Origin of the sequence: Pseudomonas persica (assembly GCF_900291015.1) — a bacterium.
Taxonomy (GTDB): Bacteria; Pseudomonadota; Gammaproteobacteria; order Pseudomonadales; family Pseudomonadaceae; genus Aquipseudomonas.
Window position 1 is genome coordinate 1 of record NZ_OLKL01000031.1, and the last position, 57671, is coordinate 57671.

At 63.6% G+C, this 57671-nt stretch carries 24 protein-coding genes and 3 pseudogenes (1 of these 27 running past the window's edge); 18 read left to right on the forward strand and 9 right to left on the reverse strand.

Features of this window, described 5'->3' with window-relative positions:
- A pseudogene (locus FQ664_RS15085) lies at positions 1 to 87 on the forward strand (Sec-independent protein translocase protein TatB); the annotation flags it as partial.
- Positions 84 to 932: a twin-arginine translocase subunit TatC gene (tatC, locus tag FQ664_RS15090; protein ID WP_144172952.1), complete on the forward strand. Its 849-nt coding sequence runs from the start codon at positions 84 to 86 to the stop codon at positions 930 to 932. The pseudogene FQ664_RS15085 and the gene tatC, both read left to right, overlap by 4 nt.
- A 354-nt stretch (positions 933 to 1286) precedes the next feature.
- Here tatC and FQ664_RS27505 read toward each other — a convergent pair whose 3' ends face one another.
- The 3 genes from FQ664_RS27505 to FQ664_RS15105 all read right to left on the reverse strand — a co-directional run bounded on the left by FQ664_RS27505 (position 1287) and on the right by FQ664_RS15105 (position 2835).
- Positions 1287 to 1619: a hypothetical protein gene (locus FQ664_RS27505; protein WP_218570406.1), complete on the reverse strand. Its 333-nt coding sequence runs from the start codon at positions 1617 to 1619 to the stop codon at positions 1287 to 1289.
- 18 nt (positions 1620 to 1637) lie between these two features.
- On the reverse strand, positions 1638 to 2060 hold the full coding sequence (locus tag FQ664_RS15100; protein WP_218570407.1) for a pyridoxal-phosphate dependent enzyme: 423 nt from the start codon (positions 2058 to 2060) through the stop codon (positions 1638 to 1640).
- A gap of 199 nt (positions 2061 to 2259) precedes the next feature.
- Positions 2260 to 2835 carry an NAD(P)/FAD-dependent oxidoreductase gene (locus FQ664_RS15105; RefSeq protein ID WP_218570408.1) on the reverse strand — a complete coding sequence of 192 codons (576 nt, stop codon included), beginning with the start codon at positions 2833 to 2835 and terminating at the stop codon, positions 2260 to 2262.
- 38 nt (positions 2836 to 2873) lie between these two features.
- Here FQ664_RS15105 and FQ664_RS15110 point away from each other — a divergent pair, with 38 nt between their 5' ends.
- The 7 genes and pseudogenes from FQ664_RS15110 (at position 2874) to FQ664_RS27275 (ending at position 7642) form a co-directional block, all read left to right on the forward strand.
- Positions 2874 to 3089: an AlpA family transcriptional regulator gene (locus FQ664_RS15110; RefSeq protein ID WP_144172956.1), complete on the forward strand. Its 216-nt coding sequence runs from the start codon at positions 2874 to 2876 to the stop codon at positions 3087 to 3089.
- A gap of 4 nt (positions 3090 to 3093) precedes the next feature.
- Positions 3094 to 3183 (forward strand): annotated as a pseudogene (locus FQ664_RS28100) (ParA family protein); the annotation flags it as partial.
- 93 nt (positions 3184 to 3276) lie between these two features.
- Positions 3277 to 3561: pseudogene (locus FQ664_RS28105) on the forward strand (type IV conjugative transfer system coupling protein TraD); the annotation flags it as partial.
- A gap of 27 nt (positions 3562 to 3588) precedes the next feature.
- Positions 3589 to 4317: a TIGR03747 family integrating conjugative element membrane protein gene (locus FQ664_RS15120; RefSeq protein WP_144172960.1), complete on the forward strand. Its 729-nt coding sequence runs from the start codon at positions 3589 to 3591 to the stop codon at positions 4315 to 4317.
- A 146-nt stretch (positions 4318 to 4463) separates the two neighbouring features.
- Positions 4464 to 6554, forward strand: a complete 2091-nt coding sequence (locus FQ664_RS15125; protein WP_256675974.1) for a TonB-dependent siderophore receptor — start codon at positions 4464 to 4466, stop codon at positions 6552 to 6554.
- Positions 6555 to 6568: 14 nt separating this feature from the next.
- The gene (locus FQ664_RS15130) at positions 6569 to 7291 is read left to right on the forward strand and encodes a DUF4198 domain-containing protein (RefSeq protein WP_144172964.1); all 723 of its coding nucleotides are present in this window, start codon (positions 6569 to 6571) and stop codon (positions 7289 to 7291) included.
- A 189-nt stretch (positions 7292 to 7480) separates the two neighbouring features.
- Positions 7481 to 7642 (forward strand): hypothetical protein, encoded by a 162-nt coding sequence (locus tag FQ664_RS27275; protein ID WP_178090998.1) that lies wholly within the window; start codon positions 7481 to 7483, stop codon positions 7640 to 7642.
- A gap of 321 nt (positions 7643 to 7963) precedes the next feature.
- Here the strand turns inward: FQ664_RS27275 and FQ664_RS15135 are convergent, their stop codons facing one another.
- From FQ664_RS15135 to FQ664_RS15155, 5 genes are all read right to left on the reverse strand, one after another.
- A complete protein-coding gene (locus FQ664_RS15135) occupies positions 7964 to 8338 on the reverse strand; it encodes a fe2+ zn2+ uptake regulation protein (protein WP_474707144.1) in 375 nt (124 codons plus the stop codon).
- 172 nt (positions 8339 to 8510) lie between these two features.
- Positions 8511 to 11651, reverse strand: a complete 3141-nt coding sequence (locus FQ664_RS15140) for a multidrug efflux RND transporter permease subunit (protein ID WP_144172965.1) — start codon at positions 11649 to 11651, stop codon at positions 8511 to 8513.
- Between the two features lie 13 nt (positions 11652 to 11664).
- Positions 11665 to 12825 (reverse strand): efflux RND transporter periplasmic adaptor subunit, encoded by a 1161-nt coding sequence (locus FQ664_RS15145; protein WP_144172967.1) that lies wholly within the window; start codon positions 12823 to 12825, stop codon positions 11665 to 11667.
- 67 nt (positions 12826 to 12892) lie between these two features.
- Positions 12893 to 14314: a diaminobutyrate--2-oxoglutarate transaminase gene (locus tag FQ664_RS15150; RefSeq protein ID WP_144172969.1), complete on the reverse strand. Its 1422-nt coding sequence runs from the start codon at positions 14312 to 14314 to the stop codon at positions 12893 to 12895.
- Between the two features lie 114 nt (positions 14315 to 14428).
- The gene (locus tag FQ664_RS15155) at positions 14429 to 16489 is read right to left on the reverse strand and encodes a TonB-dependent receptor (protein ID WP_144172971.1); all 2061 of its coding nucleotides are present in this window, start codon (positions 16487 to 16489) and stop codon (positions 14429 to 14431) included.
- Positions 16490 to 16745: 256 nt separating this feature from the next.
- Between FQ664_RS15155 and FQ664_RS15160 the strand changes: the two genes are divergently transcribed.
- The 8 genes from FQ664_RS15160 to FQ664_RS15195 all read left to right on the forward strand — a co-directional run bounded on the left by FQ664_RS15160 (position 16746) and on the right by FQ664_RS15195 (position 55164).
- Positions 16746 to 17723 carry a TauD/TfdA family dioxygenase gene (locus FQ664_RS15160; RefSeq protein WP_144172973.1) on the forward strand — a complete coding sequence of 326 codons (978 nt, stop codon included), beginning with the start codon at positions 16746 to 16748 and terminating at the stop codon, positions 17721 to 17723.
- Between the two features lie 7 nt (positions 17724 to 17730).
- Entirely contained in the window at positions 17731 to 21165 is a 3435-nt protein-coding gene (locus tag FQ664_RS15165; protein ID WP_144172975.1) for a condensation domain-containing protein, read from the forward strand.
- 17 nt (positions 21166 to 21182) lie between these two features.
- A complete protein-coding gene (locus FQ664_RS15170; protein WP_144172976.1) occupies positions 21183 to 22229 on the forward strand; it encodes a TauD/TfdA family dioxygenase in 1047 nt (348 codons plus the stop codon).
- Positions 22230 to 22332: 103 nt separating this feature from the next.
- On the forward strand, positions 22333 to 25395 hold the full coding sequence (locus FQ664_RS15175) for a non-ribosomal peptide synthetase (RefSeq protein ID WP_144172977.1): 3063 nt from the start codon (positions 22333 to 22335) through the stop codon (positions 25393 to 25395).
- Positions 25396 to 25459: 64 nt separating this feature from the next.
- A complete protein-coding gene (locus FQ664_RS15180) occupies positions 25460 to 39406 on the forward strand; it encodes a non-ribosomal peptide synthase/polyketide synthase (RefSeq protein ID WP_144172978.1) in 13947 nt (4648 codons plus the stop codon).
- Positions 39407 to 39507: 101 nt separating this feature from the next.
- Complete coding sequence (locus FQ664_RS15185) at positions 39508 to 49722, forward strand: non-ribosomal peptide synthetase (protein WP_144172979.1); 10215 nt, start codon at positions 39508 to 39510, stop codon at positions 49720 to 49722.
- The gene (locus FQ664_RS15190) at positions 49719 to 53519 is read left to right on the forward strand and encodes a non-ribosomal peptide synthetase (RefSeq protein ID WP_144172980.1); all 3801 of its coding nucleotides are present in this window, start codon (positions 49719 to 49721) and stop codon (positions 53517 to 53519) included. Before FQ664_RS15185 ends, FQ664_RS15190 begins: the two co-directional genes overlap by 4 nt.
- Before the next feature lies 1 nt (position 53520).
- Positions 53521 to 55164 (forward strand): cyclic peptide export ABC transporter, encoded by a 1644-nt coding sequence (locus FQ664_RS15195; RefSeq protein WP_144172981.1) that lies wholly within the window; start codon positions 53521 to 53523, stop codon positions 55162 to 55164.
- A gap of 254 nt (positions 55165 to 55418) precedes the next feature.
- On the opposite strand, the gene fhuF is transcribed toward FQ664_RS15195, so the two are convergent.
- The gene (gene fhuF, locus FQ664_RS15200; protein ID WP_256675975.1) at positions 55419 to 56102 is read right to left on the reverse strand and encodes a siderophore-iron reductase FhuF; all 684 of its coding nucleotides are present in this window, start codon (positions 56100 to 56102) and stop codon (positions 55419 to 55421) included.
- Between the two features lie 199 nt (positions 56103 to 56301).
- On the opposite strand from fhuF, the gene FQ664_RS15205 reads away from it, so the two are divergent.
- A protein-coding gene (locus tag FQ664_RS15205) for an ABC transporter ATP-binding protein/permease (protein ID WP_144172984.1) crosses the window boundary here: on the forward strand, positions 56302 to 57671 show its 5' portion. Its footprint extends 334 nt past the window's final position; only the first 1370 of its 1704 coding nucleotides appear in the window; its start codon is at positions 56302 to 56304; the stop codon falls past the right edge of the window.

The window sequence follows — 57671 nt, forward strand, 5'->3', positions numbered from 1 at the left end:
CCCGCCGGGCTCGAAGCCAGGCCGGTCGAGACCGCTGCCGCCCCGGCCACGCCTTCTGAACCGCCTCAACCGCCGCGTGCCCCATGAGCGAAAATCCGGAACACGACCAGCCGATGCCGCTGGTTTCGCACCTGACCGAACTGCGCACCCGCCTGTTGCGCTGCGTTGCCGTCATATTCCTGATCTTTGCCGGGCTGTTCTCCTTCGCCCAACAGATCTACACCCTGGTCTCCGCACCGCTACGTGAGCACTTGCCGGCCAACGCCACGATGATCGCCACCGATGTGGCATCACCGTTCCTCACGCCGTTCAAGCTGACCATGATCGTCTCGCTGTTCCTGGCGATCCCGTTCATCCTCCAGCAGATCTGGGGTTTCATCGCCCCCGGGCTGTACCGCCATGAAAAGCGCATCGCCATTCCACTGCTGGTGTCGAGCATATTCCTGTTCTACGCCGGCATGGCCTTTGCCTACTTCCTGGTGTTCCCGCTGATCTTCGGCTTCTTCGCCAGCGCTACACCGGAGGGGGTGTCGATGATGACCGACATCGCCAGCTACCTCGACTTCGTGATGACGCTGTTCTTCGCCTTTGGCGTAGCCTTCGAAATCCCGGTGGCGGTGGTGCTGCTGNGCTACCTCGACTTCGTGATGACGCTGTTCTTCGCCTTTGGCGTAGCCTTCGAAATCCCGGTGGCGGTGGTGCTGCTGGTATGGATCGGCGTGGTCGACGTGAAGTACCTGAAGAAGATTCGCCCCTACGTGATCATCGGCTGCTTCGTGGTCGGCATGGTCCTTACCCCCCCGGACATCTTCTCCCAGACCCTGCTGGCCGTACCCATGTGGCTGCTGTTCGAGATCGGCGTGCTTTGCGGTAGCCTGATTCGCAAGTCGGCACCAAACCATGACAACCAACCGCCAGCGACCCAACCGTGAATCTGTTGCTCCTTGAAGAGGCCTACTTCATCTCGACAGAGCGCGGTCTGGCCACGACGATTTGCATAAGATCCATCTTGTCGTGGTGGAGAGTGCTCCACGGTTGGCCGCGTTGATGGAAAGGCCTCGCTGTTGCACACAGAACAGCGCAAGGCGGAACTGGCAATCGGTTTTGACTGGCGACCGCCCGCCGCGCTGCTGACCGGTAACCGCCCCACCTGGCCCAAAGGGTTAGAGGCACGATCGGACACGACGACTCATAGCCCTTAAAGGACGACATTCAGGCATCAACGTGACACTTTCACAGTCCCAGCTTGGCTTTCCAGTTGTGATGGTGCTGAGTGGAAAACCGTGTTAGTCGAGTGGCTGGCGAAGCGCGATCCGACTGGCAAATTTCTCGATGTTGATATCGTCCTCCAGCAACCGATTCATAAGCAGCTGGAGCCAGATAATGCTGGGCGCCACGATTTTCAGCATGTAGTCGTAAGCGGAAGTCCCGGGATCGATGGCTGCTGATAGTCTCTTCGGAAAACACAATTGAAGGGCCATGATCGGCCGATCTGACGCCGCCACGCTCGCCTCTACAGACGGGGGTAACAAGTGGTTTGGCGAATGCGTTTTCTGGGCAGCACGACCGATTTTGTCCTGTTCGGCAAAATAAAACGCTCCTGCCTTAAAGAAGGGCATTGGCGGATTGTCTATTGCCTATGCAGAGAAGTAGACCTTGGCCATGTCGCACTGATCCCAGTTGCCACTAGTCAGCACCATGCCGCCCCTCGCCCGGCCGGACCCTGAAGACGCCCGCCAGCAGAGCTGCCGATACCTATCGCGGCCGCGGCCTCGGTGATCAGTTTCACGTCCTTGGTCAGGCTGGATGATCTCCTCCTGCACCACCAGAACGATCTCGTCGGTATAACACTCGATGATTGGATATGCGTACTGTTCAGCTAGGCTGATGCGCAAGCCATCAGCGATGGCATTCTTCAAGGGCCACCTGGTGCGCCGCTTGTTCAACTGGTTGTGATAATCCTTGGATGTCAACGCCAGCTCAACGCAGATGACCCGCACTGATGGCCGGGTATCCTTGATGGCGCTGGCGATGCCAGAAATCAGGCCACCACCGCCCATCAATTAACATCCGCCCGGTCGTCCAGAATTTTATAACAGATCGTTCACTGGCCAACCATCACCAGCGCATCCTCGAAGGCATGAACAACCGCATAGAGGCTTCCTCGGCAATTTCGTACACCCTGTGGCCTTGATATTCAGAAGCAGTACGACGACAGCGAGTGACAGAGAAGACACTATTGCTATCCGCTGATAAAACTCAGATCGCGCCTACTTCCATCTTCGAGCCATCGTTCAAACGCGACAGGCAGAAGGGCTTGGGGTCGACACACGGCGTATCGTTGGCTACCAGATCAGCCGCCAAATGGCCGATCCCCGGCCCTAGACCAAACCCATGTCCGGAACAGCCCGCCGCCAGGAAGAAGCCTGACACCCCATCCACTGCGGAGATCACCGGCACTGCATCGGGGGTGAAATCCACGTAGCCTCCCCAGGTCTCGGCGACTTCGATGTTCGCCAGAGCTGGGAAGCGCTCTCTGACCCGCCTCAGGATCTCGGCAACCGCCTCAGGCCTGGCCTCGGGATCGAGTACACGGTTGCGCTCAAACGCGGTGGGTTTATCCGAGCCTTTGATAATCAGGCAGCAATCGTTGACGCCATCACGACACTGTTCCCGAATGTTCCAGGGTTGAGCAAACGAACCCTTGATCGGAAATTTGCGGAAGCCTGACGCCGTTTCGCCCAAGCCGGGCAGGCATGAGCCGCGATTGCCAGGCAATCCGAGCGATTGCCTGGCAATGACTTTCAGCGATTCCAGCTGTTGACTGAATGTCACATCCCACCACGCGCCATTCGGTGCTAAGGAGTGACACCATGCAACCGGCAGCCCCTACCTCCGCTTCCGCCGACCGCCACATCATGCGGCGGGATGAAGTTGAACAGAAAACCGGCTTCAAACGTTCCCACATCTACAACCTGATGAAAGCCGGCCTGTTTCCCCAGTGCCGGCACATCGGCACGCGGGCTGTAGGCTGGGATTCGCTCGAAATCGAGCAGTGGGTGCAAGACCGTCTCTCCACCGGGGAGTGAGATCATGAAAGTCTTCTCATTGATCTCGACCAAAGGCGGTGCTGGCAAGACCACGGTCGCCGCCAATCTCAGTGGCCTCTTAGCCGATGCAGGGCTCCGGGTATTGATGTTGGACCTGGACAGTCAGCCTACCCTATCCAGTTACTACGCCTTGAGTGCACCGTGTGAGGTTGGCTGCTACGAGCTGATCACCACCACCGCCGTACCGCTCATCGAACCGGCGCACATCATCGCCCTCCCCAAGGGGCAGATGTTCTCGTTCCAAGAGGGCGGGCAACTGTGGAAGGTGCGCATGCCGCTACCGAAGCCTGCTAGCGACGATGCGATGCCTGCGGATCTGCAGAACCTGGCTGTGCGCATGCGCGAATCCTACAACGCCAACGCGGGAAGTTGGTGGAGTAGCGCGGGAGGTGTACCCACAGCCGATTTCGATCCCGATGTGCCTCCACCAGGGCGCAGGCACGCGCCGTAAGCGAGCGATTACTGCGGAGTCCCCCCTATGCCGACCAGTCCAGCCAGTCCACCTCCTGCGCAAAGACGTCCGGGGCTGATCTTCGGCACTCTTGAGCTGACTCTGCGGCTGCTCGGTTTGCTGTTCGCTTCGCTGATCTTCTCAATCGTCCTCGAGTTCGTGGGCATGCTGTGGTTCTGGCCCGACCAGGGCTGGCATCACAGCCATGCCATGTGGCTCAGTGAGCTGGGATGGCTCAGCGATCACTTCAAAAATTCGTTACTCGTGGAGAAACCCGCGCAAGCCACCGCTAAAGTCCTTCAGCACCTGAGCGAATGGGTCGTGGTCCGCTCTGGCTGGGCGCAATCAGACACCCAGCTGAAGCTTCTAAGTCATGAAATGTCGGTGCAGGGTCAGTTTGCTCAAGCGTACGTTGTGATGCAGGATTATCTGTTGGCCGGCTTATTCAGCGTTTTCACCTTCGTCGTGCGTCTCACCGTCCTCACCCTAGCCATACCACTATTCCTGCTTGCCGTAATCACCGGCGCTGTCGATGGTTTGATGCGCCGTGACCTTCGCAAATTCAGCGCTGATCGCGAGAGCAGCTTTGTCTATCATCGAGCGAAGAGAACTGTAGGGCCGTTAATGATCAGCCCATGGGTAATCTACCTCTCCTTGCCATGGTCCCTTAATCCCATTTGGGTGTTACTTCCATGCGCTGCACTTCTTGGCTGGATGGTGGCCATCACAGCGGCAACTTTCAAAAAATACCTTTGACTGGCAGCTATTGGCAGAGCGAACAGCGCCAAAGGCTACTTATAAGCCACTGAGCTGACCGTCAAAATACTAGGCGGCCAGCTGAAGAGAATGGTATTTTGTCGAACGTGAATGTAATGTTATTACGTTTTAATCGGAGTATAGCTTTGAAACATTGCTCACCACTGCTGGCCGGCATCTCCCTGGGGCTGCTCGGACAACCCCTCAGCGCTGCTGAACCGCTGACCCTCGACGAGATCTCGGTCACCGACACTTATGCCGAAGAACGCGCCGACGGCCCGGTCCCCGGTTACCGCGCCACCCGCTCGGCCACCGCCACCCGCACGGATACCGACATTCGCGATACCCCGCAGAGCATCGACGTGGTGCCCGCCCAGGTGCTCAACGACCTCAACAGCACGCGCATCGACCGAGCGCTGGACTTCGCCGGCGGCGTGTCGCGGCAGAACAACTTCGGCGGCCTGACCTTCCTCAACTACAGCGTGCGCGGCTTTACCACCGGCGAGCTGTACAAGAACGGCTTCGCGGTCAACCGCGGCAGCTACAGCGCCCCGGACGCCTCCAGCATCGAGCGCATCGAAGTGCTCAAGGGCCCGGCCGCCAGCCTGTACGGGCGCGGCGACCCCGGCGGGCTGGTGAACATCGTCAGCAAGCGCCCGCAGGCCGAACGCTTCAGCCACCTGAGCCTGAGCGCCGGCAGCTGGGACCGCTACCGAAGCAGCCTGGACACCAACGCGCCGCTGGACGCTGCCGGTGACCTGCTCGGCCGGCTAAACCTTGCGGTGGAAGACAACGGCAGCTTTCGCGACCACGTCGACAGCCAACGGCGCATCGTCAGCCCGTCTCTGAGCTGGCAGCTGTCGCCGGATACTCGGCTACTGCTGGACAGCGAGTTCTCGTGCACGGACACGGTGTTCGACCGCGGCATCCCGGCGGTCAAGGGCGAGCTGGGCTCGGTACAGCGCTCGACCTTCCTGGGCGAGCCCAACGACGGGCGCATCCGCAACGCCAACCAGACCCTCGACCTCGCCCTGGAACATTACCTGAACGACACCTGGAAACTGCGCCTGGCCAACCACTACACCCAAGGCACGCTCAAGGGCAACAGCTCCGAACCCCAGGCTCTGGTCGGCAACCGCATCAGCCGCTTCTACCGCGAGCGCGATTTCGAGTGGAACGACAACATCACCCAGGCCGAACTGCACGGCAGCTTCGACTGGGCCGGCTGGCAGCACCAGGTGCTGGCAAGCCTCGAATACGAGAACTACCGCAACAGCCAGAAGTACCCCCAAAGCGCCACCCTGGCCGGTTACGGCCTGGACATCTACAACCCAGTGTACGGCCAGCCCAAACCGGCCCTGACCCGGGCCAACGACTTCTTCGAGCACACCGAGAGTCAGGCCCTCAACCTGCAGGACCAGATCGCCTTCAGCGAGCGCCTGCGCGGCCTGGTTGGCGTGCGCCTGGAACGGGTCGAGCAGACCGCACTGAACCGCACCAGCGGGGTGAGCAACACCCAGGCCAAGGACGTGGCCACACCGCGCATCGGCCTGCTGTACCAGCTGACACCGCAGGTCGGCGTGTTCGCCAACGCCTCCACCTCATTCAAGCCCAACAGCCTCGGTACTCAGGGCCAGGTGTACAAGCCCGAAAAAGGCCTGGGCTACGAGACCGGCCTGAAGCTCGACCTGTTCGAAAGCCGCCTAGGCGCCACTGTGGCGCTGTTCCATATCGACAAGGACAACGTCATCACCACCGACGCCCTCGGCGACAGCGTGGCCGCCGGCAAGGCGCGCAGCCAGGGGCTGGACCTGCAGTTCAGCGGCCAACTCAGCGACGCCGTGCGGGTGATCGGCGCCTACGCCTACATCGACGCCGAAGTGACCAAAGGCGATACCGCCGTGCCCAAAGGCAGCGACCTGCTCGGCATCCCGCAACACGCCGGCAGCCTGCTGGGGGTGTACGAGTTTCAGCATGGCGCCCTGCGCGGCTCAGATATCGGCGCGGCGTTCAGCTACGTGGGCGAACGCTCGGGCCAGGCCGGCAGCCGCTTCACCCTGCCGGCCTACAGCACCGTCGACTTGCTGGCCCACTACAAGGCCAGCGAACAGCTGACCCTGGGGCTGAACCTGAACAACCTGTTCGACCGCAAGTACTACGAGCGCGCCTACAACAGCGTCTGGGTGATGCCTGGCGAGCCGCGCAACTTCAGCCTCAGCCTGACCCTCAACCTCTGAAGAAAGGAAGCAGCATGCAACTGTCATTGAAGATCGCCGCCGCCCTGGCCCTGCTCGCCAGCGCCCAGGCCAACGCACACGGGCTGTGGACCGAACAACGGCGGGGCAACGTGGAAGTGGTGTACGGCCACGGCGCCGAAGACAACGCCTTCAAGGCCGAGAAGATCAAGCGCGCCTGGGCCTTCGACCGCGCCGGCAAGATGATCCCGGTAAGCGTGCAGCGCCTGGCCGACCATGCCCGCCTGCAACCGCTGCAGCCCGCCGCCGTACTGGCGGTGGTGCTGGACAACGGCCCTTGGTCGCAGACCCCGGACAAGCAGTGGGTCAATCAGGACCGCACCCAGGTGCGCGACGCCATCGCCTCGACCCACAGCTTCAAGTACAGCCTGGCGATCGAGCAGCCCGGGGCGCGCTTGCCGAAGCTCGACATGCTTCGCCTGGCCATCGTGCCGCAGAGCGACCCACTGACGGTCGGGCCTGGCAAACCGCTGCAGGTGCTGGTGCTGGTGGATGGCAAGCCGGCTGCCGGCATCGAGCTGTACGCCGATTACCGCAGCGCGCCGGATGTGGTCAGCGCGACTACCGACCAGGCTGGCCGTGCAAGCATCGTCGTGCGCAACCAGGGCCTGAACGTGATCGCCGCCCAGGCCAAGGTCGCCCTGCCCAAAGGTTCGCCGGTGGACCAGCAAAGCCTGTTCAGTTCGCTGACGTTCCTGGGCCAGCCGCACCATGAGTAATGGCATGCGGCGCTCCTAGTCGCGTGCATTGGCCGAGTGCCGGAATCACCTGCACTTGGCCATGCCCGACGCCGCGCTCTACCATCAACTGCCGCCACAGCTCGACCACCGCGCGGCTCAGGTTATGGTGGGCATCCAGGTCTGGTTGAGGCGCCAGGGCAGCTCGCAGTGATGTGGTCGTATAGGTAGTTGACCATCGCCACGAAGGACCCATCGTTCGGCAACGGCTGCGCGCCGCCCAGGTCGCTGCGCAGCATTCCGGTGCAGAACCTACCGCCGCTGAAGGCCAACGTGTTGTGCGAGCTGACTCTGGAGAAAGCTCGCGTACTGGCTACCGACAGGACCATTTGAATTTCATTTGCCGGGCAGTAAAGGTGATATGCCCACGCTCTCACTCGGCAGGCTACCCGGCGCGCCCTGTTCTGCTGCCAACGCTCGCGATACAGGTGTACACTGAAGGCCACTCCGTACCACATCAGTATTTTTCAGAAATCGCCATTCTCGGTCGCTCATCCATTCGAGGGTATCAAGGGTATTTTTGCGGGTATATTTCTGTTTTTAAGAGCCAGAAATACCGTCCTAGAGACAAATCCAGATGTTCTTTGGCGCCCCTGACAGTTTTTGAACCACCCGGACTGCAATATTCCAACAAGGTCTGACGTTGAAGTTTGCTCAACCCGACCTTTGGGTCAACATTGCCTGAGCCCTGGCGGTAAAGCGGTAGCTCTTGTCCGCGTGATGTTCAATGACGCCCTTTTCACACAATCGCTTGAGCACTTCGCGCACACTGACGAATGAACAACCGGCCACAGTCGATTGCACCTGGGTATGCGTACCCTGTGCGCCAATGAAGCGTCCCTCGCGGGTGGCGACAAGCAAGGCATCAATCACTTTTAGGCGGATCAGACTGAAGCGCAGCCCGTAAACCGACAACAACTCGCGGATAGGCTGGTTGGACTTTCGATCGGCTTCGAAAATGCTCCGACTTGTCACTGCAGGCAGCTGAATGGGCATCACGGTGGCGCGCGATACTGAGGGAGTTTGCATGTGAACGGTCCTTTTCATTCGTATTTCGGCTTGAATTGGTGATGTTGTTTTTAACGTTTCTTACCAATTTTTCCGTTGGAGTCGCTTGACCCCAACGCCTACGACCCATATCTCGATGCACGCAAGCTGTGGCCTGAGGGCACTGCTGGCCTGAGCCGACTGATGGTCCCTGTCACCGCGCCTCTTTGTCTGGTTCTGTTCCAGCGCAAATACCCACGCGTCGAAACCCTCTACTCGCTACGGACATGACGGAGACAAAAAACACCGGCACGAACAACACGCCGAGCACTGTCGCCGCCAGCATCCCGCCGATCACCCCGGTGCCAATCGCCCGCTGGCTGGCAGCGCCGGCTCCGGTGGCCAGCGCGAGGGGCACGACACCCAGAATGAATGCCAGTGACGTCATGACAATCGGTCGAAAACGCAGACGCGCAGCCTGGGCTGCCGCTTGGGCCAAGCCCATGCCCTGGGCGTGCAGCGCCCTGGCGAACTCGACGATCAGAATCGCGTTCTTCGCGGCCAGACCGATAATGGTGATCAGCCCCACTTTGAAGTACACGTCATTCGGCAGCCCCATGATCGTTACCGCCGCCACCGAACCGAGGATGCCGATGGGTACTATCAGCAACACGGCGAAGGGAATCGCCCAGCTCTCGTACAGCGCCACCAGCACCAGCAACACCATGGTCAGCGACAGCCCCACCAGCATTGGCACCTGATCACTGGCTTTTTGCTCCTGCAACGACAGGCCGGACCACTCCAGGCTGAATCCGGCCGGCAACTGGCGGGCGATTTGCTGCAACTCGTTCATGGCTTGCCCGCTGCTGTAGCCCGCTGCGGCTTCGCCGGAAAAGCGCAGCGACGCCGAGCCGTTGTAACGGCCAATCTGCAACGGCCCGACCTGCCATTCGAATCGACAGAAGGCTTCCAGTGGCACCAGGCGGTTCTGCCGATTGGGTACTTGCAGGCGCAGTAGCGCTTCCGGGGTCTGGCGGCTGCGATCATCAGCCTGGACGATCACCCGTTGCATCCGCCCTTGGTTGGCGAACTCATTGATCTGTTCCGAGCCCAATGCCGTAGACAGCGCCGCGCTGATCACATCGAAGCTCACGCCCAGGGCTTCGGCCTTTTCCCGGTCGATACTGACCTTGATCTGCGGCGCATCCGCCAGACCATCCTCACTCAAGTGACCGATCACCCTGGAAGCCTTGGCCGCCTCGAGCAACTGGCTGCGTGCCTTCAACAGCGCTTCGTGCCCCTGCCCTGCCAGGTCCTGCAAGCGCAGCTCGAAACCGCTGGCGGTGCCCAGGCCGTCCACCGGTGGCGGTACCACGCTGTAGAAGGTACCGTCGGCCACATCCTCAAAGGCATCGTTCGCCCACCGTGCCACCGCCTTGCTCGAATCCTCGCTACCGCGCTGCGACCAGTCCTTGAGGGTGACGTAGGACATAGCCGCGTTGGCACCTTCCCCGGAAAAACTGAAGCCCATTATCGCCAGCACATGCTCGGTGGTCGGCTGCGCCAAGGTATACCGCTCCCACGACTGCACCGTGATGTCGGTGCGCGACGCCGAAGCCGCAGGCGGCAACTGAATATCGGTGACAATGTACCCCTGGTCCTCGGACGGCAGGAACGACGTTGGCAGCCGCGCATAGGCGAAGGCCAGCACCAGCAGCAACAACAGGTACAACCCCATGCTGCGGGCACTGCGTCGCACCCAGCTGGCTCCCAGCCGTTCATAGCGCAGGGCCAGGGCGTCGAAAACTCGGTTGAAGCCGTGCATCCAGCCAATGCCACCGCCCGGATGCGCCCGGTCGGCAGGCTTGATCAGCCTTGCGCACAGGGCGGGTGTCAAGGTCAGTGCAAGGAACCCGGAGAACAGAATCGACACCGACAGCGCCATGGCGAACTGCTGATAGATGATACCCACCGAACCGCCCATGAACGCCAGGGGCAGGAACACCGCCGACAGCACCAGCGTTATGCCGACAATCGCTCCGCTGATCTGCTTCATCGCCTTGCGGGTCGCAGCTTTGGGTGACAGCTGTTCCTGGCGGATCAGGCGCTCGACGTTTTCCACCACCACAATGGCATCGTCCACCAGAATGCCGATCGCCAGCACCATGCCGAACAGGGTCATCATGTTGATCGAGAAGCCCAGCGGCGCCATCACTGCGAGCGTCCCCAGCAGGCAGACCGGCACTACCACTGCCGGAATGAGCGTGTAGCGCAGATTCTGCAGGAACAGCAGCATCACCAGAAACACGAGGACCATGGCTTCGATCAGTGTGTAGATCACTTGCCGGATCGCCACGTCGACAAAGTACGAGGTGTCATAGGGCACGCTCAGGGTCATGTTCGCCGGCAAGGTGCTCGACAGTTGCTCGAGGCGCAGCTTGATGGCCTTGGCCGTTTCCAGCGCGTTGGCCTCAGGTGCCAGCTGTACCGACATGGCCGCCGCCGGTTTGCCGTTCAGGCGCGCGTCGAAACGATAGTCCTGTCGGCCCAGCTCGACGCGCGCCACATCATGAATGCGCACGCTGGAGCCGTCGTCTTTGGCCCGCAGCACAATGTTGCCGAACGCCTCAACCGATTCGAGCTGCCCCTGCACCATCACCGTCGCTGTGATGTGCTGCTCGGCGGGCCCTGGCCGTTCACCCATGCTACCGGCGGGTACCTGCGTATTCTGCGCGGCAATGGCCTTGCTGACATCGGCCATCGACAGGTTGTAGCCCACCAGGCGCGTCGGATCGACCCAGATGCGCATTGCCCTTTCGGAGGTGTACATCTGCACACGCCCGACTCCGTTCACTCGGCGTATTTCATTGTTGACCGCCCGGGCGGCATAGTCCGCCAGGCCGATGGAGTCTTGCTGGTCGTCGGTGTAGGACAAGGCATACACCAACAGGAAATTGGAGCGCGCCTGCTCCACTTTCAGGCCTTGCTCAATCACTGCCTGAGGCAGACGGCCGATTACCCGCTGCAGCCGGTTCTGCACGTCGACCTGTGCCATGTCGGCATCCGTGCCCGGCTTGAAGGTGATGGTGATGTCGGCACCGCCGTTGGCGCTGTTGGACTCGTGATAGATCAAGCCCTTCAGGCCGTTGAGCTCTTCCTCGAGCAGGCTGGTAACGTTCTGGCTGACGATCTGTGCCGACGCCCCGGGGTAGTTGGCGCTGACCGTGATTTGCGTTGGTGCCACGTCCGGATACTGATTGACCGGCAGTATCCCCAGGGTCAACAACCCCGCAAGAGAAATAAACAGCGCGATGACGTAGGCGAAGTTCGGACGGTTGATGAAAAAGTCGGGCATCAGGAGGCTTCCGTCAGTTGAGGGCCTGTTGCTCGGCCAGCGAATTGACCTTGACCTGCGCGCCGGCGCGGACCTTGTCGACGCGCTCGATCACCACCTGCTCGCCCGCCGACAGCCCTTGGGTGATCTGCCAGTCGGAACCGAGCATCGCACCGGTGCCCACCACCCGCTCGCGCACCACGCCACCTTCGTCCACCAGCATCAACCGCGCCTGGCCGTCAGCACCGCGCTGCACCGCCTTTTGCGGCACGAACAAGGCTTGCGGATCGACCCCGGCCGGCGCGACCACTCGCACGTACATGCCCGGCAGCAGCACATGATCAGGGTTGCGGAACTCGCCGCGCAGCGTCACCTGCCCGGTGCCGCGATCCACGGAAACATCGGAGAACATCAAGGTGCCACGGCGAACCTGCGCCGGGCTGCCCACCTGTAGCGTCACCTCGGCGGAGCCGCTGGCGTTTTCGCCGGCTGCAAGGCGCCCGCTGGACAACGCCTGCTGCAAGGCCACCACCTGTTCAGCAGATTGGGTGAAGTCGGCGTAGATCGGATCCAGTTGCTGAATCCGCGCCATTTGCGTCGCTTCGTCCTGGCCCACCAGAGCGCCTTCACTGACCAGAGCCCTGCCGATGCGGCCACTGATCGGCGCCCGCACCTCGCAGTAGTCGAGATTAAGCCGAGCAGTGGTCAGGTCAGCCTGGGCGGTCAGGCGATTGGCCTTGGCGCTCTTCAAGTCTGACATCGCGTCATCGAAGGCCTGCTGGCTGACCGCGTCGATTTCCACCAACTGCTTCAAGCGCCGGACCTGGGCGTTGGCGCGATAGACATCTGCCTCGATCTTGGCCAGTGCGCCTTCGGCACGCAGCACGGCGGCCTTGAACGGCGCCGAATCGATGCTGAAAAGCAACTGGCCAGCCTTGACGTCGCTACCCTCCTGGAAGTGTCGCGTCAGCACCACACCGGCCACCCGCGCGCGCACCTCGGCGATGCGCACCGGCTCGATACGGCCTGGCAAATCCGTGGTCATGGCGAAAGCGCGCGGCTGCACCGTCAACGTCTTCACCTGCGGCACCGCTGCAGCATGTACGGCAGGCGCCTTTGGCTCACCGCAAGCGCTCAATCCAAGCACCGCCAGCAACAGCCAGGCGGGCGCCATGGAGGGGATAAACGTGTTCATTGCCGCTCCCTGTCCAATGAAAAAAAACCTGCCGGTTGCAGTCGGCAGGTTCCTGTGTCGCCCGGAGTCACCGTAGCGGACGATCGTTGATCGCAGCCGCTGCACGGAACAGGATTTGCGCAACGAAGTCGATTTCCTGATCGGTGATGATCAGCGGTGGCAGGAAGCGTACGGTTGCGCCGTGGCGACCGCCCAGCTCAACGATCAGGCCATGTTGCAGGCACGCCTGCTGGAAGGCTTTGGCCCGGGCAGTATCCACCGGAGGATGGCCCTGGGTATCGCGGTCACCCTGCGGGTCAACGATTTCCATGCCAAGCATCAGGCCACGGCCACGCACATCGCCGATCCAGCTGAATTCGCCTTGCAGTGCCAACAGCTGTTGGCGCAGATGTGCGCCAGCGCTTTGTGCATGAGCCACCAGGCCCTGATCGCGGATGAAACGCAAGGTCGCGGTGCCGGCCGCCATCGCCAACTGATTACCGCGGAAAGTACCGGCGTGGGCGCCCGGTTGCCACACATCGAAGGCATCGTTGTAGACCACCACCGACAATGGCAGGCCGCCACCTATGGCCTTGGACAAGGTGATCACGTCCGGGGTGATGCCCGAATGCTCGAAGCCGAACATCCGCCCGCTGCGGGCGATACCGCACTGGATTTCATCGACGATCATCGGAATGCCGTGGGCCTGGGTCAGGCGCCGCAGTTCCTGCATCCAGCGATCAGGGGCGACGATTACCCCACCTTCGCCCTGGATGGGTTCCAGAATCATTGCGGCCGGCGCGGTCACACCGCTTTCCGGGTCGTTGAGCAGGTGTTCCAGATAGCGCACGCTCAGGGTCACGCCCTGCTCGCCCGCCACGCCGAACGGGCAACGGTAGTCATGGGGGAACGGCAGGCGTTGCACGCCGGCCATCAACCCGCCCAGGGCATTTTTCGGCGACAGGTTGCCGCTGATCGAAAGCGTGCCCAAGGTCATGCCATGGTAGGCCCCTTCAAAGGCCAGAACCGAATGCCTGCCAGTGGCGGTGCGGGTCAGCTTCAATGCCGCTTCGACCGCATCGGCGCCACTGGGGCCACAAAACTGGATGCGCGCGCTTCGCGCAAAGTCGGCTGGTAGGCAGCCGAAGATTTCCTGTACGAATGCGTCCTTGACCGGCGTCATGAGGTCCAGGGTATGCATCGGCAAACCCGAGGCCATTACCTGGGTGATGGCTTCCACTATCACCGGGTGGTTGTGCCCCAGTGCCAGGGTACCGGCACCGGCCAGGCAATCGACGAATACCTGGCCGCGACTGTCCTGCACATAGATGCCATGGGCCCGCTCCAGCACCAGCGGAATGCGCCGAGGGTAACTGCGAGCATTGGACTCTTGCTGTTGCTGGCGCTCCAGCAGCGGCGTCGGATCAAGGCAGTACGGGTTCGACAGACCAGTGTGCGCCAGACGTAGCTGTAGCGCACCACCCGATGTGGCATTCGAAAAAGCACTCATGATTTCCTCCAGAGAGGCTGGGTTTGGAAAGGACCAAGGTGGCCTTGAAACGGACGTTTCAGGTTGCACAGCCGTGAAACCGGACTTGGGGAATCCTTTCCCCAAGCCATGGGTTTACATGTCGTAGCGCAGAATCAAGCCCGCAGTGCGCGGGGCGCCGACATCGATGATGTCGCCGCTGCGGTTGTTGGTGACGTATTCCTTGTCGAAGACGTTTTTCACGAAACCGGATACCGAGACATTCTTGGTGACCTTGTACTCGGCATTGAAGTTGGCCAGCCAGTAGTTGTCGGCCTTGCGCTCGCCAGTCACCTGACCTGCGTCATCGAACTCGTACTCGGAGGGGGACGTGCTCTGCCATACGACATCGGTATTGAGCGTCACACGCTCATTCCAACGGTAGGTAGCCCCCATCGACATCTTGTACTTGGGAGAGAAGAGGAAATCCTCGCCGCTCATGTCGCGGCCATCGCTGGTGACGAAGTCCTTGTACTTGCCGTCGGTCACGGAGGCACCGGCGTTCAAGGTCAGTTGCTCACCGAAGTCTTTTTCGACGGAAACTTCCAGACCCTTGATATCACTGCGACCGGCGTTGAACACATCAAAGAATTCGGTTTGCGGGTTCACCACGCTGACCTGCTGATCCTTCCACTCGGTGTAGTAGATATTGGCGCGGGTACGCAGGGTCTGGTCCATGAACGAGCCACGGTACGACAGCTCGTAGTTGGTGGTGTATTCCGGATCGTAGGAGGTGTGTCCGCTACCGGCACGGACGTTTACGCCGCCACCACGATAGCCTCGCTGCACCATGAAGCCGACGAACTGGTTATCCGCCAGTTCGTAGTCCAGGCCGAGTTTGGGCAGCACGGCATCGGAGGTCTGCTTGTCCTTGCCAGGCTCGGAGAAGTCATCGGCCTCGACGGTGGTGCGGTTGCTCTCGTGGTCGTAGCGCAGGCCGGTGATCAAGGTCCAGCGAGGAGCGAAGGTCCAGTTGACTTCACCGAACACAGCGCTGTTCTCGATCGCCGTGTCACCTTTGACCGTACCGAGCAGCCGCTGGCCGTTGTACAGCCGGTCGTGGAAGTTGTTGGTGTTGTGCCCGTAGTAGAGGCCAACAAAACTCTTCAGCGTTTCTGCGTCGTAGTTCAGACGCAGCTCCTGGCTGAACAGGTAGCCATCCTGCTTGCGCAGCACCACCTGGTTGGCGGTAGACGACTGGTCGAAGTCCAGACGAGCGTCGTAGTCGGAATCGGTGTTGGCGGTGAGGCTGGTGATGGACCAGTTGTCGTTGAGGCGGTGGTCGATCTTGGCGCTGACAGTATCCTGCTTGAGTTTGTCGTAGGCTTCAGTGTTGGAGTCGATCTTGTAGTAACGAACCTTGTCGCCCTGGCGAACCACCGAGTTATCACCCTTGCGGCTTTCCCCGTGGGCATAGGTCAGCAGCACATCGGTGTCTTCGTTTGGCAGAATCAGCAACTTGCCACGGCCGTTCGCGGTGCGGGTCGGGTTGGCATCGTCACCGTTGAAGAGGTTGTCGATGTAACCGTCGCCTTCCTGGTAGTCCAGGGCAATACGGCCGGCAATCTTGCCGTCGACGATCGAACCGCCACCGGCGATCGCACCACCGCGCTCACCGTAGGTACCGCCATTGGCCTGCGCCGACAGGCTGGGCTCGAAGGTCGGGTTCTTGGTCTGGATCACCACCGCGCCGGCCAGGGAGTTGCGGCCCTGGGTAGTGGATTGCGGACCAAGGAACACTTCTACCTGCTCGACGTCCCACAGCGGCATCGGGCTCAGGGTCAATGCGCGGTTCGGCTGCACGGCGCCGTCGACGAATACCGAAACGGCACCATTGAGCGCGGCCGGCCCCTGGTCATCGAAGCCGGACACCGGCACGCCACGGATACCCCAGTTTTCGTTGCCGGAGGTGTTGTATACACCCGGTGTGCGGGCGAACACGTCGATCAGGTTGTGGTCTTCCTTCTCGCGCAGTTGCTTGTCCGTGACCACGGCCACGCTTGTCTGGGTTTCCTCCAGCGAACGGTCAATCTTCTCCCCCGTCACCGTGATCGGAGCAATCTCTATCGTGTTCGCTTGCTCGTCCGCCCACGCACTGTTGGCCAGGCAAATGGCCGACCCCACAGCCAGTGCGATCGTAGTTTTCTTGTAATTCACGCCCCGTTCCCCTGCGACAGATTTTGTAGATTTTTTCTTGCGCAAAATGCGCTTTGTTCCAAACGCCGGCGGGAGTCTAATCCAAAAAAAAAAATAAAGAAATACGATTGATAATATCTCTCATTTGTAATAAAAAGCCGCGCTGTATCGATAACAATTCATTTCAGCGGCCCCCAGCGTAGCCACACTTGCCCGGTTTTCCAGGTCATCAACGCCGCTCCACCCGACTGAAAAAAACAAAAGAGGATGCACACGGATGACATCTAGCGAACACCTGCTCGGGGGTTCAGAACCCATGCCCCATGCTCCAGCCGTTGGCCGCACCTCTACCTTGCCAGTGCTGGTCGAGGGCAAGCCGGGGCAGTCGATCCATGATCTGGGCGCGTCGATTCGTGCCACCCTCGATCAGGCGTTGATTACCGTCGGCGGTGTCCTGTTTCGCGGTTTCAACGTGCCCACCCCGATCGACTTCAAGCGCTTCGCCGCCAGCTTCGGCGCACCGCTGGCCAGCTATGAATTCGGCTCCACGCCGCGCAGCAAAGTGTTCGCCGGGGTCTACAGTTCCACCGAATACCCGGCCCACCAATTCATTCCGTTGCACAACGAACAGGCCTACACCCGGCCGTGGCCTTCGCGTATCTGGTTTCACTGCATCAAGGCCAGCGAAACCGGCGGCGAAACCCCCATTGCCGATAGCCGCCTGATCTACCAGCGCATGCCCGCCGATATCCGTGAACAGTTCGCCAGCCGCGAATTGCTCTACGTGCGCAATTACAGCGGCGCGCTGGACTTGCCGTGGCAGAAGGTCTTCAACACCGAGGACCGCGCCCAGGTCGAGCGGTATTGCCTGGACAACGACATCCAGTGGGAGTGGAAAGCCGATGGCGAACTGCGCACCCGCCAGCGCTGCGCGGCGGTGCTGCAGCATCCCGAGACGGGCGAGTGGGTGTGGTTCAACCAGGCACACCTGTTCCATGTATCGGCCATTGAACCTTCCGTGCGCGCCAGCCTGCTGGCCGCCGTGGGCGAAGAGAACCTGCCTCGCCACGTCTATTTCGGCGACGGCTCGGCCATTCCCGACGCGCTGCTCGACACCGTGCGTGAAGTGTATCGCCAGACCACCATCAGTTTTCCGTGGCAACCCGGCGACGTACTGATGCTCGACAATCGACTGGTCGCACACGGCCGAAACCCCTACACCGGTGACCGCAAAGTCATCGTTGCCATGGTGTGAATTGCACATGTCTTCTTTCAAACACTGGATCGAAGTGCTGGAAACCAACGCCCGGTATTTTCCACAGCGGCCTGCCCTGCACTTCTTGCCGGATGGCGTCGAGATCGGTGAAAGCCTGACTTTTGCCCAGTTGCACGAGCAAAGCCAGTCCCTGGCCGCCGCGCTACAGGCGCGTTACGTGCCGGGTGATCGTGTGCTGTTGATGCTGCCCAGCAGCCTCGACTACGCCCGTGCCTTCTGCGCCTGCCAGTATGCCGGGCTGATTGCCGTACCACTGTTTCCGCCGCCCTCGCGCAAACCCCGTCACCTGGACCGCGTGCGGAATGTGGTGGTGGATGCCGAACCTGCATTGATCCTCGCCCCGGCCGAACATGGTGAGAACCTGCGTGAACTGGTCGAAGGCCGAGTCGATGTATCGACGGTCGAAGCGCTCGGCACCCCACCCGCCAGCCAGTGGGTACGCCCGGATATCGACGGCGCGACCGTGGCCTTCCTGCAATACACTTCAGGCTCCACCGGCACGCCAAAGGGCGTCGAAGTGCGCCAGCGCAATCTGATCGCCAACGTCGAACTGATGCGCCAGGCCTACGGCTTCGATGAGCACGGCGCCATGGTCAACTGGCTGCCGCTGTACCACGACATGGGCCTGATCGGCGGAATGCTGGCGCCGCTCTATAGCGGCATGCCCTGCTATCTGATCGCCTCGCAGACTTTCGTCAATGCACCCTCCACCTGGCTTCAGGCGTTGAGCCGTTATCGCGCCACTGCCAGCTTCGCCCCGAATTTCGCCTACGCCCTGTGCAACCGAGTGGTCAGCGACAACCTGATCGCGCAACTCGACCTGAGCGCCTGGCAACACGCGATCAACGGCGCCGAGCCGATTCACCCCGGCACCCTCGAGACATTCGCCCAACGCTTTGCCGCCTGTGGTCTGAGTCCACTGGCAATCAGCCCCGGCTATGGCCAGGCCGAAGCGACCCTGTGTGTCAGCGCCACGCCGGCCGATGCATTGCCGGTGGTGCTGCGCCTGGACAAGGCGGTCCTGGAAACCGGTCGCGTGGCCCTGGCGGCAGACCAGGCCCCGGCAGTGGAATTTGTCGCCTGCGGTTATCCGCAAGCCTTGCACGGCATTGCCATCGTCAATCCACACAACCACGAACGCTGCGCCGCCGACCAGGTTGGCGAAGTCTGGCTGCAAGGCCCGAGCAATGCCGAAGCCTACTGGAAGAATCCCGAAGCCAGTCGCGAGGCCTTCCAGGCCAGTATCGTTGGCGAACACGGCCATTACCTGCGCTCCGGCGACCTGGGGTTCATGCACGAAGGCCAGGTGGTGATTTGCGGTCGGGTCAAGGATTTGCTGATCCTCAACGGACGCAACCTGTATCCCCATGACATCGAATTCGCCATCACCGATGCCGAGCCGGGTATCCGCACCGGGCGCATCGCCGCCTTCTCCGAGATGGACCCCAGGCTGGGCCGCGAGAAGCTGGTGATCGTCGCCGAACCCCAGCGCAAATTCGTTGACCCCACGCGTCATCCAGAGCTGTTCGCATCGATACAGAACGCCGTGCGCGAAGCTGCTGATTGCGGCATCGACCAGATCGTGCTGGTGGAAGCCGGGACCATTCCCATGACCACCAGCGGCAAGATCGCCCGTCAAGGTGCACGCAAGCAATTGGCCGCAGGCACCTTGAGCATCATTGCCCAGTTCGGCGGGCAGAGCACGGCCAACGGCGAGTCGATCGAACGCACGCAACTGCTGAAGCAGGTTACTCAAGGTGAAGCAGGCGCCCTGCTCGCCTGCCGCCAGTGGCTCGAGCAAACCCTGCGCGAGGTGAATCCCTACCTTGCGGTGGACTTCGACCTGAGCCTGATCGGCCTGGGCCTGGATTCCATCAGCGTCGCCGACTTCGCCGCCCGACTGCATCAGGAGCTGGGCTTCGAACTCGATACGCAAAGTCTGTTTGGCGAGCAAACCTTGGGGGAGTGGGCGCAGGCGCTGCTGGAATTCCTCGGGGCCCCTGCAGCGGAGCCCATGGCTCCCCGCCAGGACTTCAACGTCGATCAACACCAGGGCCGGCAGTCTTTCGCGCAGAGTCGCCTGTGGTTCCTGCGCCAGCTCGATCCCACCGACACCCGTCACAACCTGGTGCTGCATTTGCGCCTGCAAGGTGCGCTGGACATTGAGGCATTGGCCTCGCGCCTCAATGCCCTGATCGATCGTCACAGCGTGCTGCGCTCGGTGTATCACGATGGCGTCGACGGCCCCCAGCAGCGCATGCTTCCGCCAGCAGCGGTGCCGCTCACCTGGCACGACCTGCGCGACCACCCCACCGACGTGCAGCAACAAGCGCTCAGCGAGCGCCTGGCCGAAGAACATGCGACCCCGGTCGATCTGCAAAACGGCCCAGTGCTGCGCGCGCAACTACTCAGCCGCGACGATCAACAGCACGACCTACTGCTGACCCTGCATCACATCGCCTTCGACGGGCACTCGGCGCAATTGCTGTTGGCGGAACTGGCCGGCTCCAATGCCAGCGAACGTCCGCTGCAGTACCAGGACTTCGCCCGCTGGGAGGCCGCTCACTGGAGCGCCGAACGCATCGCTACCGAGCAACAGTTCTGGTGCGAGCATCTGGCGGGCATGCCGCAAACCCTTGCCCTGGGTGGCAGTGGCCAAGGCGCGGGCGAACACAGCCTCACCTTCGGCCTGCCCCAGGCCAACTGCGAAGCGTTGACCGTATTGGCCCGCGAACACGGCATGACCCTGTTCATGCTGTTGCTGGCCAGCTATCAACTGGTGATCCGACAATTGGGTGGCCAGCAGCAATTCTTGTTGGGCACCGACGTCAGTGGCCGGCCTCTGGCTGCCCATAACGAGGTGATCGGCTTCTTCGTCAACCAGCTGACCCTGCGCTGTGACCTGCGCACGGAAGCCACCCTGGCCGACTTCCTCGGGCAAGTCCGCGATCAGGCTCGACTGGCCTATGCCCATCAGGGCCTGCCGTTCGATCTGGTGGTCTCGGCCCTGGCTCCGCAACGCCGCGCCGGTCATTCGCCACTGTTCCAGGTCAAGCTCAACTACCAGCCATCGCGAGTGAACCCGGCCGAAATCGCCGGTGCGCACATGACCTCGCTGGACGTGGCGCAGGCACCGGGCGATTTCCATCTGGTGCTGGACCTGACCCACGCCAGCGCCGGTATTGATGCGAACCTGAAGTTCCGTGGCGAGTATTTCGACCAGGACCGCGCCCTGCGCCTGCAACATCTGTGGACCCGCCTGCTCGACGACAGCCGCGGTCTGCTCGACCAGTCGCTGCATGTCGTAGCAGAGCGCCTCGACGCCTGGGACCAGGCGTTCCAGCGCGAACGCCAGCAGTCCCGGGCCTCGGCCGCGCGCAGCCAGATGCTGCAGACCAAACGTCGCTCAATGCCCCTCTAACCGAGTTGGATGCCTTTATGTCTATCGTGCCCCCACCGTCTCGCGCCCTCGGCGGCGTGCGTCGCAAAGCCATGAACGTCTCGGAACGGCAACTGGTCAGCGAGCGGCTGCTGAGCCCGGACCACGCGCTGCCGCTGGTGATTGAACCGGCAGTTGCGGGTGTCGACCTGGTTACCTGGGCGGCCAGCGAACGCGAAAACCTCGAAAACAAGCTGTTGCAGTACGGCGCCCTGCTGTTTCGCGGATTCTCCGTGCAATCGGTGGAACAGTTCGATCAAGTGATTGCCGCGCTCTCCCCCGGCGCCCTGGAATACATGTTCCGCGCCTCGCCGCGTACACGGGTTGGCGGCAATATCTACACCTCGACCGACTACCCGGCCGACCAGATGATTTTTCCGCACAACGAGCATTCGTACTCGCCACGTTTTCCGCTGCGCCTGTTCTTTTATTGTCACCTTCCGTCCGAGACCGGCGGCGAAACCCCGATAGGCTCTACCCGCTCGGTGAAGGCCTGCATCAGCCCTGAGATCGAGGCACGCTTCCGGGAAAAAGGCGTGATGTATATACGCAACTACGGTGACGGCTTTGGCCTGCCCTGGCAAAGCGTGTTCCAGTCCGAAGACCGTGCCGAAGTGGAAACCTACTGCAAAAGCGTCGGCATCGAAGTGGAATGGAAGGACAACAACCGCCTGCGCACCCGTCAACGCGGGCCCGCCGTGGTCCGACACCCGCAGACCGGTGAAGAGGTGTGGTTCAACCACGCCACCTTCTTCCATATCAGCACCCTGCCACCGGCGATTCGCGACTCGCTGCAAAGCAACTTCGGCGATCTCGACCTGCCGACCAACACCTTCTATGGCGACGGCGAAGCTATCGAGCCGCACGTGCTGGAAGCACTACGGGCCGCGTACCTCGATTCGCTGGTGCGGTTCAGCTGGCAGCAAGGCGACGTGCTGTTTATCGACAACATGCTCGCGGTACACGGTCGCGAACCCTTCACCGGCAAGCGCGCGATCATGACCGGCATGGCGCAAGCCCTGCTGTCGAGTGACGTCGCCGTCTGATTTTTCAACAGGTGCCCTCAGTTGAACACGCCTGACTCTTTTCAGTGGGTCTGCGCGGCTGTCTGCACCCAGGTTCAAGCCACCCTTTCCAGTCGAGTTGAACATGAGCGGACTCCAAGGTTTTCGTATCTCGCCACAGCAGGCGTCAGTTTATCAGCACACCAACGGCACCACCGAGCACCCGTTGAGCTGCCGTTTGCAGTGGTCGGTTGCCTCACTCGTGACCGCCGACCTGCTGAGCCAACGCCTGAATGCCCTGATCGCAGACAGTGAAATCCTGCGCACCCGATTGGTGCCTGTACCTGGCCTGCGCTTCCCGGTGCAGGTGATTGACGACAGCATTGAGCTGCCGATTGCGGTGAAGGACCTGCGTACACTCGACCAGGGCCAGCAGGACGCCGCGCTGAGCCAACTGACCACGCAACCTCGCGACTGGACGCTGCCGCTGGCAATCACGCTAGTGCAACTGTCGGACACCCAATCCGTGCTCGATCTGGCCGGGGCCAGCAGCCACTTCGACCTGGGTAGCCTGAAACTGCTGGCGGCAGCATTGCTGCAGGACGAACTCCCCGCGCTGACCGAGGCCCTGCAATACGCAGACTATGCCGAATGGCGCTGGAGCCTCAGCGAAGACGAGCCCGACCATCCGGGGGTGAATTTCTGGAAAGCCCTGGCGCAAGGTGAACAAACGACCCTGCAGCTGCCGCTGGAGTCCACTTCGGGCCAGGGTTTTGCCCCGGAGCGCGTAGATCTGCAGCTGCCGCCGAGCCTCGCCGCCCATCCGGCCCTGACCCCGAACCTGATGCTGACCGCCTGGGCCGCCCTGCTCAGCCGCCTGGCCGGGCAACAACAGGTGGCGCTGACGGTGGTCCATGAAAGCCGCGGCCCAGAACTGGAAAACGCCCTTGGCCGGTTCGAACAAAGCCTGCCGGTACGCTTTGACCTGGACCCGCAAGCCACCCTGCTGGAACAAAGCACAGCGGTCGCCGCCAGCGTCGAACTCAGTGCCGGTTGGCAGGACTACTACAGCCACGACCTCAATGGCGGCTATGGCTTCGCCTGGCGCCAGGCCAATGCCAGGGAGCGCCATGCCAGCGCCGTGTTGGCCCCGGTGAAAGCCTGCCTGAACGTGCACCAGGCCCCAGGCGCCGTTCAGGCCCACCTCGTTTATGACCGCCACACCCTGAGCGCCAATGCCGCCGCTTGCCTGGGGGAACAATGGTTGCAAGTGCTGCAAGGCGCGCTGGCCGAGCCGCAACTCAGTTGGATGCACCTGCCGCTGACTGGTGCGCTGCAACTGCAGACCATTGACAACGCTCCGACCTCGCCTGCGGTCGAACCGGTGACGCTGGTGGAGTTGATTACCCGCCAGGTGCAGCAACAGCCGAATGCCATCGCCCTGAGCGACAAGGATGGCGACCTGAGCTATGCCGCCCTCGACGCCTGTGCCACGCACCTGGCCCATCGACTGCGCCAGGCCGGAATCGCCGCCGGTGTACCCGTGGGTATCCTGTTCCCGCGGGGCAATGCCGCCATTGTCGCCCTGCTCGCGGTGTTGAAGGCCGGTGGTGCCTACGTGCCGGTCGACCCGACCTATCCGGCGGACCGCCGCGCCTACATGCTGGCCGACAGCGCCATTGCCCATATCGTGGTCAGCGCCGAACTGGCCGACAGCGTGCCAGCCAGCCTGCAACGCTTCGTGCTGGATGACCTCAGCGTGCCCAACACGAGCAGTCTGCCTGTGCTGCCGATGCCGCAGGCGGACGACCTGGCCTATCTGATCTATACCTCCGGCTCTACCGGCGCGCCGAAGGCCGTGGAAATCAGCCACGCTGCCCTGAGCTTCTCGACCCAAGTACGCATGGCCACCTACGCCACGCCGGTTCGCGCCTACCTGCTGCTGTCGTCGTTCGCCTTCGACAGCTCGGTGGCGGGAATTTTCTGGACCCTGGCCCAAGGCGGTCGCCTGGTATTGCCGGCCACCGGCGAAGAACTTGATATGCCGCGCCTGGCACAATTGATTGCACAGCATCGAGTCAGCCACGGCCTGTCGTTGCCATCGCTGTATCAAGCGTTGCTCGATCAACTGCAACGCAACGCCGACACCGCCAGCCTGGAATGCTGGATCGTTGCCGGCGAAGCCTGCCCGCCGGCCTTGGTCACCCAGCACAGCCACGCCTTGCCCGGCGCGCAGCTGGTCAATGAATACGGCCCTACCGAAGCCACGGTCTGGGCCAGTCATGAGGTACTGGAGCCGGGCCGTGCACTGACCATCGGCCGGCCAATTGCAGGCATGGACCTGCGCGTACTCAACGAAAACGGCGTTGCCTGCGGTGTCGGCGAGCCGGGCGAGATCGTCCTCGCCGGCCCGACCCTGGCCAGGGGCTACCGCAACAAACCAGAAGAAACCGCCAAGGCCTTCGTCACCCTGGCCTGCGGCACCCGCGCCTACCGCACCGGCGACCTGGCCTGCTGGCTGGCGGACGGGCGCCTGGCCTTCCTCGGGCGCAAGGACCATCAGGTCAAGTTGCGCGGTTACCGCATCGAACTGGGTGAAATCGAACGGCAACTGTGCAGCCACAGCGACGTGCGCGAAGCCGCGGTGATCGTGCAGGAACACGCCGCCGGCAAGCGTCTGCTGGCCTATGTGCTGGCGACCCACGGTTATGCGCCGGACTCGGAAGCGATCAAGGGCTTCCTCGGCGAACGCCTGCCGTCCTACATGGTGCCGGCTCGGGTGCTGACCCTGCCGGCCTTCCCGCGAACCCCCAACGGCAAGCTCGACCTGGGCCAGTTGCCAGACCCCGACCAGCTTGACCAGAGCGCCCATGTAGCCCCGCGCAACGCCATGGAAAGCGCCCTGCAAGCCATTGTCGCCAAGGTCCTGAAGCGTGAGAGCGTGAGCGTCACCGAGAACTTCTTCGCCATCGGCGGCGACTCGATTCTCAGCCTGCAAGTGGTGGCCCAGGCCCACGAGCAGGGTATCGCCCTGTCCGCCAAGCACGTGTTCGATGGCCAGACCATCGCCGCCATGGCCGAAGTCGCCCGGCCGCTGTCTGCGCACGACGTGCAAGCGCAGGCCCAGAGTACCGCGTTCAGCGCCTCGGGCCTGTCCGATGACGAAATGCAGGCGCTCATGGCCGAGCTGGACGAAAACGAATTTTGATTGGCCCCGCTGCGCCACGCACCACTCGCTGCGCCGTCGCCCCTTTTTCCGCAGGACGTTTTTGATGACCACCGAAAAGAACAACAGCAATCCGATCGAAGACATCTACCCACTGTCGCCGCTGCAACAAGGCATGCTGTTCCACTCGCTGCTGCATGAAGACTCCGGCGTTTACCTGATGCAGGATCGCTATCGCATCGGCGGAGCCATCGACGAAGCAGCTTTCCTCGAGTCCTGGCGTCAAGTGGTGGCGCTGCACCCTTCCCTGCGTGCGAGCTTCCAGTGGAAAACCCAGAAACAACCGGTGCAGGTGATCCATCGCGAGGTCAAGGTGCCGCTGGACACCCTCGATCTGCGCGGCCTGGCCCCCGACCAACAGGAAGCGCGGATCCGCACGCTGCTGGCGGACGAGCAGAAGGTCGGCTTCAACCTGTCGAAGCCGCCGCTGATCCGCTTCCGCCTGGTGCGCTTGGGCGACGAGTCCTACGAATTCATCCGCAGCTTCCACCACATCCTGATGGATGCCTGGTGCATCTCGTTGGTGACCGTGGACTTTCTCAAGGTCTACGAAGCGCTGTGCAACGACCGCACCCCGCAACTCAAGGCCCCGAGGCCGTTCCGCGACTACATCCAGTGGCTGCAACGCCAGGACGCGAGCAAGGCCGAACAATTCTGGCGCCGCCAGTTGCAGGGCCTCGATGCGCCGACACCACTGACCGTGGACAACGGCGTGACCCGCGACCGCTACACCGATGCGGTACTGGTGGACGATCAACTGGTTCGACTGAGCGAACAGGAAACCCAGGCGCTGGCGACCTTCTGCCGCAGCAAGCGGATCACCCCGAACACCTTCTTCCAGGGCGCCTGGTCGCTGCTGTTGTCCCGCTACAGCGGGCAGCGCGACGTGCTGTTCGGCGTCACCGTGGCCGGGCGCCCAGCGGAGCTGACCGGCGTGGCGGAAATGATCGGCCTGTTCATCAACACCTTGCCGCTGCGGGTCTCGGTGGACCCCGCAGCGCCCCTCGGCCAGTGGCTGGGCGAGCTGCAGGGGCTGAACGTCGACATGCGCGACTATGAGCACACGCCGCTGACCGACATCCAGGGCTGGAGTGATTTCCCCCGGGGCGAAACCCTGTTCGACAGCATTCTGGTATTCGAGAACGCCCCGATCGACGAGCAGATTCTGCAGGGCGGTTTCCAGTTCAGCCTCGATGGCATGGACCACAGCGTGCACACCCACTACGGCCTGACGGTGGTGATCCTGCCGGAAGCGGAACTGGGCATCCGCGTGTCCTATGACCGCGAGCGTTTCGACGCAGCGACCGTGCAGCGCCTGCTCGGCCACCTGGCCTGCCTGGTGCGTGGCATGCTCGACACGCCAGACGCCACACTGGGCAGCTTCGAGCTGCTGGCTGGCGAAGAACGCCAGCAACTGTTGGGTGCATGGGCGGTAAACCTCCATGATTTTCCGCTGGAGCAAAGCTACGCCCAGCTATTCGCCAAGCAGGTCGCCCAGCGCGGCGATCAGGTGGCCGCGATCTGCGAGGGCCAGTCCCTGACCTACGCCGAACTGGATCGTCACTCGACTCGTCTGGCTCATGCTCTGCGGGACGCCGGTGCCGGCGCAGACCGACTGGTCGCATTGGCCGCCCCTCGCGGCCTGCCATTGCTGACCATGATGATCGCCGTGTTCAAGGCCGGTGCCGCGATGCTGCCGCTGGAGGTCAACCATCCGCCGGAGCGCCTGCGGGAAATTCTCCGGCTGTCCCGCGCGCCTCTGCTGGTGGTCAGTGAAACCTGCAGCGGGCTGCTCGACCCGCTGCTCAGCGGCATGGAACAGGCGCCGCAGGCCTTGTTCGCCGAAACCTGCTGGCAAGCTGGCAACGACGCACCGCTGCCGCTGCTCGGTAGCCCGGACAGCCTGGCCTACGTGCTGTTCACCTCGGGCTCGACCGGCACGCCAAAGGGCGTGATGATCGAACAGCGGGGCATGCTCAACAATATCTTCGGCAAGGTGCCGGCCCTTGGCCTGAACGCCGACGACCGCATCCCGCAGACCGCCTCGGTGGCCTTCGACATCTCGGTGTGGCAGTTCCTCGCCGCACCGGTGCTGGGTGCGACCGTACAGATTCTCCCCGATGAAGTGGCCCACGACCCACAGCGCCTGTTGCAGGTACTGGCCAGTGAGCGCTTGAGCGTGCTGGAAATAGTCCCGAGCCTGATGCGCACCTTGCTCGCCTTGTGCCCGTGCGACTTGCAACTGCCTGATCTGCGCTGGGTGCTGCCTACCGGTGAAGCTCTGCCGCCGACCGTGGCCCGCGACTGGTTCGCGCGTTTTCCCGACATCACCCTGATGAACGCCTATGGCCCCGCCGAGTGTGCCGACGATGTGGCCTTCCAGCCGATTTTCGAAGCCCCGGATGCCGATGTCAGCCACATGCCCATCGGGCAACCGACTGCCAACAACCGCCTGTATGTGCTGGACGAAGCCCTGCGCCCGGTGCCGGTCGGCGTGGCGGGGGAAATCTGCGTGGGAGGCGTCGGCGTCGGCCGTGGCTACCTGCACGATCCGCAGCGTACCGCCGAGGCCTTCATCGACCATCCTGCGCTCGAAGGGCGCATCTACCGCACCGGCGACCTGGGTCGCTGGCGTGCCGATGGCGTGATCGAATACCTTGGCCGCCGCGACCAACAGGTCAAGCTGCGGGGCCACCGCATCGAACTGACGGAGATCGAACACCGCCTGGCGCAACACCCGAACGTGCGCGAAGCCGCGGTGCTGCTGCGCGAGAACGGCGTCGGCGAAGCCTGGTTGGTGGCCTACTGGTCGGCGCACGACGAATCGCTGGGCAGTGAAAGCCTTGGCGAACACTTGCGCGGGCAATTGCCGCCGTACATGGTGCCAGCGGCGTTCGTCTGCCTGGAGAAATTGCCGCTGAACGGCAACGGCAAAGTCGACCGCAAGGCCTTGGCCGCCCACGCGCTGGACTGGCAGGCCGACACCCGCGAAAGCGTCGCCCCGCGCAACGAACTGGAAACGGCCGTGGCCAAGGTCTGGGCCGAGGTACTGGGGCGCGACAGTGTCGGGGTGGAAGACAACTTCTTCACCCTGGGCGGTCACTCGCTGCTGGCCACGCAAATCGTTGCGCGGCTGCGGGCGCACTTCAAGCTCGACCTGCCGTTGCGGGTGCTGTTCGAACAACCGACCGTGGCCCTGCTGGCGGTGGCGATTGCCGCGCGCCAGGCCGAAGCCGCTGCGCCGCAATCGACAACGAGCCAAGGGCCGAAAGCCCAGCCCCGCCCAGCGTTGTTGCCGCTGTCGTTCGCGCAACAGCGCCTTTGGTTCATCGAGCAACTGACGCCGGGTACCACGCTGTTCAACATCCCCTTCGCCCTGCAACTCAAAGGCGAGCTGAATGCAGAAGCACTGCACGCCAGCCTCAATGATCTGCTGGCGCGCCATGAAATCCTGCGTACCGGCATCCGCGACAACGACGGCGTGCCGTGCCAGCACATCAGCACGACGCTGAACATCGAATTGCCCTTCGACGACTTGTCCGGCCTGGCGGCCACCGCCCGCGAAGGCGCGCAGTACCGCGCCCTGCAGGCGACCTTCGAGCAACCGTTCGACCTGAGCAACCCGCCCCTGCTGCGTGCACGCTTGCTGCGCCTGGCGGCAGACGAGCACGTATTGGGCATCGCCCTGCACCACCTGGTCTCCGACGCCTGGTCGGCCACCATTGCCCTGCGCGAACTGGCCCTGGGTTATGAAGCCCGCTGCACCGGCAAGGCGGCCGAACTACCGGCCCTGCCAGTGCAGTACGCCGACTTCGCCCTGTGGCAGCGCGAGCACCTGCAAGGCGCGGAACTCAAGCGTCAACTCGACTACTGGACCACCACCCTGGACCGCAGCGACAGCGAAAGCAGCCCGTTGCTGGCACTGCCGACCGACCTGGCGCGCCCCTCGGTGCAGAGCTACCGCGCCGGCATCGTCCAGCGTGAACTCGGTGCCGACCTCAGCATGCGGGTGCAGGCGTTTGCCAGCCGCCTCGGCACCACCCCGTTCACCGTGCTGTTCGCCGGCTTCGCCGTGCTCATGCACCGTTTGAGCGGCGATGCCACCGTATTGATCGGCACGCCCGTCACCCACCGTGAACAACCCGGCACCGATGGTTTGCTCGGCATCCTGCTGAACAACCTGGCGATCCGTGCCGACTTCACTCCCCAGGCCGATTTCACCACACTGGTCGAGCAAGTGGCCAAGCGCCTGCGCGAGGGCCTGCAACATCAAGACCTGCCATTCGAGCAACTGGTCGACAGCCTGCAACTGCCACGCAGCCTCAGCCACGCCCCGCTGTATCAGGTAATGGTGGCCCAGCAATTGGCGATGGAATCGCGGCTGCGCTTCCCTGGCCTGGCGTTCGAAGCCCTTGATACTCCGCTCAAACAGTCCGAATGCGACCTGGACTTGCACGTGCTGTGCCCGGCCAATGCGCCGATCCAGCTGGAGTTGATGTACGCCCTCGATCTGTTCGTCGCCGACAGCGCCCGGCAAACCCTGGCCCGCCTGGAACACCTGCTGGAACAGCTGCTCGACGCGCCGCAGCGCCCCGTAGCCGCCCTGCCGCTACTGATGGCAGACGAATGGCAGCGCACCGTGGTCGAATGGAACCGCACCGAGATGGAGGTGCCGCAGCACCGGACCTTCGCCCAACTGTTCGAACAACAGGCCAAACGTACCCCGGACCGCGATGCCATCTGTTTCGAAGGTCGCAGCCTGAGTTACGCCGAGCTCGATCGCCGGGCCAACCAGGTCGCGCATTACCTGCGCGCGCAAGGCGTGGTGGCCAACCGCCCGGTGGCCCTGTGTGTCGAGCGCTCGCTGGAGCTGCTGGTGGGCCTGCTGGGCATTCTCAAGTCCGGTGGTGCCTATGTGCCGCTCGACCCGACCTACCCGGTGGAGCGCCTGGCCTACATGCTCGAAGATGCGCAACCGGCGCTGTTGCTCGGTCAGCAAGGGCTGTTGGAACAGCTGGGGGCCGACCTGCCACGCCTGCGCCTGGACACCGACGCTGCGCTGTTCGCCGATCAGCCGGGTAGCAACCTCCCGCCATTGGCCGGGCCCGATGACCTGGCCTACATCATGTACACCTCCGGTTCCACCGGTAAGCCCAAGGGCACCCTGGTCACCAACGGTTCGGTGGTCAACCTGGCCTGGGCGCGTATCCATGGCCTGTACCGTCGTTACACCGACCAGCCGATACGCACCAGTTTCAACTACTCGTTCGCCTTCGACAGTTCGGTGGCCGAACTGATTCTGCTGCTCGACGGCCACAGCCTGTACCTCACGCCGGAAGACGTGCGCTACGACCCCGAGGCCCTCGCGCAATTCTTCAGCGAGACCCGCCTGGACGCTTTCGAATGCACCCCGGCACAGCTCAAGGCCTTGCTGGAAAGCGATGGCGTGCGCCGTGGCGAGGTGTACCTGCCGCGTTTCGTGCTGTTCGGTGGCGATGCGGTGGACGCACAGCTCTGGCAACGCCTGCCGTCGATTGCCGGCAGCCGTTTCTTCAATACCTACGGCCCGACCGAATGCACCGTGGACGCCACCGGTTGCGCGGTCAGCGACTTCCCGGCGCGACCGATCATCGGCCGCCCCATCGCCAACGTGCGCACCTACGTGCTCGATGCCTGGCTGAACCCGATGCCAGTGGGTGTTCCGGGGGAGCTGCACATCGGCGGTGCCGGTGTAACCCTGGGCTACCTCAACCGTGCCGAACAGACCGCCAAAGTCTTCATCGAAGACCCTTTCTCGCCGCAGCCCGGTGCGCGCATGTACAAGTCTGGCGACCTGGTACGTTGGCTGCCCGACGGCCAGCTCGAATACCTGGGGCGCATGGACCATCAGGTGAAGATCCGTGGTTTCCGCGTGGAACTGGGGGAAATCGAAGCGCTGATCGGCGCCCAGCCCGGTGTGCGCCAATCGGTGGTGCTGGCCCGTGAGGACGTGCCCGGCGACAAGCGTCTGGTGGCATACGTCACCTGTGACGCCCAGGCCGATATCGACGGCTGGCGCAAGGCAATCGGTGCTGCCCTGCCCGACTACATGGTGCCTTCGGCGTTCGTGGTGCTGGACGCGTTGCCCCTGACCGACAACGGCAAACTCAATCGCAAGGCATTGCCGGCTCCGGATCTCCTGGCCGAGCCAGATGCCCAGGACCCACCACGCACGTTCGCCGAGCGGCAGCTGGCGGCGCTGTGGTCGGAACTGCTGAACGTGCCATTGACGCAGATCGGTCGCGATAGCCACTTCTTCTACCTGGGCGGCCACTCGCTGCTGGCGGCGGTACTGTTCTCCCGTCTGCGCCAACAGTTCGCCACGGTGCCAGCGCTGCGCTCGGTGTTCGAACAGCCGACGCTGGAAGCCCTGGCCGGGCTGCTCGGCGAACCGCTGCAAGCCCCTGCCACAACCTGGACAACAGCCCAACGTCCGACACGCCTGCCGCTGTCTTTCGAGCAGCAGCGCTTGTGGTTCCTGGAACAGTTGAGCGCCGGTGGCGGTGAATACAACGTGGTCAGCGCCGTGCAGTTCGACGGTGAGCTGAACGTGCCAGCCCTGCAAGCTGCACTGAATGCGGTGGTCGCACGCCATGAAAGCCTGCGCAGCCGCATTGTCCGTGACGCCGATGGTGAGCTGGCCCTGCACATCGACCCGCAAGCCGAGGTCGAGCTGCACCTGACCACGCTCAGCGCGAACAACGACCAGGCCTGGCAGCAACTGACCGACAAGGCGATCCACGCCGAGACCGGCCACCGCTTCGACCTGGCCAGACAGGTGCCGGTTCGTGCCACCTTGATTCACCGCGCCGGCCAAGCCCAGGCGCTGCTGCTGCTGAACGTGCATCACTGCGCCACCGACGACGCGTCCAGCCAGATCCTGCTGGATGAACTGGCACGGTTCTACGCGTCCCGGTGCGCGGGTGATGTTGCAGCGTTGCCGGCGCTCACCCTGCAATACCCGGACTACGCGCTCTGGCAGCGCGAACTGGGCCAGCAGGCGCTGTTCCGCGAGCAATTGGCCTACTGGCGTACGCAACTGGAAGATGGTGACTACCTGCTGGACCTGCCAACCCGGCAGGCTCGCCCCAACCAGCTCGAACCGGCCGCCGGTGCGCTCCGGATGCAACTGCCGCAAGAACTGACCGAACGCTTGCGTCAGTTCGCACGGCAGCGTGGCGTGACACTTTACATGCTGCTGCTCGGCGCCGCGCAGTTGCTGCTGGGGCGTCATGCCAACCAGCGCGACGTGCGCTTCGGTAGCCCAGTGGCCCAACGTCCGCGGGCCGAATTGCAACCGCTGGTCGGTTGTTTCGTCAATACCGTGGTGATGCGCTGCGACCTTGACCCAGCCCTGGACTTCGAAGGCCTGCTCAGCCAGGTTCGCGACCGCGTGCTGGATGCGCAGCAGCATCAGGACGTGCCGTTCGATCAGGTGGTCGAGGCCTTGAGCCCATCCCGCAGCCTTGCGCAGACACCGCTGTTCCAGGTGTTGTTCGTGATGCAGAACGCCGATGCAGCGGCCAGCCAGTGGCCGCGGTTGCAGGTGCATGAACGTGCGGTGATGGCGCAGTCCACCAAGTACGACCTGAACTGGGAGGTGCATGACGGCGAGGTGCTGTCCGTACTGCTGGAGTACCGCGCCGCGCTGTTCAGCGAAAACACGGTCAAAGCCTGGCTGGGACAATGGCAGAAATTGCTGGAAACCATGCTCGACGCGCCACGGACTCGCATCGGTGACTGGTCGCCATTGACCGCAACCGAGCGTCAGCAGCAACTGATCGAGTGGAACGCCACCGAGCGCCACTACCCTGGCCCGACCAACCTGCACACGGCGCTGTGCCAGCAGGCAGCCCTGACCCCGGATGCCCCGGCACTGGTGTTCGAAGGCCAACGCCTGAGCTATGCCGAACTGGATCAGCGTGCACAGCGGCTGGCCCGCGCCCTGCGTGCCCAAGGCATCGGCCGCGAAAGCATCGTGCCGGTGTGCATGGAGCGCTCGGTGGAAATGGTCGTCGCCCTGCTCGGTATCGTGCACGCCGGCGCCGCCTGGCTGCCGCTGGACCCGGAACTGCCGGCGGCACGCCTGGCGTTCCTCATCGAGGACGCCGACGCGCGCATCACCCTGGCCCAGGCGCAGTGGCTGGCCAAACTGCCAGCCGGGCACAACGCCTGGACCCTCGACGCCCTGCCGCAGCCGCCGGCGGGCGAGCCGTTGAGCGTCGAGGCCAACGACCTCGCCTATGTGCTCTACACCTCCGGTTCCACCGGCCAGCCCAAGGGCGTGATGAACGAACACGGCGCCCTGATGAACCGTATCCACTGGATGCAGGACGCCTTCCCGATCGGCCCGAACGACCGTGTGCTGCAAAAGACCCCGTACAGCTTCGACGTGTCGGTGTGGGAGTTCTTCTGGCCGCTGATCACCGGCGCGACCCTGGTGGTCGCCCGCCCGGATGGCCACCGTGACCCGGCCTACCTGAGCCAGTTGATCCAGCAGGAGCAGGTCACCACCCTGCACTTCGTGCCATCGATGCTGCGCGCCTTCGTCGAAGAGCCAAGCCTTGCGCACTGCCATAGCCTGCGCCAGGTGTTCGCCAGCGGCGAGGCACTGCCGGCGGACCTGGTGCGCCGCTTCATGAGCCGCCACCCGGCAGCGCTGGTCAACCTGTACGGCCCGACCGAAGCGGCCATCGACGTCTCGGTCTGGCGTTGCTCGGTCAATGACCTGATCGTGCCGATCGGCAAACCGATCGCCAACCTGCGCCTGTACATCCTCGACGCGGCCATGCAGCCGCTGCCAATCGGTAGCATCGGCGAGCTGTACATCGGCGGCGTCGGCGTAGCCCGTGGCTACCTGAAGCGTGCGGACCTGACCGAGGAACGCTTCCTCGCCAGCCCGTTCATCGAAGGTGACCGCCTGTACCGCACCGGCGACCGCTGCCGCTTCCTGGCCGACGGCAACATCGAATACCTCGGCCGCCTCGACCATCAGGTGAAACTGCGCGGCCAGCGCATCGAACTGGGTGAAATCGATGCCGAGTTGCTGAATCAGTCCGGCGTTCGCGAGGCCGCGACCCTGCTGCTCGACCAGCGTCTGGTGAGCTTCTGGTGCGGTGATGCCGACGACGGCGCACTACGCGTGGCACTGGGCGACAACCTGCCGACGCACATGGTGCCGAGCCTGCTGGTGCAACTGGACAGCCTGCCGCTCAACAGCAACGGCAAGCTCGACCGCAAGGCACTGGCCGCCACGGCGCTGCCGGACACCTGCAGCGAGCGAGCACAGGTCCCTCCGCGCAATGCTGCGGAAACTGTGCTCTGCGAATTGTTCAGCGAACTGCTGGGGCGGCCTTCGGTGGGTATCGAAGATCACTTCTTCCAGCTCGGTGGACACTCCTTGCTGGCAACCCGTCTGGTTGCCCGTGTTCGTGAACGCCTCGGCGCAACACTGCCGCTGGCACTGGTGTTTGCTCAACCGACCGTGGCGGCGTTGGCCGGGCATCTGCAAGCGGCACCTGCGGGCGAGCTGATTCCAGCCGCTGCGCGGCCGCAACGCTTGCCGCTGGGCCTGGCGCAACAGCGGTTCTGGATGCTCAGTCGTCTGGTGCCGGAGTCCCGCGAGTACCACATGCCGTTCGCCCTGTCCCTGCATGGCGCGCTGAACCCTCAAGCCTTGTGCGAGGCGTTCGAACAGGTCAGCCAGCGGCATCTGGTACTGCGCAGCCGCATCGTCGAAATCGACGGCCAGGCGCAGCTGTTGATCGACAAACAGGGCCCCGGCCTTGCGGTCACGACCGTCAATGCAGCGGACTGGCACGCGTGCTGCCATGATGCCGAGATTGCCCTGATGGCACCCTTTGACCTGGCAGCCGCCGCCCCTTGGCGCGCGCACTTGCTGCAACGCCAGGACAGCGACGAAAGCCGCTTGTTGCTGTGCCTGCACCACAGCGCCACCGACGGCTGGGCCATGCAGTTGCTGATCGACGAACTGAGCCAGGCCTACAGTGCCAACCTGCGCGGACAAGCGCCGGGCTGGAACGCACTGGAGATCGACTACGTCGATTTCGCCCTTTGGCAACAGCACCCGGACACCCTCGCCCGACGCAGCGCCAGCCTGGACTACTGGAAAGCCCATCTGGGCCAGGATGACTACCAACTTGACCTGCCTCTGGACCACCCGCGCGGGGCCGAAGCGGATCGCCGCGCCGGGCAGCTGACCGTCAGCCTCGGTGCCGAACGCGCCGATGCTATTCGCCAGTTCGCCCGCAAGCGCGGCACCACGGCCTATGTGGTGCTGGCCAGTGCCTTATCTGCCCTGCTCGCCCGCTACAGCGGCCAGCGCGAGATTCGCTTCGGCACCCCGGCAAACCTGCGTGACCAACCACAAACCCAGACGTTGCTGGCCTGCCTGGTGAACACCCTGGTGGTCCGCAGCGACATCGACCAGCAGGCACCGGCCGAACACCTGCTGGCCAGCCTGGAAGCCGATCTGCGGGCGGCCCAGGCCCATGCCGACCTGCCGTTCGCCAGCCTGGTTGGCGCCGTGGCCCAGCGCCGCGACCTGAACCGCACGCCCCTGTTCCAGGTGCTGTTCTCCCTCAACCACGGGCGCATGGACAGCCGCCAATGGCCGGGGCTGAGCATTGAAGAACAGACGTTGCCGGCTATCGATGCCAAGTTCGAACAGAGTTGGGAAGTCCAGGACGACGGCAGCGACATGGTCCTTGCCCTCGAATACCAGGCGGCGCTGTTCGACCCGTGCACGATGCAGCGCTGGAGCACGCAATGGTGCGCCCTGCTCGACGCGCTGGTGACTGCACCGCAGCGCCCGCTGGTGGAGCTGTTCCCGCAGCGCCAGGACCAGCAGCAACTGGACCGCTGGAACGCCACCGAGCGCCACTACCCTGGCCCGACCAACCTGCACACGGCGCTGTGCCAGCAGGCAGCCCTGACCCCGGATGCCCCGGCACTGGTGTTCGAAGGCCAACGCCTGAGCTATGCCGAGCTGGATCAGCGTGCACAGCGGCTGGCCCGCGCCCTGCGTGCCCAAGGCATCGGCCGCGAAAGCATCGTGCCGGTGTGCATGGAGCGCTCGGTGGAAATGGTCGTCGCCCTGCTCGGTATCGTGCACGCCGGCGCCGCCTGGCTGCCGCTGGACCCGGAACTGCCGGCGGCACGCCTGGCGTTTCTCATCCAGGACGCCGACGCGCGCATCACCCTGGCCCAGGCGCAGTGGCTGGCCAAACTGCCAGCCGGGCACAACGCCTGGACCCTCGACGCCCTGCCGCAGCCGCCGGCGGGCGAGCCGTTGAGCGTCGAGGCCAACGACCTCGCCTATGTGCTCTACACCTCCGGTTCCACCGGCCAGCCCAAGGGCGTGATGAACGAACACGGCGCCCTGATGAACCGTATCCACTGGATGCAGGACGCCTTCCCGATCGGCCCGAACGACCGTGTGCTGCAAAAGACCCCGTACAGCTTCGACGTGTCGGTGTGGGAGTTCTTCTGGCCGCTGATCACCGGCGCGACCCTGGTGGTCGCCCGCCCGGATGGCCACCGCGACCCGGCCTACCTGAGCCAGTTGATCCAGCAGGAGCAGGTCACCACCCTGCACTTCGTGCCATCGATGCTGCGCGCCTTCGTCGAAGAGCCAAGCCTGGCCCGCTGCCACAGCCTGCGCCAGGTGTTCGCCAGCGGCGAGGCACTGCCGGCGGACCTGGTGCGCCGCTTCATGAGCCGGCACCCGGCAGCGCTGGTCAACCTGTACGGCCCGACCGAAGCGGCCATCGACGTCTCGGTCTGGCGTTGCTCGGTCAATGACCTGATCGTGCCGATCGGCAAACCGATCGCCAACCTGCGCCTGTACATCCTCGACGCGGCCATGCAGCCGCTGCCGATCGGCAGCATCGGCGAACTGTACATCGGCGGCGTCGGCGTAGCCCGTGGCTACCTGAAGCGTGCGGACCTGACCGAGGAACGCTTCCTCGCCAGCCCGTTCATCGAAGGTGACCGCCTGTACCGCACCGGCGACCGCTGCCGCTTCCTGGCCGACGGCAACATCGAATACCTCGGCCGCCTCGACCATCAGGTGAAACTGCGCGGCCAGCGCATCGAGCTGGGTGAAATTGATGCCGCGCTGCTCAGTCAGCCAGCCATCACCGGTGCCTGCACCCTGGTGCTCGACAACCGATTGATCGCGTTCTACAGCGCCAACGCAGCGCAAGCGGACCTGGCCACGCTGCTCGGCGCCCAATTGCCAGCCTACATGGTGCCTGCAGTGTGGGTCGAAGTACCGACCCTGCCGCTGACTACCAACGGCAAGATCGACCGCAAGGCCCTTGCCGCCCTGCCTTTGCCGCAATGTCAGGAAGCCCGCGTCGCGCCGCGCAATGAACTGGAAACGATATTCTGCCAACTGTTCGCCGAGTTGCTCGGCGACATGATGAGCAGTGGCCGCGAGGTCGGGACCACGGACAGCTTCTTCGCCCTGGGCGGTGATTCGATCCTCGGCCTGAAGCTGATTTCGCGGCTGCGGGAACAGGGGTATTCGCTGACACCAAAAGACCTGTTCCGCTCGCCGACCCCGGCAGCCTTGGCCCAGGTGGCCAGCCCGCTGCTGACCCTGGCCGAACAGGGTGACGTGACCGGTGTCATGCCGTTGATGCCGTTGCATCGGTGGTTCTTCGATCAACAGCAGCCAAACGCCGCGTACTGGAACCAGTCGGTGCTGGCCGACAGTGATCGACACCTGGAGGGCGCAATCGTGCAGGCCACCCTGGATCGACTGGTGGCCCACCACGACGCCCTGCGCCTGCGCTTCGCCGAACACGACGGGCAGTGGCAGGCACACATTGCGCCAGTCGAAACAGCGCGACTGACCGTGTGCGAACAGCCCGAGCAATTGCAGCAAGTCGCTCGGAGCCTGAACCTGCAGGACGGTCCACTGTTCGCCGCAGCGCTGTTGCAAGGTCAACCGCAACGCCTGTATCTGGTCGCTCACCACCTGGTCGTCGATGCCGTGTCCTGGACGCCGCTGCTGGAGGATTTCCAGCAGCTGTATCAAAGCCTGGAGCGTGGCGAGAACCCGGTATTGCCGGCAAAAACCACCTCCTACCGCCAATGGGCCGAGCATATGCACGCCTACGGCGACAAGGTGGGCGCCGAACAGCGCTACTGGAGCGCCCAGAGCGGCTTGAACCCGACACCCATGGCGACGGTCGCCGAGCGCCAGACCCTGTCGGCGCGTTGGGATGCCGCGCGTACCCAGCAATGGCTGACCGAGTCCCACGCCGCTTATCGCACGCAACCGGAAGAGCTGCTGATCGCCGCCCTTGCCGCAACCCTGGCGCAAGCCGAGAACCGCACCGAGATCGTCGTCGACCTTGAACGTCATGGTCGCGATGCGCCCTTCGACGGCCTGGACGTCAGCCGTACCGTAGGCTGGTTCACCACCCTGTTCCCGCTGCGGGTGAAATCCAGCGGCGCCCCTGCCGAGCGCGTCCGCGACGCCAAGCAAGCCTTGCGCGCAGCACCGGGCAACGGCCTGGGGCATGGGCTGTTGCGTCAACGTGGCGAGCTGCCGCCAAGCCGTGGCGATGTGCTGTTCAACTATCTGGGGCACGAACAGACGCCCGAGGGCTGGTTGCGCGCCAGTCTCCTGAACGCACCGGCTGAAGTGGACCCGACCAACCGGGTGAGCCATGGCCGTGAAGTGGTGGCCTGGCTGGAAAACGGCGTGCTGCATATCGAATGGCACAGCGTCACGCCGGACGCCGACAGCCGCCTGCCCGCTCGCCTGCTGGAGCACCTGCAGGCACTGGTTGCCCACTGCCTCGATCCGCAGGCCGGCGCGCTGATGCCATCGGATTTCCCGCTGGCCAAGGGTATCAACCAGAAGTCCCTGGACAAGCTGCTGAGCAAGCTCAAGACCAAACCGAATGCCCAAAGCTAGCGGGCGACGCGGCGCGTGGGTGGCCAACCCGCGCGCCTGCGGCGGCGCTCGCCACGTTTTCAAGAAAGCTTTCCAAGACTTTGCTACGGATCAGTTGAACAATGAACAACATCGAAGACATCTACTCCCTTTCGCCAACTCAGCATGGCCTGTTGTTCCATAGCGTCGTCGAACCAGAGTCGCGGGTGTACTACCAGCAACTGAGCCTGGAAATACAGGGCCCGCTGAACCTGACCGCGTTTCGCAGTGCGTGGCAGGCGCTGATGCAGCGCCACGCGGTCATGCGCAGCGCGTTTCTCTGGGAAGACCTGGATGACGCCTATCAGGTGGTGCAACAGGAGGTCGAGCTGCCGCTGAGCCTGCTGGACTGGCGAGAGCGCGCCGATCAACAGGCCGCCCTGGAGCAACTGGCGCTGGAGCAGCGGGCCGAACCCCTGGAACTCAACGACGCCCCTTTGATGCGCGTGAGCCTGGTGCGCTTGGCAGAACAGCGCTGGCACCTGAGCTGGACCTTCCACCATATCCTCATGGACGGCTGGAGCGTGGGCATCGCCATTCAGGAGTGGCTGGCGCTCTACTACGAACAGGCCCTGGGCCGCGCCGCCAACCTGCCGGCAACCCGCCCTTACCGCGATTACATCGCCTGGCTGGCGGAGCAGGACATGGACGCCACCGAGCATTTCTGGCGTGACCAGTTGCACGACTTGAACGAACCGACCCCGCTGCCGGACTTTGCCGTACGCCTGGCACCGCCGTCGGGTGCACCGTTCGCCGAACGCGAAAGCCTGCTTGCTGCCTGCGAAACCGAGCAACTGTCGAGCTTCGCCCGTCGCCATGACCTGACCATCAACACGCTGATCCAAGGTGCCTGGGCGCTGCTGCTGGGCCTGCACGCCGGTCGCGATGACGTGGTCTATGGCGTGACCGTCGCCGGACGCCCGGAAACCCTGGCAGCGGTCGAAAGCACCGTCGGCCTGTTCATCAACACCTTGCCGCTGCGGGTGCAATGGGCCGATAGCCCGGTGCTGGTGGACTGGCTGCAACATCTGCAGCAAGCCAACAGCGATCTGCGCCACCATGCCTACCTGCCCATCGGCAAGCTTAAGTCGATGAGCAAAATCGCCGCCGAACGGGCCCTGTTCGACTCGATCCTGGTGTTCGAGAACTTCCCGGTCACCGACGCCCTCAATCAGGACGCCGACGGCCTGAGCTTTATCGCGCCATCCAACGACCATCAGGTGGACGGCATCACCCACACCCAGGGTCGCAACCACTTCCCACTGTCGCTGATCGTGGTGCCGGGCGAGCGACTGAACTACCTGTTCAGCTACGACCGCAAACGCTTCAGCGACGCCGAGGTAGCAACACTGTCGGCACAACTGCGCTCCATCCTGCTGGCCATGACCGCCCAACCGCAGTGCCGGGTCGGCGAGCTGGACTGGTTGAGCGCCGAGGAACGTCAGCAATTGCTGGCCAACGGCAGTGGCACCACCCTGTCGGTGCCCGACCAGTGCCTGCATCAGCATTTCGAACGCCAGGTCGCGGCATACCCAGAGCAGCTGGCGGTGCAAGATCGTCAGGTGGCCTTGTCGTACCGTGAGCTCGATCAGCGCGCCAACCGCCTCAGCCACTACCTGCGCAGCCAGGGCGTCGGCGCCGACAGCCTGGTTGCACTGGCGCTGGAGCGCAGTGCCGACTTCGTGATTGCCCTGCTGGCCACCCTCAAGGCCGGCGCGGCTTATTTGCCGCTGGACCTGAAACAACCGGTCGGGCGCCTGGCCGATGTGCTGGTCGACAGCCGCGCCGCGCTGGTGATTGGCGCCGCACCGTCGGACCAGTTGGCCCGCCTGGCCGAGCACACCCCGGCGCTGTGGCTGACACAAGCCGCGCAAGCCATCGCCACCCAAGCGGACACCACGCCTGACCTGGCGCACAGCCTGGATGCCGCGGCCTATGTGATCTACACCTCCGGCTCTACCGGCACGCCGAAAGGCGTGGTGGTCGAACACCGGGCCATCGTCGATTACGTGACTGCCGTACAGTCTGTGCTCAACCCGCCAGAAGCAGCCCGCTACGGCCTGCTGTCCAGCGTCGCCGCCGACCTGGGCCACACCCAGTTGTTCGGCGCCCTGTGCACCGGTGGCAGCCTGTTGCTGGTGGATGACGACAGCGGCTTCAGCCCGTTGGCTCTGGCCGAACTGTTCAGCCAGCATCCGATCGATGTGCTGAAAATCACCCCTAGCCATCTCGGCGGCCTGCTGCAAGCCCTGCCGGATGCCAGCCTGCTGCCAAAAGCGCTGCTGGTGTTCGGTGGCGACGCGTTGAGCCCGGCGCTGCTGGAAAAGGTCAATGGCCTGGCTCCGGACCTGAAGGTGTTCAACCACTACGGCCCGAGCGAGGCCACGGTCGGCGCGATCGCCACCGAACTGCCCATGGGCCTGCGCAGCATTGCCCTGGGCCGTCCCCTGCCCAACCGCCAATTGCGAGTGGTCGATGTCAATGGCCAGCCGGTGGCCACTGGGGTATCCGGCGAGCTGTTGATCAACGGCGCGCTGGCACGGGGTTACCTTCACCGCCCGGACCTGACCGATGAACGCTTCCTGGTCGATGCGCAGCAACACCGCTGGTACCGCACTGGCGACCGTGTGCGCTGGCTGGTGGACGGGCAACTGGCATTCCTCGGCCGGGTCGACAGCCAGGTGAAAATTCGCGGTTACCGCCTGGAACTGGGCGAGGTGGAGGCTCAGATCAAGCGCCTTTCGCCGCTGATCGAACAGGCACTGGTGCGCGCCGTCGAGCTGGACGGTGGCCTGCGCCTGGTCGCGTGGCTGGTCGCCAGTCAGTCGTTGTCGCCGGCCAAGTTGCGTGATGACCTGGCGATGCGCGTGCCGGACTACATGGTGCCCGCGCACTTCATCACCCTCGACGAATTACCCCTCAACCGCAACGGCAAGGTCGACGCAGCGCGCCTGCCGATCCCGCAGAAGCCGAGCGACGACAGCGCCAGCCATATCGCCCCGCGCAACGAGGTCGAGGCACTGCTGGCGGAAATCTGGAAGGAAGTGCTGAAGCTGGACCGCGTCGGCGTGCAGGACAACTTCTTCACCCTGGGCGGTGACTCGATCCTCAATCTGCAGATTATTGCCCGGGCCAACCAGCAAGGGCTCAAGCTCACGCCACGGCAGTTGTTCGAAAACCGCACAATCGCCGACATCGCCCGAGTGCTGGGTGCCGACGCCAGCCATGCCGTGGCCCAGAACCTGGCCGAGGGGTATGAGTTGCCCCTGGGGGCAGGCCAGCTGGCGCGCCTGGAACAAGGCCCGCTGGACGCCACCTGGCGTTGCGTGGCACTGAGCCAACCCATCGATAGCGACTTGCTGAGCCAGGCGATCAGCGCCTTGCAACAGCACCACCAGGCCCTGCGCCTGGCGCTGCACGTTTCGCCGGATGGCAAGTGGCAGCAGCGCGTCATGGTCGCGGCCAAGGTCCCGGTCGTAAACCGTCAGCGCCTGGATGAGCGCAGCCAGGCGAGCCTGCAGGCACTGGCCCAGGCCGGGGTCGACACCCTCGACTGGAGTGCCGGGCAAACCCTGCACGCCCAACTGCTGGAGCAAGGCGACAAGCACTACCTGTTGCTGGCCGCCCACCCGCTGTGCATAGACGAGGCATCCTGGTCGCTGCTGCTCACCGACCTCAATCTGGCATTGGCGCAGCTGCTGTATCACCGGCCGGTACGCCTGAACTACAACGGTGGCGATTTCAGCCAATGGACCCGTCACCAGCAAAACCACGCACAGGGCGATGCGCTGGATGAAGCCTGGGAACACTGGCTGCAGTTCGCCGGCATGGACCTGCTGCTACTGCCAGACAGCCAGCAACCGGACCAGGTAACCGAGTACACCCTGCCCGCCGACACCTCGAGCGAACTCAAGCGCCTGGGCGAAGCCCTGCAACTGGACTGGAACTGCCTGCTGGCCAGCGCCGTGGCCGAGCAATGCCGCGAGCAGTGCGGCCCTGGCCTGATCGCCCTGACCCTGCATGGCGCCCGCCCGGCCGCAGATCGCCTGCCGGTCAGCGCGCCAATCACCACGGCCGACCTCGACCCGGCACGCATCATCGGCGCCCTGGAACTGGCAGTGCCGTTCTATCTGCAGCCGCAAGGCGAGACCCTGCTGCAACGCTTGCAGGCCACCTCGGCACAATTGCACGCCTACCCGCAACACGGCGCCGACTATGGCGCCCTGCGTTACCTGTCGGACAACACCTACCTGCAGGAGCCCCTGCGCGACCTGCCAACGGCCCCTATCGCCATTCGCTGGATGGGTGACCGTGATGCCCACCGCGAACAGCGCGCCATTCTGGCCGAGGTCGAAGCGGCCCATCAGCCATCGTCCCAGGCCTGCGCACTGACGCTGGATGCCAGCTGGCAGGACGGCCGCCTGCTCCTGCGTTGCGCGGGCACGCTGGCGGCCGACTGGGCACCGCAACTGGTGCAGCGCCTGACTGAACTGACCGCCCTGCTCGCTCAACCTGGACTGCGTCCCGCCAGCGCGGCGTTCCCGCTGTGCCATCGGCAGGCATCGACCTTGGCGGACGAGCCACTGGACTGGCCGAACATCGAAGACCTCTACCCGCTGTCGGCCATGCAGCAAGGCATGCTGCTGCACACCCTGCTGCAACCGCACAGCGGCATCTACCTGATGCAGCAACGCTACAGCTGGGACGGTGCGTTGCAGCGCCCGGCGATGGAAGCGGCCTGGCAGTTGTTCCTCGACCGCCACCCCATGATGCGCACCGCGTTCTGGTGGCAGAAAGACCACGCACCACTGCAATGCGTTTTCCGTAAAACCGACCCGGCGTTCGACTGGCAGGACCTGCGCCACCTCGATGCCGACCAGCAGCGCCAGGCCATGGACCAGGCCCTCGAAGCGCAACGCCAGCAAGGCTTCGACATGGGCAAGGCGCCCTTGACCCACCTGCGGATCTTCCAGCTCGACGAACGCCGCTTCGCCGTGGTGCGCAGCTTCCACCATATCCTCACCGATGCCTGGTGCTTCGGCCTGCTGATGGAAGACCTGCTGGCGATCTATCAGGCCATCGTCCGCCAGGAGCCGGTGGCGCGTCCGCGGTTGCGTTCGTTCCGTGGCTACATGAGCTGGCTGGAACGCCATGACATGGCCGCCGCCCACGCCTTCTGGCAAGCCGATCTGGCAGGCTTCAGCGAGCCGACGCCATTACACGTGGACAGCGCGCCGGCTCGTGCCGAGCAGGCGCCGGAAGCCGTCGGCGATCAGGATCGCACCCTGAGCGTCGCCCAGACCCAGCGGTTGCAGCAGCTGTGCCAGCAATTCCAATTGACCCCCAACACCTGGATTCAAGGTGCCTGGGCCTTGCTGCTGTCGCGCTACAGCGGCAACCGCGACGTGCTGTTCGGTGTCACCGTTGCAGGTCGCCCTACCGACCTCGCAGGGGTCGAGGAGATGGTCGGTATCTTCATCAACAGCCTGCCGCTGCGCATCGATGTCGACCCAGACGCGGTGGTGGCCGAGTGGCTGCAGGCGCTGATGTCGCACAACGCGCAACTGCGCGAACACGAAAGCGCATCGCTGGTGGATATCCAGCGTTGCAGCGGCGTGCCTCGCGGCCAGCAGCTGTTCGACAGCCTGGTGGTGTTCGAAAACGCCCCGCTGGATATCAGCAGCGTGCAACTGGACAACTTCAGCATCGATATCTATGAAGACCGGGTACACACCAACTTCCCCATGACCGTGGTGCTGTACCCCGGCGATCGCCTGGGCATTCGCCTGTCCTACGACAGCCAGCGTTTTACCACCGATACCGTGCAGCGCATGCTCGGGCACCTGGTGCAACTGCTGACCAGCATGCTCGACGAGCCCCAGGCGACACTGGGCAGCCTGCACATGCTGCCTGAGCCTGAACGCCAGCAGTTGCAGGTGGAGTACAACCGCAGTGCCGTCGATTTCCCGCTGGAGCGTGGCTATGCCGCTCTGTTCGCCGAACAGGTGCGCAGCCATGCGCAACACATCGCCGCCGTCTGCCAGGGCGAGTCACTGACCTACGCCGAACTGGACCGTCGCGCCAACGGCATCGCCCACGCACTGCAAGCGGCCGGGGTCGGCCCGGAGACGTTGGTCGCGCTGTTCGCCGAACGCGGGCTGGCGTTGCTGACCATGATGATTGCCACGCTCAAGGCCGGGGCCGCGTTCCAGGCACTGGACATCCAGCAGCCACCGGCGCGCCTGGCGGAGCTGCTGGCGCTGGGCGAGGCGCCGGTGTTGCTGGTTGATGGCAGTGCCACGGCAGCCTTGGACAAGGTCCTGCCGCAGATGGGCAAACAGCCCACCTGCCTGATCGCCGAGTCGCTCTGGCAAGGTGCCGAGCCGCCCGCTGTCAACTACGTCCACAACCCGGATCAGTTGGCCTATGTCATCTTCACCTCGGGCTCCACCGGCAAGCCGAAAGGCGTGATGGTCGAACAGCGCGGGATGCTCAACAACATGTTCGGCAAGGTCCCGGCCCTGGGGCTGGGTGAGCATGACCACATCGCCCAGACCGCTTCCGCCGCTTTCGATATCTGCGTGTGGCAATTCCTTGCCGCGCCGCTGTTCGGCGCCGCCGTGCATATCCTGCCGGACGCCCAGGCCCACGACCCGCTAGCCCTGCTCGATGCCGTGCAGGAGCATGGCCTGACCCTGCTGGAAACCGTGCCGGCGTTGATTCGTGGCATGCTTCAGGAATGCCAGGCCCAACACAGTCTGGCCAGCCTGCGTTGGTTGTTGCCTACCGGTGAAGCGCTGCCTCCGGCCTTGGCGCGGGACTGGTGTGCACGCTTCCCGAACATCCCGATGATGAATGCCTACGGCCCGGCCGAATGTTCGGACGACGTGGCCTTCCACGCCATCACCCGGTCGCCGGACGCCGATTGCCTGCACATGCCGATCGGCCGGCCTACCGCCAACAACCAGATGTTTGTCCTCGATGCCGAACTGCGCTTGGTGCCAATCGGCGTTCCCGGCGAACTGTGCATCGGTGGCGTGGGCGTCGGTCGCGGTTACCTGCGCGACCCGCAGCGTACCCGCGAAGCCTTTGTCGAGCACCCGTTCGAACCGGGCGCACACCTGTACCGCAGCGGTGACATCGGCCGGATGCGCGCCGACGGTGTGTTCGAATACCTCGGCCGTCGCGATCAGCAGGTCAAGATTCGGGGTTTCCGCATCGAACTGGGCGAAATCGAAAACCGCCTGATGCAGCACCCTGCAGTCAGCAGCGCGGCAGTCCTTGCGCTGCCAGATGCCCGTGGCGCCCTGCAACTGGTGGCCTGGTACGTGCTCGAGAGCACCGCCGACTTTGCCAGCGAGTCGGCACAGCAGGTGCTCAGCGCCTACCTTGGCAAGCAACTGGCGGCCTACATGGTACCGGCCCGCTGGCTGAACCTGGCGCAATTGCCGCTCAACGCCAACGGCAAGGTCGACCGTCGTGCGCTCGCGGCCCTGGATCTGCCGTTGGCCGAGCAGGGTCAGGAACAGCATGTGGCGCCACGCACGGAAACCGAAAAAGTTCTGGCCGAACTCTGGCAGGACATCCTGGGCGTTGACAGCGTCGGCGTGCACGACGACTTCTTCGCCATCGGCGGCCACTCGCTGCTGGCTACCCAGGTGCTGTCGCGCATTCGCCGTCGACTCCAGGTCAACCTGCCACTGCGCATCCTGTTCGAGGGCGGCACGCTGGAACAATTGGCCCAGGCGGTGGATCGCCAGCGCGATGCACAAACCGGGCTCGACTGCGACAACGGCAGCGAGCACGAAATTGTCCCGGTTTCGCGCGACCAGTCGCTGCCGCTGTCCTTCGCCCAGCAACGGTTGTGGTTCCTCGACCGCTTCGAAGGCCCGAGCGCTGCCTATAACATGGGTTCGGTGGTGCGCCTGCGCGGTGCACTGGACATCGGCGCCCTGCAGGCGGCCTTGCAATCGCTGCTGGAGCGCCATGAGTCTCTGCGCACCGCCTTCCAGCTCAAGGGCGATCAGCCTTGCCAGATCATCAGCCCGGCGCCGACCGTCGAGCTGACACCGACAGACCTGAGCGCACTCGCCGACCAGGAGCAGATGCAGACCCTGCAACGCCTGATCGACGAACAGGCCGCGCGTCCGTTCGACCTGCAGCAAGCGCCGATGCTGCGTGCCAGCCTGCTGCACCTGGGCAAGGATGACCACGTCCTGCAAGTAGTGCTGCACCACATCGCCACCGACGCCTGGTCGATGGGCATCCTGATGCAGGAGCTGATCACCGGCTATCAGGCCTGCACCCAAGGTGCCACGCCAGCCTTCGCGCCGCTGCCGATCCAGTACGCCGACTATGCCCACTGGCAACGCAGCGAACCGCAACAGCGCCTGCTGGCACGGGCCATAGACTACTGGCGGCGCCAGCTCGACGGCGCACCGACCCTGATCCCGCTGCCGCTGGACTACCCGCGCCCGGCTCGCCCGAACTACCAGGGTGCATCCTTGCAACAGCGCTTCACACCTGCCCAGACCCAGGTGCTCAAGGCGTATGCCCAGGAGCAGAAGGCGACGCTGTTCATGGTCCTGCTCAATGCCTTCAACAGCCTGATGCAGCGCGCCACCGGCGCCCACGACTTCATCGTCGGCACCGACCTGGCCAACCGTGAGCACCCGGCGCTGGAAAAGCTGATCGGCTTCTTCGTCAACGTGTTGCCAATCCGCGCGCGGGTCACCGAGGGCGAGTCGTTCGGCGCCCGCCTGCAACGGCTGCGTGACGATTGCCTGTCAGCCTTCCAGCACCAGCAAGTGCCATTCGACAAACTGGTGGAAGCCTTGCAACCGCCGCGCACGGCGGGGGTCAATCCACTGGTGCAGGTGCTGTTCGTGATGCAGAACACACCGGGGACCAACGCCAGCCTGCCGGGCCTGGAAATTGAAGAGCATCTGTTGCCGGGGCATCAGAGCAGCAAGTTCGACCTCGCGGTGTTCGTCGAGGAAGACGACGAACAAGGCTTGAACGTGCGCTGGGTCTACCGCACCAGCGTGCTCGGCGCACCCACCGTCAACTGCCTGGAACAAGGCTTCGAAAATCTGCTGGAGCGAATCGTGACTGCACCTGAACAAGCCCTGGAAGACTGGTCGTGGCGCCTCGAAGGCAACCCAGCCGCGCCAGCACCTGCCCAACCGCAGCCACCAGCGGACGATGCCGCGACGCGCAGCGCCCGCAAGCTTTCGAAGATGAGCAAGCTGAAGCAAACCCGCGCCAGTGGCGTGAGCCAGTTGCCCCACCAACAGGTGCGCACCCGCTCGCTGATCGACGGCCAGGCCCTGCCGCTGGTGATCGAACCGCTGCTGGGCGACCTCGACCCCGTACATTGGGCGCTGCAAGCCCGGCCATGGATCAACGAGCAACTGCGCACCCACGGTGGCCTGCTGCTGCGCGGCTTCAACCTGCCCGATGCCACTGCGTTCGAACAGTTTGCCCAGGCCATCGAGCCTGACCTGTACGGAACCTACGGTGACCTGCCGAAAAACACCTCCGGCAAGAACATCTATCATTCGACTCCCTACCCGGAGCAGCACATGATTCTGTTCCACAACGAAAGCTCGCACCTGCCGCAATGGCCACGCAAGCAGTGGTTCTTCTGCGAAATCCCCGCACCACACGGCGGCTGCACCCCGATCGTCGATTGCCGTCAGGTGCTGGCGCGCCTGCCCGAAGACCTCGTCACCCGCCTCAAGGCCAAGGGCCTGCTGTATGTGCGGCACTTCACCGATAAGCTGGATGTGCGCTGGCAGGACTTCTTCAAGACCGAGGAGCGCGCCGAGGTAGAACGTCAGTGCCGCGAAACCGGCATGCAATGGCAATGGCTGGATGCAGACAACCTGCGCATCGCACAGCACTGCCCAGCCATCGTCGCGCATCCGGATACCGGTGAGTTGACGTTCTTCAATCAGGTGCAACTGCATCACTCGGCGTGCCTGGAGCCCGAGGTGCGCAGCAACCTGATCAACCTGTTCGGCCTGGGCAACCTGCCACGCAACGTCTACTACGGCGACGGCAGCGTGATCGAAGACGAGGTGATGGAGACGATCGGCGCCGCCTACGAGGACTGTGCCGTGCGGTTTGCCTGGCAGAAAGGCGACATGGTGATGCTCGACAACATGCTGGTGGCCCACGCCCGCGACCCTTTCGAAGGCGAACGTAAAATCTGTGTCGCCATGGGCCAGATGATGAATCGTGAACAGCTCGATGCCAGCCAGGCCAAGCTCCAAGACCCAGAGGTGCAGGCATGACCGCCTTCGAACATCGTGAAGAAGCCTTTGCCCTTTCGCCGCAGCAGCGCAGCCAGTGGTTGGCCGGGTTGCCTGCGGCACACCTGGTGCTGGAAGTGGCCGGCGAACTGGAGTTGGCCCGCTTGCAGGAGCGGCTGGCCGCCTTGAGCGCGGCCCACGAGGCCTTGCGCCTGCGGGCACGGCCCGAGCCGGGCTTGCAGGTACCGTTGCAGGTGGTGGATGCCACTGCACCAGACGCCATCGGCGTGGAGGTGCAACCCCTGGCGAACGACCTGTACCGGGTGACCCTGCACCTGCCGGCGCTGGCCGCCGATCGTGGCACGCTGCTGCGCCTGGCCGAAGCACTGGGGTCGGCGTCCGCGCCAGTGCCCGATGACGAGGCCATGACCTATATCCAGTACAGCGCCTGGCTGCAAGACATGCAGGGCGAAGAGGACGCCGAGCAGGGCCGCCAGTTCTGGGCAAGCAAGGCACTGGACGAACAGGCCAGCGGTGAGCTGCTTTATCGCCAGGTATCGATCGACCAGGCCGACGGGCCGCTGACCACTCGTTTCACGGCCAGCACGCTTTTGTGCATGACGCTGGACAATTTTTGCCAGCGTCACGATGCAACCCCCGAGCAGGTGTTGATGACCGGTTGGGGTGTGCTGCTGCAGCGCCTGAGCACAGGCGACACATCGGCCCTGACGCTGAACTGGGTGCATGATTGCCGCGACGACTACGAGGAACTTGCCGATTGCTGGGGCCTGTTCGCCAAGGCTCTGCCCCTGCGCTTCGAACCGGCGAGCGACAGTCACTTTACCCGGACGCTGGCGGATCTGCAGGCTGGTTGCGAGCATGCCACCGAATGGCAGGAATACTGCGGCGCGGGCGAGGCGTCCCGGTATGGCTTCCAGTGGAGCACAGGCTTCGACCAGCGCTTCAACACATTGGGTAGCGACACCTCGACCTTCAAGGTGCTGGACGTTCAGGCCATACCAGCGGGGATCGAACTGCTGCTGGTGGTAGACGCCATCAATGGTGGCTATCAACTGAGCCTGTGCCATCTGCCTGGTTACTACAGTGAAGAGGCGGCGCAGGTCCTGCTGGAGCAGTTGCAGTCGTTGCTGATCGACGCGCTGGGCAATCCTGGCAAGCCATTGGCCGAACTGTCGCTGCATTCTGCGACGTTCACCACCGCTCTTGCCGAGCTACACCGCCCGGTTGAGGTGCAGACCTTTGTCAGCGTACCGACGGGCTTCAGCCTGTGTGCCAGGCAGTTCCAGGATCACTTGGCCCTGCGCGACCGACACCTGCACATGAGCTATGCCGAACTGGACGCCTGCAGCAACCAGCTGGCGCATTACCTGCGGGCCCGGGGCGTGGGTCGCGAAGACCGGGTGGCGTTGTACCTGGAGCGTTCGGCCTGGATGGTGCTGGCCATGCTTGCCGTGCACAAATGCGGAGCGGCATTCGTCCCACTGGATGTGCAGCAGCCGGCGCAACGTTCCCTGACGATCCTGCAACAGGCGCAACCGGCGTTTGTGCTCTGCGGCTCGGCCGGCAACGCCCCGGCCTTGCCTTCGGTCGACAGCCTGGACCTGCGCGATACAACCTGCTGGCAGCAGCAGCCGATGACAGCGCTGGACATCGATGTACAACCGCAGGACGCCGCCTACGTGCTGTTCACTTCCGGCAGCACTGGCACGCCGAAGAGTGTGATCGTCGAGCATGGCCAACTTGCCAGTTACATCGCCAGCGTGTCCAGTCGCCTGGCTCTGCAACCGGGCGAGCGTAGCGCCGTGGTCACCGCGCTGGCGGCGGACCTGGGCTACACCCTGCTGTTCCCGGCCTTGCTCAGCGGCGGCGAACTGCATGTACTGGACAAGGACACCGCGATGAACGCCCAGGCCTGGGCGGACTGGCAGGCCAGGTACCCCATCGATCACCTGAAAATCGTGCCATCGTTGCTCGATGCCTGGCTGATCCACACCCGCAGCGCGGCCGTCCTGCCACGCAAGCAGTTGATTCTCGGCGGCGAAACCTGCTCGCCACGCCTGCTGCAAAGCTTGCGCGAGCTGGCGCCGGCGCTGGCGATCTTCAACCACTACGGGCCGACGGAGACCACGGTCGGGGTGGCGATGCATCGCCTCGATCCGGCCTGCGATTACCGCCGCCTGCCCCTGAACGATCGGCTCGACGGCATGCGCCTGTATCTGCTCGATGAACAGCAGGAGGTGGTCGCGCCCGGCATCAACGCCGAGCTCTACATCGCTGGCCCGCAAGTGGCGCGGGGGTATCTGGATGCACAGCAGAGCAGCGAGCGTTTCATCCTGCGCGCGGGTGAGCGCCTGTATCGCACTGGCGACATGGCGCGTTACCGGTATGACGGCAGCCTGGAAATCAGCGGCCGCGCCGACCGCCAGGTTAAAATCCGCGGTTTCCGCGTGGAGCTGGACGAGATTCAGGCACAACTGGCGAGCTTGCCCGGCGTGGCCCAGGCAGCAGTGGAATGCCTGGCCAAGGGTGAACTGGGCCAGCAACTGTTCGCCTTCCTGACCCTGGCACCGGGGCATTCTGTCAGCGTTGCGCAACTGCACGGCCAGGCCCAGGATCGCCTGCCGGATTACATGGTCCCCACGCTGCGCATCGTCGAAGCATTGCCGCTGATGGGCAACGGCAAGCTCGATCGCAAGACCTTGCAGCAATGGGCAGACAAGGTGCTCGACGCCGTCGGCAGCGCCCTGCCGCGCACACCGCTGGAAGCGCTGCTGGCCGAGGTCTGGGCACAGGTATTGGGCCTTGAGCGGGTCGGCATCGACGATGACTTCTTCGAACTGGGCGGCCATTCGCTTGCGGCGGTGACACTCGCAAGCCGCTTGCAGACCGCGCTGTCGGCACCGGTGACGGTCAATGCGGTGTTCACCGCGCCAAGCGTTTCGGCTTTCGCGGCGCTGGTGCAGGCCGAGCTCAAGCTCTCGCCACTGGTCAAGTTGTCGGCACAGGAGGCCGTCGCGGCGCCGAATCTGTTCTGCTTCCACCCGTCTACCGGCCATGTGCAGGACTACCGCACGTTGCGGGCGCCGCTGCCAGCCTGGAACCTATGGGGGTTGCAGGCGGCTTACCTGACCGACGACAGCGCTGCGCTGGGCGGCGACATCGACAGCCTGGCCGCGATCTACGTCGGGCACCTGCGTCAGCAACAACCGCAAGGGCCTTACAGCCTGCTGGGCTTCTCTCTCGGTGGCCTGCTGGCCATTGCCGCCGCCGCGCATCTGGAGCGTCAGGGCGAACGGGTGGCCTTCCTCGGCATTGTCGATTCGCAATACCAGCATCGGGCGCCGGAAGACAGCGTCGAAGCGCTGCTGGCCGCGGCCGTGCCGGCCCTGACCGCGGACAGCCAGACACAGATGCGCCAATTGCCGCCAGCCATCCTTGCGGCCTTGAACGCACGACTCGAAGCCCTGCCGACTGCGGCACGCTTGCCGGAACTGGTGCAGTGGGCGCGTCAGCAAGGCCTGCAACTGGACGGCGACAGCTGGGAGCATCTGCAAACCCGGCTGCGCTACCAGCAGCATACGCAGCATCTGTTGGCAACGTTCCAGCCGCCACGGTTAAGCTGTAATGTGCATGTCTGGTGGGCCAGCGACACCCTGGCCGATAGCGCCTTCACCGACCCGCACTGGGAGCGCCTGAGCAGTGGTCGATTGACCCGTGAGGTGATCCAGGCACAACACTTGACCATCCTCGAGCAGCCCGCCTTGCATCAACAACTGGGTGAACTGCTTGCGGCCTTCACCACAGGCGGAGCCGTTTGAAATGGATTTGTTGATACTCATGGCCAAACGCTCGTGGCGCGCGCTGCTGATCGCGACCCTGACCGGCCTGATCTGTGGGTTGGCGGCGGCGGGCCTGATCGCCACCATTAACCAGAGCCTCGAAGTGTTCGATCAATTGCGCCCGGCCGATGGCTGGTATTTCGCCGGGTTGGTGCTGCTGGTCGCGGTGTCGCGGGTGATTTCCGACGTCAGCCTGCTGCGCCTGGGCCAAGGCGCCGTGCATGACATGCGCCTGCACCTGAGCGCCAAGCTGATCGACACCCCTTACGCGCAACTGCAACGCCTGGGCAAGCATCGCCTGCTGGCGATGCTCACCGACGATACCCAGACCATCAGCCAAGCGGTAGAGCTGGTGCCGATCCTGCTGGTCAACGCAGGAATCATCGTCGCCTGCCTGGGTTATCTGGGCTGGCTGAGCCTGCCGCTGCTACTGCTGACCCTGTCGTTGATCGTGCTGGGCAGCCTCAGCTTCAACTGGCCGCAGCGCCGGGCACTGACGTCGATCTCCCGTGCCCGTGAGCTCAAGGACCAGTTGTTCGATCAATACCGCCTGCTGACTGACGGCAGCAAGGAACTGCAGCTCAACCATCCGCGCCGCCAGCACTTCTTCAGCCGCCTGCTGTTGCCGGCAAGCAAGCAATACCGCGAGGACTTCGTGCGTGGCATGAGCATCTATGCGGTGGTGCTCAACTGGGGCAATGCGGTGTTCTACATGCTGATCGGCGTGGTGTTGTTCGTCGCTCCGCACTTCATCGAGCTGAGCGCCAGCCTGGTAACCGGCTATATCCTCGCCATCCTCTACCTGATCACCCCGTTGTCGGAACTGATGCACGCCCTGCCCACTCTGGGGCGGGCGAGCGTCGCGCTGAACAAGATCCGCGCACTGGAAGGTGAAATGGAAGGCGCCAGCGAGACTGTCGAGTCGATCCCGCCGACCCAGGTACGCAGCCTGGTCTGCCGCCAGGTCGCTCACACCTACTACCGTGAACGCGAGGACGGCCATTTCACCCTGGGGCCCATCGATCTCACCCTCAATGCCGGCGAAACGGTATTCATCACCGGCGGCAACGGCAGCGGCAAGACCACACTGGCCATGCTGCTGACCGGCCTTTATCGCCCGGAAAACGGTGACATCGTGCTCGACGAACAAGTGTCGTCAGCCAACGACAATCACCATTACCGCCAGCATTTCTCGGCAATCTTCACCGACTTCTGCCTGTTCGAGAACCTGTTGAACGGCGACGACCCGCAGCGGGTGCAGCAGGCCCGGGACTACCTGGCTCACCTGCAACTGGACCACAAGGTGCAGATCGAGGACGGGCAGTTGACCACGCTTTCACTGTCCACCGGCCAACGCAAGCGCCTGGCCCTGCTCAGCGCCTGGCTGGACGACCGCCCCTGCTACCTGTTCGATGAGTGGGCGGCGGACCAGGACCCGGTGTTCAAGCATTTCTTCTACCACCGCATCCTCTCGGACCTGCGCGAGCGCGGCAAACTGGTAGTGGTCATTTCCCACGATGACGCGTATTTCGGTTTGGCGGACCGCCTGATTCGCATCGAGAATGGTGCACTCTCTGACATCACCCCTGTTGCCGAGAGCGAAGGCCTCGTGAAAGTCCTGTAGGAGGTTGCCCAGCGCCATGGGCTGCGCTGTCGCACAGGGAACAAAGCCTCAGCAAGCGCCGCTTTACCCAGTGGGAGCGGCCTTGTGTCGCGATAGGGCCGCAACGCGGCCCCCGGATTGATGCGCAACAGTTGAAATTGCTGGGGCTGCTTTACGGCCCTATCGCGACACAAGGCCGCTCCCACAGGGGCCCTGCTAAATCAATGAGTTGGCATTTGCTCTATAGAAGCGAGCACGCTCACTCCTGCAGGGGCTCACTCATAGATGTAATGCAGATAGCTGATCTGTTCCGCCAGCGGCAGGCGATGCAGTTTGGGGCAGGACTCGCAGAGCACCGCCGGCTCACCTTCGACAGGTGCATGCAACTGGTAATGCAGGCAGCAATGCCGACGCAGCGGCAATTGCGGACAAATTTCCGGTGCCGGTGACTCCACCATCCGTTGCAAGCCCCGCAACTTCAGACGCCCACTATTGACGGTAACTGGCTCCAGCCATGCATGCGCGTCGGCGAAGCCCTCTCGGGACAGGTCCGCATCCATTCGCACAAACGCACCGTCCCAGATCGCGACCATGTTGCCCCAGAGCACTTTTGGCGCCAGGCCGCCGGCGACAGCCAGAGTGGCGAACAGCGGTGCCAGATGCTCGTGAATCAAGCGCGACCAATAGGCACCACGATCTTGTGCCGCCAGGGCCGGCAATGGCTCGGCCAGCCCCAGCGCCCGGGGCTGCCCGTCATCGTGAAACAGCACGAACGCCTCGTCCCAGAAGTCGATCGCACCACCGCGCGTGAGTACGCAGGCCAGCGTGGCAGGTAGGACGATGCTCATGTAGTTCATCGACCACTGGGAAACCACGGCCGCGCTGTTCACCCCTGGGTACAGCAAGGCGAACCGCGTCAGCAAGGGTTGCAATACCTCAGGGTCGGCAAGCCGGTTCAAGGGAATGGCAGTTTGATCGCCGGGCTCACGCTGGATGACCCGCTGAATTGGCGGCCAGGCCTGGTTGAGCCATTCTGGAAATTCGATAACGGGCATCCCGCAGCTTTCCCTAATTAATGCAAACGATTAGCATTGGCCGATCCTATCTTTCCTCTCTTGCAAACTCAACGTCGCTGGCGACCGGGCCCATCCAAACCTCATGCAAACTCTACGCAACTTCTGGCGTCTCGCAGGGCCTTTCTGGGCTTCTGAAGAAAAGTACCCGGCTTTGCTGTTGCTGGTGGCCACCGTGCTGATGACCCTGTGCCTGGTGGGGGTCAACATCCTGACCAACTTCTGGAACCTGCATTTCTACAACGCCTTGCAGGCGATGGATTACCACGGTTTCATCGTCGGCAGCGTGCAGTTCATCCTGCTCCAGATAGGCACCGCCACCTTCACCGTCGCCGCATTTCACTTCCAGCAGAAGCTGACACTGCGTTGGCGTCGCTGGGCCACCCACAACCTGCTGGAGCAATGGCTGGGCAGTCAGCGTTACCAGAAGCTGAAGCTAACCGAAAACGAAGTCGACAACCCCGATCAGCGGATTGCCGAAGATATCGACCTGTTCATAGTCAAGTCGCTGAAACTGACCCTGGGTCTGTTGACCTCGGTGGTATCGCTGTTCTCCTTTCTGCACATCATCTGGCAGGCCTCCAGCCTGGTCAGCGTGCCGTTTGCCGGTGACTCGGTGATCATTCCCGGGTTGCTGGTGTGGATCGCCATAGTCTACGCACTGGCAGGCACCGGGCTGGCGTTCTGGCTGGGGCGTGCATTGCCACGCCTGAACTTCCTGCAACAGCGGCGCGAAGCCGACTTTCGTTTCTCGCTGATGCGCCTGCGGGAGAACGCCGACTCAGTGGCACTGTACAAGGGTGAAGCTGCGGAAAACCTGCGATTCAATCAACGCCTGGAGGCAGCGCTGGAGAACTTCTGGGCGCTGGTGAAAAAGCAGAAGCTGATCATGGGTTACTCGACCTTCTACCTGCGCAGTGCCACGGTCATCCCGATGTTCATCATGGCGCCACAGTTCTTCGCCGGCGCCTTCCCCCTCGGTCGCCTGACCCAGATCAGCGCCGCCTTCGGCGAGGTGCACTCGGCGATCGCCTATCTGGTCGAGGTATTCCCGGAGCTTTCGGCGTGGAAATCGGTGATCGACCGACTGATCGGCTTTCAGGAGCGCCTAGACACGGTTGAGGTCAACTCGAGTGTCATCGAAGGGCACCAGGCCGAAGGCTTGGAGATCAAGGATCTGAGCATCTGGTTACCCAACGGCCGGCACTTGCTCGAAGGCTTCACTCTTTCACTCAAGCCCGCTGACAGCTTGCTGATCAGCGCGCCGTCCGGCCACGGCAAGTCGACCTTCATTCGCACGGTCACAGGGCTCTGGCCCCATGCGCGAGGTTCGGTCAGCTATGACCGCGGGCACTCGCTGACCCTCTCGCAAAAACCCTACCTGCCGTTGGGCAGCCTGCGGGAGGCGCTGTGGTACCCCAATCAACGAGATCGCCAAGCAGACGCCATGCTTCG

Bases quoted from the DNA above. Each gene is read 5' to 3' on its own strand.
- FQ664_RS27505 (WP_218570406.1), bottom strand. From the start codon at position 1,619: ATGCCCTTCTTTAAGGCAGGAGCGTTTTATTTTGCCGAACAGGACAAA.
- FQ664_RS15100 (WP_218570407.1), bottom strand. From the start codon at position 2,060: ATGGGCGGTGGTGGCCTGATTTCTGGCATCGCCAGCGCCATCAAGGAT.
- FQ664_RS15110 (WP_144172956.1), top strand. From the start codon at position 2,874: ATGCAACCGGCAGCCCCTACCTCCGCTTCCGCCGACCGCCACATCATG.
- FQ664_RS15120 (WP_144172960.1), top strand. From the start codon at position 3,589: ATGCCGACCAGTCCAGCCAGTCCACCTCCTGCGCAAAGACGTCCGGGG.
- FQ664_RS15130 (WP_144172964.1), top strand. From the start codon at position 6,569: ATGCAACTGTCATTGAAGATCGCCGCCGCCCTGGCCCTGCTCGCCAGC.
- FQ664_RS15135 (WP_474707144.1), bottom strand. From the start codon at position 8,338: ATGCAAACTCCCTCAGTATCGCGCGCCACCGTGATGCCCATTCAGCTG.
- FQ664_RS15140 (WP_144172965.1), bottom strand. From the start codon at position 11,651: ATGCCCGACTTTTTCATCAACCGTCCGAACTTCGCCTACGTCATCGCG.
- FQ664_RS15145 (WP_144172967.1), bottom strand. From the start codon at position 12,825: ATGAACACGTTTATCCCCTCCATGGCGCCCGCCTGGCTGTTGCTGGCG.
- FQ664_RS15150 (WP_144172969.1), bottom strand. From the start codon at position 14,314: ATGAGTGCTTTTTCGAATGCCACATCGGGTGGTGCGCTACAGCTACGT.
- FQ664_RS15160 (WP_144172973.1), top strand. From the start codon at position 16,746: ATGACATCTAGCGAACACCTGCTCGGGGGTTCAGAACCCATGCCCCAT.
- FQ664_RS15165 (WP_144172975.1), top strand. From the start codon at position 17,731: ATGTCTTCTTTCAAACACTGGATCGAAGTGCTGGAAACCAACGCCCGG.
- FQ664_RS15170 (WP_144172976.1), top strand. From the start codon at position 21,183: ATGTCTATCGTGCCCCCACCGTCTCGCGCCCTCGGCGGCGTGCGTCGC.
- FQ664_RS15175 (WP_144172977.1), top strand. From the start codon at position 22,333: ATGAGCGGACTCCAAGGTTTTCGTATCTCGCCACAGCAGGCGTCAGTT.
- FQ664_RS15180 (WP_144172978.1), top strand. From the start codon at position 25,460: ATGACCACCGAAAAGAACAACAGCAATCCGATCGAAGACATCTACCCA.
- FQ664_RS15185 (WP_144172979.1), top strand. From the start codon at position 39,508: ATGAACAACATCGAAGACATCTACTCCCTTTCGCCAACTCAGCATGGC.
- FQ664_RS15190 (WP_144172980.1), top strand. From the start codon at position 49,719: ATGACCGCCTTCGAACATCGTGAAGAAGCCTTTGCCCTTTCGCCGCAG.
- FQ664_RS15195 (WP_144172981.1), top strand. From the start codon at position 53,521: ATGGATTTGTTGATACTCATGGCCAAACGCTCGTGGCGCGCGCTGCTG.